This window comes from Bradyrhizobium agreste (genome assembly GCF_016031625.1).
In the GTDB taxonomy this organism is placed as follows: domain Bacteria; phylum Pseudomonadota; class Alphaproteobacteria; order Rhizobiales; family Xanthobacteraceae; genus Bradyrhizobium; species Bradyrhizobium agreste.
The window spans coordinates 284,207-338,081 of the sequence record NZ_JACCHP010000005.1; the positions used below are offsets into that span (position 1 = coordinate 284,207).

General features: G+C 65.0%; 58 protein-coding genes (2 of these 58 cut by a window edge). 40 read left to right on the plus strand and 18 right to left on the minus strand.

Going from position 1 to position 53,875, the window contains the following annotated elements:
* A protein-coding gene (locus tag HZZ13_RS09820) for a PAS domain S-box protein (protein WP_197959492.1) crosses the window boundary here: on the minus strand, nt 1-689 show its beginning. It extends 1,297 nt beyond the left edge of the window; only the first 689 of its 1,986 coding nucleotides appear in the window; its start codon is at nt 687-689; its stop codon lies beyond the left edge, outside the window.
* Between the two features lie 405 nt (nt 690-1,094).
* Here HZZ13_RS09820 and HZZ13_RS09825 point away from each other — a divergent pair, with 405 nt between their 5' ends.
* The 4 genes from HZZ13_RS09825 to HZZ13_RS09840 are packed head-to-tail and all read left to right on the plus strand — an operon-like array spanning nt 1,095 to nt 2,276.
* A complete protein-coding gene (locus HZZ13_RS09825; protein ID WP_246504356.1) occupies nt 1,095-1,304 on the plus strand; it encodes a hypothetical protein in 210 nt (69 codons plus the stop codon).
* A gap of 35 nt (nt 1,305-1,339) precedes the next feature.
* On the plus strand, nt 1,340-1,732 hold the full coding sequence (locus HZZ13_RS09830) for a hypothetical protein (protein WP_197959406.1): 393 nt from the start codon (nt 1,340-1,342) through the stop codon (nt 1,730-1,732).
* Entirely contained in the window at nt 1,729-1,917 is a 189-nt protein-coding gene (locus HZZ13_RS09835) for a hypothetical protein (protein WP_197959497.1), read from the plus strand. The genes HZZ13_RS09830 and HZZ13_RS09835 overlap by 4 nt, the downstream gene beginning before the upstream one ends.
* Nucleotides 1,914-2,276, plus strand: coding sequence for a hypothetical protein (locus tag HZZ13_RS09840; protein ID WP_197959407.1), 363 nt, complete (start codon nt 1,914-1,916; stop codon nt 2,274-2,276). The genes HZZ13_RS09835 and HZZ13_RS09840 overlap by 4 nt, the downstream gene beginning before the upstream one ends.
* 75 nt (nt 2,277-2,351) lie before the next feature.
* Here the strand turns inward: HZZ13_RS09840 and HZZ13_RS09845 are convergent, their stop codons facing one another.
* Complete coding sequence (locus tag HZZ13_RS09845) at nt 2,352-4,541, minus strand: lytic transglycosylase domain-containing protein (protein ID WP_197959408.1); 2,190 nt, start codon at nt 4,539-4,541, stop codon at nt 2,352-2,354.
* A gap of 317 nt (nt 4,542-4,858) precedes the next feature.
* Here HZZ13_RS09845 and HZZ13_RS09850 point away from each other — a divergent pair, with 317 nt between their 5' ends.
* From HZZ13_RS09850 to HZZ13_RS09880, 7 genes are all read left to right on the plus strand, one after another.
* Entirely contained in the window at nt 4,859-6,595 is a 1,737-nt protein-coding gene (locus tag HZZ13_RS09850) for an adenylate/guanylate cyclase domain-containing protein (protein WP_197959409.1), read from the plus strand.
* 123 nt (nt 6,596-6,718) lie between these two features.
* Entirely contained in the window at nt 6,719-6,895 is a 177-nt protein-coding gene (locus HZZ13_RS09855; protein ID WP_167361664.1) for a hypothetical protein, read from the plus strand.
* 150 nt (nt 6,896-7,045) lie between these two features.
* Complete coding sequence (locus HZZ13_RS09860; protein ID WP_197959410.1) at nt 7,046-7,258, plus strand: hypothetical protein; 213 nt, start codon at nt 7,046-7,048, stop codon at nt 7,256-7,258.
* A gap of 182 nt (nt 7,259-7,440) precedes the next feature.
* Complete coding sequence (locus HZZ13_RS09865; protein ID WP_197959411.1) at nt 7,441-7,698, plus strand: hypothetical protein; 258 nt, start codon at nt 7,441-7,443, stop codon at nt 7,696-7,698.
* A 186-nt stretch (nt 7,699-7,884) separates the two neighbouring features.
* Nucleotides 7,885-8,466: a hypothetical protein gene (locus tag HZZ13_RS09870; RefSeq protein ID WP_197959412.1), complete on the plus strand. Its 582-nt coding sequence runs from the start codon at nt 7,885-7,887 to the stop codon at nt 8,464-8,466.
* Nucleotides 8,467-9,548: 1,082 nt separating this feature from the next.
* Entirely contained in the window at nt 9,549-11,270 is a 1,722-nt protein-coding gene (gene ilvD / locus HZZ13_RS09875) for a dihydroxy-acid dehydratase (RefSeq protein ID WP_197959413.1), read from the plus strand.
* On the plus strand, nt 11,257-12,084 hold the full coding sequence (locus HZZ13_RS09880; RefSeq protein ID WP_197959414.1) for a tetratricopeptide repeat protein: 828 nt from the start codon (nt 11,257-11,259) through the stop codon (nt 12,082-12,084). Before ilvD ends, HZZ13_RS09880 begins: the two co-directional genes overlap by 14 nt.
* 15 nt (nt 12,085-12,099) lie before the next feature.
* Here HZZ13_RS09880 and xth read toward each other — a convergent pair whose 3' ends face one another.
* The gene (gene xth / locus HZZ13_RS09885) at nt 12,100-12,897 is read right to left on the minus strand and encodes an exodeoxyribonuclease III (protein ID WP_197959415.1); all 798 of its coding nucleotides are present in this window, start codon (nt 12,895-12,897) and stop codon (nt 12,100-12,102) included.
* 153 nt (nt 12,898-13,050) lie between these two features.
* Between xth and HZZ13_RS09890 the strand changes: the two genes are divergently transcribed.
* Nucleotides 13,051-15,360 carry a hybrid sensor histidine kinase/response regulator gene (locus HZZ13_RS09890; RefSeq protein WP_197959416.1) on the plus strand — a complete coding sequence of 770 codons (2,310 nt, stop codon included), beginning with the start codon at nt 13,051-13,053 and terminating at the stop codon, nt 15,358-15,360.
* Here HZZ13_RS09890 and HZZ13_RS37190 read toward each other — a convergent pair.
* Both HZZ13_RS37190 and HZZ13_RS09900 read right to left on the minus strand, forming a co-directional pair.
* Nucleotides 15,357-15,485, minus strand: coding sequence for a hypothetical protein (locus HZZ13_RS37190; protein ID WP_283817141.1), 129 nt, complete (start codon nt 15,483-15,485; stop codon nt 15,357-15,359). The two genes, HZZ13_RS09890 and HZZ13_RS37190, sit on opposite strands and share 4 nt — an antisense overlap.
* An 86-nt stretch (nt 15,486-15,571) precedes the next feature.
* The gene (locus tag HZZ13_RS09900) at nt 15,572-16,045 is read right to left on the minus strand and encodes an Lrp/AsnC family transcriptional regulator (RefSeq protein ID WP_197959417.1); all 474 of its coding nucleotides are present in this window, start codon (nt 16,043-16,045) and stop codon (nt 15,572-15,574) included.
* Nucleotides 16,046-16,171: 126 nt separating this feature from the next.
* On the opposite strand from HZZ13_RS09900, the gene HZZ13_RS09905 reads away from it, so the two are divergent.
* Nucleotides 16,172-16,405, plus strand: coding sequence for a DUF6356 family protein (locus HZZ13_RS09905; protein ID WP_197959418.1), 234 nt, complete (start codon nt 16,172-16,174; stop codon nt 16,403-16,405).
* A gap of 44 nt (nt 16,406-16,449) precedes the next feature.
* The gene (locus tag HZZ13_RS36735) at nt 16,450-16,611 is read left to right on the plus strand and encodes a hypothetical protein (protein WP_246504357.1); all 162 of its coding nucleotides are present in this window, start codon (nt 16,450-16,452) and stop codon (nt 16,609-16,611) included.
* Here the strand turns inward: HZZ13_RS36735 and erpA are convergent.
* Nucleotides 16,608-16,937 carry an iron-sulfur cluster insertion protein ErpA gene (gene erpA / locus HZZ13_RS09915; RefSeq protein WP_197952508.1) on the minus strand — a complete coding sequence of 110 codons (330 nt, stop codon included), beginning with the start codon at nt 16,935-16,937 and terminating at the stop codon, nt 16,608-16,610. The genes HZZ13_RS36735 and erpA overlap by 4 nt on opposite strands.
* Nucleotides 16,938-17,047: 110 nt before the next feature.
* On the opposite strand from erpA, the gene HZZ13_RS09920 reads away from it, so the two are divergent.
* From HZZ13_RS09920 to surE, 12 genes are all read left to right on the plus strand, one after another.
* The gene (locus HZZ13_RS09920) at nt 17,048-18,256 is read left to right on the plus strand and encodes a deoxyguanosinetriphosphate triphosphohydrolase (protein WP_197959419.1); all 1,209 of its coding nucleotides are present in this window, start codon (nt 17,048-17,050) and stop codon (nt 18,254-18,256) included.
* Nucleotides 18,257-18,265: 9 nt separating this feature from the next.
* Complete coding sequence (gene argS, locus HZZ13_RS09925; protein ID WP_197959420.1) at nt 18,266-20,056, plus strand: arginine--tRNA ligase; 1,791 nt, start codon at nt 18,266-18,268, stop codon at nt 20,054-20,056.
* Between the two features lie 141 nt (nt 20,057-20,197).
* Nucleotides 20,198-21,757: an SPOR domain-containing protein gene (locus HZZ13_RS09930; RefSeq protein ID WP_197959421.1), complete on the plus strand. Its 1,560-nt coding sequence runs from the start codon at nt 20,198-20,200 to the stop codon at nt 21,755-21,757.
* 46 nt (nt 21,758-21,803) lie between these two features.
* Nucleotides 21,804-22,832, plus strand: coding sequence for a beta-N-acetylhexosaminidase (nagZ, locus tag HZZ13_RS09935; protein ID WP_197959422.1), 1,029 nt, complete (start codon nt 21,804-21,806; stop codon nt 22,830-22,832).
* On the plus strand, nt 22,829-23,668 hold the full coding sequence (locus HZZ13_RS09940; RefSeq protein WP_172783664.1) for a segregation and condensation protein A: 840 nt from the start codon (nt 22,829-22,831) through the stop codon (nt 23,666-23,668). Before nagZ ends, HZZ13_RS09940 begins: the two co-directional genes overlap by 4 nt.
* Before the next feature lie 21 nt (nt 23,669-23,689).
* Complete coding sequence (scpB, locus tag HZZ13_RS09945; RefSeq protein ID WP_197959423.1) at nt 23,690-24,445, plus strand: SMC-Scp complex subunit ScpB; 756 nt, start codon at nt 23,690-23,692, stop codon at nt 24,443-24,445.
* 165 nt (nt 24,446-24,610) lie between these two features.
* On the plus strand, nt 24,611-24,844 hold the full coding sequence (locus HZZ13_RS09950; RefSeq protein WP_197959424.1) for a twin-arginine translocase TatA/TatE family subunit: 234 nt from the start codon (nt 24,611-24,613) through the stop codon (nt 24,842-24,844).
* 91 nt (nt 24,845-24,935) lie between these two features.
* Nucleotides 24,936-25,430, plus strand: a complete 495-nt coding sequence (tatB, locus tag HZZ13_RS09955; RefSeq protein ID WP_197959425.1) for a Sec-independent protein translocase protein TatB — start codon at nt 24,936-24,938, stop codon at nt 25,428-25,430.
* A complete protein-coding gene (gene tatC, locus HZZ13_RS09960; protein ID WP_197959426.1) occupies nt 25,427-26,239 on the plus strand; it encodes a twin-arginine translocase subunit TatC in 813 nt (270 codons plus the stop codon). Before tatB ends, tatC begins: the two co-directional genes overlap by 4 nt.
* Before the next feature lie 137 nt (nt 26,240-26,376).
* Entirely contained in the window at nt 26,377-27,708 is a 1,332-nt protein-coding gene (serS, locus tag HZZ13_RS09965; protein WP_197959427.1) for a serine--tRNA ligase, read from the plus strand.
* A 120-nt stretch (nt 27,709-27,828) separates the two neighbouring features.
* Nucleotides 27,829-28,191 (plus strand): hypothetical protein, encoded by a 363-nt coding sequence (locus HZZ13_RS09970; protein WP_197959428.1) that lies wholly within the window; start codon nt 27,829-27,831, stop codon nt 28,189-28,191.
* 110 nt (nt 28,192-28,301) lie between these two features.
* Entirely contained in the window at nt 28,302-29,069 is a 768-nt protein-coding gene (surE, locus tag HZZ13_RS09975; protein ID WP_197959429.1) for a 5'/3'-nucleotidase SurE, read from the plus strand.
* Nucleotides 29,070-29,073: 4 nt separating this feature from the next.
* On the opposite strand, the gene HZZ13_RS09980 is transcribed toward surE, so the two are convergent.
* Entirely contained in the window at nt 29,074-29,445 is a 372-nt protein-coding gene (locus tag HZZ13_RS09980; RefSeq protein ID WP_197959430.1) for a response regulator, read from the minus strand.
* Between the two features lie 228 nt (nt 29,446-29,673).
* On the opposite strand from HZZ13_RS09980, the gene HZZ13_RS09985 reads away from it, so the two are divergent.
* A complete protein-coding gene (locus tag HZZ13_RS09985; protein ID WP_197959431.1) occupies nt 29,674-30,324 on the plus strand; it encodes a protein-L-isoaspartate(D-aspartate) O-methyltransferase in 651 nt (216 codons plus the stop codon).
* A gap of 109 nt (nt 30,325-30,433) precedes the next feature.
* Complete coding sequence (locus HZZ13_RS09990; RefSeq protein WP_197959432.1) at nt 30,434-31,816, plus strand: LysM peptidoglycan-binding domain-containing M23 family metallopeptidase; 1,383 nt, start codon at nt 30,434-30,436, stop codon at nt 31,814-31,816.
* A 160-nt stretch (nt 31,817-31,976) separates the two neighbouring features.
* Here the strand turns inward: HZZ13_RS09990 and HZZ13_RS09995 are convergent, their stop codons facing one another.
* A complete protein-coding gene (locus HZZ13_RS09995; RefSeq protein WP_197959433.1) occupies nt 31,977-32,960 on the minus strand; it encodes an ATP-binding protein in 984 nt (327 codons plus the stop codon).
* A gap of 182 nt (nt 32,961-33,142) precedes the next feature.
* Here HZZ13_RS09995 and yajC point away from each other — a divergent pair, with 182 nt between their 5' ends.
* From yajC to HZZ13_RS10025, 6 genes are all read left to right on the plus strand, one after another.
* Nucleotides 33,143-33,511, plus strand: coding sequence for a preprotein translocase subunit YajC (gene yajC / locus HZZ13_RS10000; protein ID WP_197959434.1), 369 nt, complete (start codon nt 33,143-33,145; stop codon nt 33,509-33,511).
* A 47-nt stretch (nt 33,512-33,558) separates the two neighbouring features.
* Nucleotides 33,559-35,163 (plus strand): protein translocase subunit SecD, encoded by a 1,605-nt coding sequence (secD, locus tag HZZ13_RS10005; RefSeq protein WP_197959435.1) that lies wholly within the window; start codon nt 33,559-33,561, stop codon nt 35,161-35,163.
* A gap of 10 nt (nt 35,164-35,173) precedes the next feature.
* Nucleotides 35,174-36,193, plus strand: a complete 1,020-nt coding sequence (gene secF / locus HZZ13_RS10010) for a protein translocase subunit SecF (RefSeq protein ID WP_197959436.1) — start codon at nt 35,174-35,176, stop codon at nt 36,191-36,193.
* Nucleotides 36,194-36,260: 67 nt separating this feature from the next.
* Nucleotides 36,261-36,644, plus strand: a complete 384-nt coding sequence (locus HZZ13_RS10015) for an Mth938-like domain-containing protein (RefSeq protein ID WP_197959437.1) — start codon at nt 36,261-36,263, stop codon at nt 36,642-36,644.
* Nucleotides 36,641-37,504, plus strand: coding sequence for a phytoene/squalene synthase family protein (locus HZZ13_RS10020; RefSeq protein WP_197959438.1), 864 nt, complete (start codon nt 36,641-36,643; stop codon nt 37,502-37,504). Before HZZ13_RS10015 ends, HZZ13_RS10020 begins: the two co-directional genes overlap by 4 nt.
* Before the next feature lie 45 nt (nt 37,505-37,549).
* A complete protein-coding gene (locus HZZ13_RS10025) occupies nt 37,550-38,791 on the plus strand; it encodes a threonine ammonia-lyase (protein WP_197959439.1) in 1,242 nt (413 codons plus the stop codon).
* A 25-nt stretch (nt 38,792-38,816) separates the two neighbouring features.
* On the opposite strand, the gene HZZ13_RS10030 is transcribed toward HZZ13_RS10025, so the two are convergent.
* Complete coding sequence (locus HZZ13_RS10030; RefSeq protein ID WP_197959440.1) at nt 38,817-40,370, minus strand: winged helix-turn-helix domain-containing tetratricopeptide repeat protein; 1,554 nt, start codon at nt 40,368-40,370, stop codon at nt 38,817-38,819.
* 112 nt (nt 40,371-40,482) lie between these two features.
* On the opposite strand from HZZ13_RS10030, the gene HZZ13_RS10035 reads away from it, so the two are divergent.
* A complete protein-coding gene (locus HZZ13_RS10035) occupies nt 40,483-40,944 on the plus strand; it encodes a cupin domain-containing protein (RefSeq protein ID WP_197959441.1) in 462 nt (153 codons plus the stop codon).
* Between the two features lie 70 nt (nt 40,945-41,014).
* Here HZZ13_RS10035 and HZZ13_RS10040 read toward each other — a convergent pair whose 3' ends face one another.
* The 7 genes from HZZ13_RS10040 to HZZ13_RS10070 form a co-directional block, all read right to left on the minus strand.
* On the minus strand, nt 41,015-42,187 hold the full coding sequence (locus HZZ13_RS10040; protein WP_197959442.1) for an aminotransferase class V-fold PLP-dependent enzyme: 1,173 nt from the start codon (nt 42,185-42,187) through the stop codon (nt 41,015-41,017).
* A gap of 77 nt (nt 42,188-42,264) precedes the next feature.
* The gene (locus HZZ13_RS10045) at nt 42,265-42,819 is read right to left on the minus strand and encodes a CAP domain-containing protein (RefSeq protein ID WP_197959443.1); all 555 of its coding nucleotides are present in this window, start codon (nt 42,817-42,819) and stop codon (nt 42,265-42,267) included.
* Between the two features lie 95 nt (nt 42,820-42,914).
* Nucleotides 42,915-44,009 (minus strand): AMP-binding enzyme, encoded by a 1,095-nt coding sequence (locus HZZ13_RS10050; protein ID WP_197959444.1) that lies wholly within the window; start codon nt 44,007-44,009, stop codon nt 42,915-42,917.
* A gap of 7 nt (nt 44,010-44,016) precedes the next feature.
* Nucleotides 44,017-45,444 carry a methylenetetrahydrofolate--tRNA-(uracil(54)-C(5))-methyltransferase (FADH(2)-oxidizing) TrmFO gene (gene trmFO / locus HZZ13_RS10055; protein WP_197959445.1) on the minus strand — a complete coding sequence of 476 codons (1,428 nt, stop codon included), beginning with the start codon at nt 45,442-45,444 and terminating at the stop codon, nt 44,017-44,019.
* 129 nt (nt 45,445-45,573) lie between these two features.
* Nucleotides 45,574-45,726: a DUF1127 domain-containing protein gene (locus HZZ13_RS10060; protein ID WP_007590701.1), complete on the minus strand. Its 153-nt coding sequence runs from the start codon at nt 45,724-45,726 to the stop codon at nt 45,574-45,576.
* A 464-nt stretch (nt 45,727-46,190) separates the two neighbouring features.
* Complete coding sequence (locus HZZ13_RS10065) at nt 46,191-47,015, minus strand: lytic murein transglycosylase (RefSeq protein ID WP_197959446.1); 825 nt, start codon at nt 47,013-47,015, stop codon at nt 46,191-46,193.
* A 119-nt stretch (nt 47,016-47,134) separates the two neighbouring features.
* On the minus strand, nt 47,135-48,043 hold the full coding sequence (locus HZZ13_RS10070) for a DUF2189 domain-containing protein (RefSeq protein ID WP_197959447.1): 909 nt from the start codon (nt 48,041-48,043) through the stop codon (nt 47,135-47,137).
* A gap of 338 nt (nt 48,044-48,381) precedes the next feature.
* Between HZZ13_RS10070 and HZZ13_RS10075 the strand changes: the two genes are divergently transcribed.
* Nucleotides 48,382-48,780 (plus strand): DUF3597 domain-containing protein, encoded by a 399-nt coding sequence (locus tag HZZ13_RS10075; RefSeq protein ID WP_197959494.1) that lies wholly within the window; start codon nt 48,382-48,384, stop codon nt 48,778-48,780.
* A gap of 53 nt (nt 48,781-48,833) precedes the next feature.
* Here the strand turns inward: HZZ13_RS10075 and HZZ13_RS10080 are convergent, their stop codons facing one another.
* The gene (locus tag HZZ13_RS10080) at nt 48,834-49,109 is read right to left on the minus strand and encodes a GNAT family N-acetyltransferase (protein ID WP_197959448.1); all 276 of its coding nucleotides are present in this window, start codon (nt 49,107-49,109) and stop codon (nt 48,834-48,836) included.
* Between the two features lie 321 nt (nt 49,110-49,430).
* On the opposite strand from HZZ13_RS10080, the gene HZZ13_RS10085 reads away from it, so the two are divergent.
* Nucleotides 49,431-49,826: an SPW repeat protein gene (locus tag HZZ13_RS10085; RefSeq protein WP_197959449.1), complete on the plus strand. Its 396-nt coding sequence runs from the start codon at nt 49,431-49,433 to the stop codon at nt 49,824-49,826.
* Nucleotides 49,827-49,907: 81 nt separating this feature from the next.
* Here HZZ13_RS10085 and HZZ13_RS10090 read toward each other — a convergent pair whose 3' ends face one another.
* Nucleotides 49,908-50,267 (minus strand): hypothetical protein, encoded by a 360-nt coding sequence (locus HZZ13_RS10090; RefSeq protein ID WP_197959450.1) that lies wholly within the window; start codon nt 50,265-50,267, stop codon nt 49,908-49,910.
* A gap of 357 nt (nt 50,268-50,624) precedes the next feature.
* On the opposite strand from HZZ13_RS10090, the gene HZZ13_RS10095 reads away from it, so the two are divergent.
* The 3 genes from HZZ13_RS10095 to HZZ13_RS10105 all read left to right on the plus strand — a co-directional run.
* On the plus strand, nt 50,625-52,232 hold the full coding sequence (locus HZZ13_RS10095; protein ID WP_197959451.1) for an acyl-CoA synthetase: 1,608 nt from the start codon (nt 50,625-50,627) through the stop codon (nt 52,230-52,232).
* Nucleotides 52,233-52,241: 9 nt separating this feature from the next.
* Nucleotides 52,242-53,102: a PCC domain-containing protein gene (locus HZZ13_RS10100; protein ID WP_197959452.1), complete on the plus strand. Its 861-nt coding sequence runs from the start codon at nt 52,242-52,244 to the stop codon at nt 53,100-53,102.
* A 98-nt stretch (nt 53,103-53,200) separates the two neighbouring features.
* A protein-coding gene (locus HZZ13_RS10105) for an AAA family ATPase (RefSeq protein ID WP_197959453.1) crosses the window boundary here: on the plus strand, nt 53,201-53,875 show its 5' portion. It continues 123 nt past the right edge of the window; the window shows 675 of its 798 coding nt (coding positions 1-675); its start codon is at nt 53,201-53,203; its stop codon lies beyond the right edge, outside the window.

Here is a 53,875-nt window from a genome sequence, read left to right on the forward strand (position 1 = left end):
GTCTGCTGCACGGCGAGCCGGTCCTCGGGATGAATCCGCTGAAGCATGAAGGGGATCGCCGGCTTCGTCCCTTCTTCGCATTCGAAGATGCGATAGGTTTCCTTGGACCAGGTGATCTCGCGGGTTGCGGCCTTCCAGCCGAAACTACCGGTGTGGCTCAATTCCTGCGCCTGGGCGAGGTAAGCCTCGCTCTGTCGCAGCGCGTTCTCTGCCTCCTTGCGCTCGGTGATGTTCTCGCAGGCGACCAGCACGATCGGCCCGCCATTGGCCCGCAGCATGGCCTTGGCGTTCTCGCGCACCCATAATATCGAGCCGTCCCTGCGAACCTTCCGGATTTCCCAGGTGTGTGACTGATTAACGGTCTTGAGGCACAACTCGACACAGGCGCGGACAGTGGCGCGATCTTCCGCGAGGAAGACATCCAGCACGGATCGGCCGATCAACTCCGCCGGCGTGTAGCCCAGCTGCTCGGCGCCGAACGTGTTGACGTTGATCACGGTACCGGCCGGATCGACCATGAAGTACATGACCGGCGTGTGCTCGAAGACCTGCTGCCACTGCTTGACCGCCTCGAGCAAGTCGGCGGCATGGGCATCGGTACGCTGCTTGGCGGGAACAGCTTGCCTCAGGCAGCCGACGAGGAATTGCGCGGCTGACTTCCCCAACGTCGCTGCCCGGCCAGGCTTCATCGCTGACGCTTCCGGCACTCTCTGCGTGAACAGGAGTAGAGCACGTTGCGGCGAGAGGAGCAATTCCAGCCAAAGTCGGATCGGCCGTCATGACGTTCGCCTTTGGACCGTCCGCTCGCCGCCAGGTCCGTTGCGGCGCATCAAGGACACCGTGACGGCCAAGGTTTCACGGTCACCGTGCAGCCGGAGCGCCGTGCGCCGTCTCGTTGAACATCAGCCCGGCCACCCCGGGCGAGTACGGGACAAACTTAGGTATAGCTCCTCCATTCCTAGTCATGTCGGCCATGTTACCTCCGTACAATTGAGCGCTTCGTGCCCGGCGGACTAGCCTCTCGACCATCGGGAGTGTCGAAGGGAACAGCTGAGAACAGCTGAGAAAAGCGGAAGCAACAGAGGGAGACAGCAATGTACGATATGTCGGTACTTCCTGAGCGTCGCCTATCGGAATCCGAAAGTTGCTCCTCGCTCAACGGCTGTGCGGTGTGCGGCGGCAAGTTCGGCCTGATCCGCTACTATTCCTGGCGCACCGCGCTCTGCTCCAAGAAGTGCGTTGATCGTTTCCGCACGCGAAGCGAACGCGACCGCCAGTGGTTGTTTCGGGCCCAGGTCGCATAAGGCTGGATTGGAGAGCTGATCCGGGAGGCCGTGCGTTGAACCGCTCATGCAAGCTCTTCTGCTGGATCGTTCTCATCGCCCCGATCGCGGCCGGCCAGGCACAGGAGACGGGACACGGTGCCGTTCATCGCCAGCACCCACCCCAGGACCAGGCGCTGCACGAAAAATTCTATTCGACCTGGCACATGCCGGACAACCCGAGCCTCAGTTGTTGCAACAGCGCCGATTGTTATCCGACCGATATCAAGTACATCGACGGCCAGATCTATGCGCGTCGCCGGGAGGACGGGAGATACATTCTGATCCCACCGCAAAAGGTGGAGCGAAACAGGGATAATCCGGACGGCCGAAACCATCTGTGCGCTCCACCGCCTGCACTGTCTCCGCTCGACAGCGTTTACTGCTTCGCTTTGGGAGGTGCCACATGAGATTCGCGTTCGTGTTGGTCAACGGCCGGACCCCGTTCGGGCGGACCTGGTGCATGCAGTGCTGCGAGCCGATCAGCGGCAGCTATCTGCGCGAGATCGCGACCCGTCTGCCTTATTGCGATCATCAGTGCTACACGCTGTTCTGCGAGACGCTCGCGAAAGATGGCGTGAGAGCGGCGTCATGAAGTTCGTGGTGGTCAATCACGAGCCGCCGTCGCACGCGGCCGCGTGCAGCACATGCTCGCGGCCTCTCGGCTCCGGCTATGTCCGGCATGCGCGGACGCAGCGCCGTTACTGTGACGAGAATTGTTACCGGCGCGGCGAATTCTCCACGCTGTTCATGCACTGGCCGGTGCCTGGGCGGACGGAACCAATTGCCGGTAACGTCGAGCTCGCCGCTGCCAGTATGATCGAGACGTTGACGGTCATGAGTGCCGTCTGGTGCTGGAGCTGCACGATCAACGCCTGGACCTTCGCGAGAGCTTTGACCGGCGCATATTTGGACAGTCGCGATCTGATCACGATGGAAGGAGGTGACACCTAGCTGCGCGACTGCACTCGCGTGGAAGCCGCAGCACCGCATCCTTGCAGGCGCCGCGTCCAGCCCCGGCGGCGTCGATCAGGGAACGGGTGCTGCGGCCGCCACTGGCTCCGTTGCGCCGGCCTCGTGCGTCACCACGCGCTGGTCGCTCTTGCCGGCGACCATGCCGCTGCCCTCGAACCTTGCGCGGTAGACCTGCACGTTCTCCATCACGCGCTGGACGTAGTTGCGCGTCTCGGACAGCGGGATGCGCTCGACCCAGTCGACCGGATCGACATTGGGGTCGCGTGGATCGCCGCGTGCCTGCACCCATTCCCGCACCCGGCCGCGGCCGGCATTGTAGCCGGCGAAGGCCATGATCTGGTTGCCGCGATATTCCGACAGCAGCGCGCTGAGCTCGGCCGCGCCCATCTGCGTGTTGTAGACGGGATCGGACACCATCCTGTCCCAGTCATAGGTCAGGCCGAAACGCTTGGCAGTGTCGCGACCGGCTTCCGGCGTCACCTGCATCAGCCCGACCGCGTTGGCCGGCGACTTGTCGCGCTGATCGAACGAGCTCTCGGTGCGCGCCACCGAATAGATCACGCTGGTCTCGATCGCGGGTGCGACCTGCTTGTGCTCGGGAATGCCGATGGTCGGGAAGGCGTAATGATCGAGCGCAAGCCCGCGCGCCAGCGCGGTCTTGCCGACCTCCAGCATCACGCGCGCATCGTTGCGCCGGCCGGCGAGCTCGGCGAGCGCTTCGAGCGCGGCGACGTCGGTGCTCTCCTTGGCGAAATCCTCGGCATAGTAGAACGCCATGTCGCGCTCGCCGATGCCGTAGAGCATGTCGGCGGCGCGCACGCGCTCGTCCGCAAGCGGTGTCCCGGCCGAGGCCAGCACGAGCGAGGGCGGGCGCAATTCGATTCCATCGAAGCCGAGCTTGGCGCGGGCGAGCTGGCCGTAATAGGCGGTCTGATAGCGCGCCGCGGCCCGATAGCTCATGCGCGCATCGGCCACCGCGCCCATGGCTTCGGCAGCGCGGCCGCGCCAGTAATGGGCCCGCGAGAGCGCGATCGGATTGGCCGAGCCTTCGTCGATCGCGGCGAAGTGCATCATCGCCGTCTTGGGATCGCCCAGGAAGCGCAGCGCGATCCAGCCGCACATAAAGTGATAGTCGATACGGTAGACTTCCTTTTCCGGCACCGCGGCCGTGCGCACCACGTCATAGGCGGTCCTGGACTTGCCCTGGTCGAGCAGCTTGCGTGCCAGCAGGCGGCGCTCGCGCCACCACGCGTCGGTGTCCTGGGCCGCCATGGTCTCGGGCGCGGCGGCGAGGATCACCTCGGCGGCGTCGTCGATGCGGTCCTTCTGCAGGTGCCATTGCGCGCGGCACAGCACGTAGCCGAGATCGCGGCGGGCTTCGGCCGGCACGTCCTCGAGATAGTCCTTGGCCTTGTTGGCCTTGCCGGTGACGGCGGCGCAGGCCTTGACGATGGCAAGCGCATCCTCGCCGAGCCGTTTGGCCGCGCGTCGCGCACCGTCATAGTCCTTGGCGCCGAGACGCTTGTCCATGCGGGCGCGATGATCGTCCGCCGTGAGCAGATCACGGAAGGCCTGGTAGGAATCCTCTTCGCTCCGCTCGGACAATTCCTCCGCGCGCCAGGTTTCCCGGACCAGCCGCGCAGCCCTGTCGGTCTCGCCTTCGGCGAGCAGGACGCGCGCGAGTGCGAACTTGCCCTTGGCGCTGGTCGGCCGGTCCATGGTGAACTTGTGCACGATGGCCGCGTCCGCCTTCTCCTGCCACAGCCGTGCCTCGGCACGGCGGCGGAGCAGGGCCCTGCTCGGCCAGTCGGGATTGGCGGCGAGGAAGGCGGCGTAGCGCGTGAAACTCGCGGTGCTCTCGGAATGGCGCAGCATGAACCAGTCCGCGAGCTTCTGTCCAGCAGGGTCCGTGATGCGGTCGCGCGCGGCGCTCGCATCCTCGGTCTTGCCCTTGCGCGTCAGATCGATGGCGTCCTTCAGCGCGGCGAGATCGCCGGTCAGCGGCGGCGGCGCCGGCTTGTCCGCGGGCTTGTCGACCATCTTCTTCGATTTGCGCTTGGCCTCGGCGTGCTTGCCGTGTCGCGCTTTGCCGGCGGAGGCGTGGCGGTGCTTGCCGGCTTTCGCCTCATGCGCCTTCTTCGGTGCGGATGATTTGTGACCGTTCTTCGCCGCCACCTCGGTGGGAAGGAGGGCCATCGCGGCCACGGCAACGACACACGCGAGCGAGCGTAGGCACTGGTTCATTCGATGGTCCCCCCTGCGAAAACCACTACAAACCAAGGTCCGCGACATGCGGCTTGCGAATCGAAGTACCGAACGATGCGCCGGCACCGTCTCGCATCCTCAAGCTGTCGCAACAATGCGGCAAAATACGGATTGGAACTGGGGAACTTCCGAAAGGACGGAAGAGACAGCAGCATTAACCTTCGTTAACGATCGGGCTTCTTGCGACGATTGCGAAGGGTACAGGGCGCCAGAACGGCCAGATTGCGCGTGTTCCCTCAGCCAAATCCGGTGTATGAGTTCCCTCGCTTCATCCTTTCAGCCTTTGCCCTGCACCTATGCCGATTTTCAACCAGTCGATCCGGCGCAAGATCGTCGGCATCGCTCTCGGATTGATCGTCCTGATGCTGGTCACCTCGATCCTGTCGATGGTGATGTCCAGCCAGGTCGGCATCTTGCTCGACGAACTGACCAACCGCTACATCCCGGCCTACAGCCATCTGGCGCGCGCGAACATCCGCTCGCTGGAACGGGCGCTGGCGCTGCGGCGGATGGTGATGGCCAGGATGGAGGCGCCGTCGGACGAGGAGGCCCATGCGGCGCGGCTTCGCGACTTCGAGGCGTTGGACCGCAATTTCGAGCAGGAGGCCGAGGCCGCTCGCAAGCTCATCAACGCGATCATCGACGATCCCAGGACGTATTCCGACAACGCCGCGCTGGCACGGCTCGACGTTCGGATCGAAAGCGCCGTCACCGAGCTGCGGCGCGATCTGGACGAGGGCAATGCGAAACTGCTCAAGCAGGTCGAGGCCAAGGATATGGCCGCGGCCCGCGGCACGCTGGAACGCCTCGACACGCTGCGCGATGCGTTCAACCGGAAGGTCGATGCGATCCGCGCCGACATGCTGACGCAGGTCTATTTCTCGACGTCCCAGGTGATCAGCCGCCAGCACCAGGCGATCATCGTCTCCGGGGTGGTAACCCTGCTCGCGGCGATCGTCGGCTTCGTGTTTGCGCTGCTGGTGAGTAGCGGCATCACGCGTCCGGTGCGGCTGCTGCTGGCCGGCACCCGCGAGGTCGAGGCGGGCCGGTTCGACAAGCCCATCACCGTCTCGACACAGGACGAGATCGGCGAGCTTGCGGCCGCGTTCAACCGCATGATCGAGCAGCTCAGGCGCAACGAGCGCATTCGCGAGACCTTCGGCCGCTACATCGACCCGAAGGTGGTGCAGGGCCTGATCGACCGGCCGGAGGTCGCCATCGACGGTGAGCGCCGGGTGATGACCATCCTGTTCTGCGACATGAGCGGCTTCACCTCGATGAGCGAGGGCATGACGCCGCGCGGCCTCGTCAAGGTGATGAACCACTACTTCACGGTGATGTCCGCTCCCATCAGGAACCATCGCGGGATTATCGACAAATATATCGGCGACGCCATCATGTCCTATTGGGGGCCGCCCTTCATCGAGGAGGATGAGCAAGCTCTGCTCGCAGGGCTTGCCGCCGTCGAGATGACCGATCAGGTGCCCGCGCTGCAGAAGCAGCTGCCGGACTTGCTCGGCATCCGCGCCATGCCGGCGCCCTGCGATCTTCGCATCGGCATCGCCACGGGCGAGGTTCTGACCGGCAGCATCGGCTCCGAACTGATGATGAGCTTCACCGTGATGGGGGATGCCGTGAACCTCGCTTCGCGGCTGGAGGCCGTCAACAAGGTCTACGGCACCCGCATCCTGATCTCGCAGGCGACTGCGGACGGGATCGGATCGCGCCTGGAATTGCGCGAGATCGATCGTCTGGCGGTCGCGGGCCAAAGCGCGCCGCAGGCGATCTTCGAGGTCATGGCGAGACCGGGCGCACTCAGCGACGCGCAACAGACCTTGCGAACGCACTATGCCGAGGGTCTCGTCGCCTATCGTGCGCGGCGCTTCGACGAGGCCCGCGCCGCCTTCAACGCGGCGCTCGAGGCGGTCCCCGGCGACGGCCCCTCGCGCACGATGCTCGGCCGCATCGCGCAGTTTGCGGCCGATCCGCCGGATCCCGATTGGGACGGCGTCTGGCGGCTGGAGCAGAAATAGCCGTGCCTTGCGGTCCGGCACGCTGCGCCGGAAAAAATGATGCTACTCCATAACGATGTTCGCCGTGACGTATTTCCCGGGCTTAGGTTCGATGTCCCTGAGGCGTCTGATGGGGACACGCCGATGACACATCTGGAAGACAGGCTGGAACGGTTCGAGACGCTCACCGCCGAATGCGAGCTGATCGCCAAGCTCGCCACCGACAGCAGCAAGCGCGAGTTCTATCTGAAGCTCGGGGAACAGTACCGGCAGCTGGCCGTCGATATCCGGCAGGCGATCGCGACGACGGCTGCGGCCTGAACCCGCTGAAATCCGTTCTTAACGTTTGGCGCGCATCCTTGCAGCAGGCGAGCGCCGCTGATCGGCGACGCTCGTGATGGGAAGGCCGGGGTTCGCTGCAATGCAGCGCACCTCGTGAGTGTGATTTGCCATGTCTGACAGGGCGATCCCATGCGCCTCGTTGCAGTGATCATATTCGCGCTCATGACGACGGCCTGCGATCAGGAGCAGGACATCACCGGCTCGACCACGCCGGCCTGTCCGTTGCGCAACTACAGCTACAATCCGCGCGACATGAACCAGTGTGTCAGCGCCTGCAAAGCGTGCGACCGCGGCACGACGGTCACCTGCACGACCTCCTGCACCCTCAAGGGCGCGCGCTGAGCGGGACACTTGCAGGGGATCGCAATCGCGCGACGCCGCCGGTGAGATGAAAGCGGCATCGCCGCCTTTGCGCATGCGGGGAACCGCGAGCGGTCCCGACCAAGGACGGCGGTGCTGGAGCACCGGAACGATTCACATGGATTAATCATTGAAGGAGGCGGCAGGACGCGGAGTCCAATGGAATGGGTATGCTCGATCCCGGTCGATTTCTGGTATCGTGCTCGCATTGCGATGCCTGGCCGATGGCGGCCAATGTGAAACGGTCGAGCTGGTCGGCGTCGCCGCACGAGGTCCGCTTCGTCTGCACGCGCTGCCGTCGCGAAGAAACGGCGATCGTCTCGGCCTCCGGCGAATTGACCCCCGTCAAGCGCGTCGAAGTCCCGCCGCGCGACGTCGCTGTCGCCTGGGCCCAGGCGCAACGCTTGCGCGGGCGGTCCTGATGTTTGGCGTCGCCGGGCCGTCGGCGCCCGACTCCGGCTGAGAGCTGCCGCCGTCGCAAGCACGTTCGCGGACGAACGCTCCAGCGCTTGTCTCCTGGTCCAGCGATCTGCTCGAGGCTGACCCACGTCGATGGGGCTGTCACAGGCCCGCAAACGAACTAGAATTGGATGAGAGGGAGATCATCCATGGTGCTCAGCGTTCCGCCGTCTCACGCGAACCATCCGCGGCTTCACCCGGTCGCGCCGCACCTTGCACCGATGTTCTGCTTTGCGCTTCTGACGGTGTCATGCGCGCTTGCAAGCTTCGCGCTCGCCTGCGCAACGCCGTTCGCCGCGTTCGCGGTTGTCGCGGCCGCGATGCTGCCGCTGCGCCCCGCGCTGGTTATCCTCACCGGCGCCTGGCTCGTGAACCAGGGCATCGGTTTCGGCGCGCTGCACTATCCCATCGATGGCAGCACCATCGCCTGGGGCTTTGTGATCGGCGTGGCTGCGCTGCTGTCCACCGCGGCGGCGTCCGCGGTGCTCCGCATGCAGCCGCGGGGCCGCACGCCCCTGATGCTTGGGATCGCGCTCATCGCCGCCTACGGGACCTATGAGATCGGGCTGCTGGCAGCAACACCGTTGCTCGGCGGAGAGGGCGCCTTCAGGGCCGCGGTCGTTGCGCGTATCGGGGTCACTAGCGCCGCCTGGCTCGCCGGGCTCGTCGCCGCCTGCGAGATCGTCCGGCTGGTCGCGCCGTTCGGATGCAGACGTGCGATGTCGGCCTGAGCGGTTCGCCTCGGGGTGTTTCGCTGCTCTGTCAATCCGGTCGCGCGAAAATATTCCGCTTTACCGAAATTCGGAAATATCGTATGTGTCGCCCATCCCGGCTCAATCTCGAGGGGCGACCATGCGGTCGTCATTGTCGCGAGCCGGGCTTGCGGTGGACGCGGCAGCGTCGGCACGAGACGGTGCGGGCAGGGCGGGTAGTCCCTGTGAGCCCGAAACCACGTGCGGACGAACGGCGCTGCTAGGCTTCGTCTCGTCTGTAAGTTTCCGGCGCTGTCGACGGTGTCAGGGAAAACTGCGACGAAATGGCGGGCCGTGCGTACGGCAAAACCGTGTGGTCCTGGCCGTCGTTGCTACGGTCAAGCCTGTCGCGGAGATGCGCGCGAGCCCAACCGGGCGGACGGCATCGTCAATTCGCGGGGCGAGGGAGGCCAAAAGGAAAGTTCGGCTCCCGGGAGAGCGCGGCATAAGCCGTCCGACCATCGCGCAGGGAAGGCCGTGTGTTCGGCACCACCTGTATGCTGCTGTGCGGTTCTTCCTGCGTGTGCATTTCGCGCAGCGGACCGCGGGTGCGAGGTCAGCACCCGGCCTTCCCTGTGCCCTCTTGGCTCAAGAGGGCGGAGTGACCAAGCAAAGCTCGGGCGAATTGCGCCGCGAGAATGCGAAGGCATGTCTGCCTTCCACGCGCTGTCTGCCGGCTTCGCCAAGCTTCCCTGCGTCCCGCGCGCGGCAGAGGGGCCGACTCAATGGCATCCATCTTCGCCATCGCGTCCGGTCGCGCACCGCGCTGTGTGAAATCAGAGATTGTCGACTGTCGTCTTTGTGAGGTATTATCGTAAGCAAACCCGTGTCTTCCCGGTTACGATTGTGCTGCCTGTGCAACACCTATTCCGGATTTAACCCTCATCACCGGCGGTTCGCATCGCCGCCGCTTTTTGGCCACACCCGAACATGAATAAAATCGCTCTAATGTTTTAAAGGCAGCGGCGGTCTTCGAAGGCGACGAGAAAATCCCAAGGTCGATTCAAATCTTGGCTCTGATTTTTCGGGTCTGAAAGGGTTGGCCGGGGAAGCTGGTTGCGATGGGCGCGAAGATCAACAAGCAGAGGCTGCCGAGCCGTCACGTGACGGAAGGCCCCGCGCGCGCGCCGCATCGGTCCTATTTCTACGCCATGGGTCTGACCACCGAGCAGATCCACCAGCCCTTCGTCGGCGTCGCCTCGTGCTGGAACGAAGCCGCTCCCTGCAACATCGCGCTGATGCGGCAGGCGCAGGCGGTGAAGAAGGGCGTCGCGTCCGCCGGCGGCACGCCGCGCGAATTCTGCACCATCACCGTGACCGACGGCATCGCCATGGGTCACGACGGCATGCGCTCCTCGCTGCCGTCGCGCGAATGCATCGCCGATTCGGTCGAACTGACCGTGCGCGGCCATGCCTATGACGCGCTCGTCGGGCTCGCCGGCTGCGACAAGTCGCTGCCGGGCATGATGATGGCGATGGTCCGCCTCAACGTGCCCTCGATCTTCATCTATGGCGGCTCGATCCTGCCCGGCAATTTCCGCGGGCAGCAGGTCACCGTGCAGGACATGTTCGAGGCGGTCGGCAAGCATTCGGTCGGCGCCATGTCGGACGAGGACCTCGACGAGATCGAGCGCGTCGCTTGTCCGTCGGCCGGCGCCTGCGGCGCGCAGTTCACCGCCAACACCATGGCGACCGTCTCCGAGGCGATCGGCCTTGCACTGCCTTACTCGGCCGGTGCGCCGGCGCCCTATGAAATCCGCGATGCCTTCTGCATGACCGCGGGTGAAAAAGTCATGGACTTGATCGCCCAGAACATCCGGCCGCGCGACATCGTCACCCTCAAGGCATTGGAAAACGCGGCCGCCGTGGTCGCGGCCTCCGGGGGCTCGACCAATGCTGCGCTGCACCTGCCGGCGATCGCGCATGAGTGCGGCATCAAGTTCGACCTGTTCGACGTCGCCGAAATCTTCAAAAAGACACCATATGTCGCGGATTTGAAGCCGGGTGGCCGTTATGTCGCCAAAGACATGTTTGAAGTAGGTGGCATACCGCTTCTGATGAAGACGCTGCTCGACAACGGCTTCCTGCACGGTGATTGCCTTACCGTCACGGGCCGCACGATCGCCGAAAACCTCAAGAGCGTGAAATGGAATCCGCACCAGGACGTGGTGCACCCGGCAGACAAGCCCATCACCGTGACAGGCGGTGTGGTCGGCCTGAAGGGAAATTTGGCGCCAGAAGGTGCGATCGTGAAAGTCGCGGGAATGTCCAACCTCAGGTTCACCGGTCCGGCCAGGTGCTTCGACCGTGAGGAGGACGCGTTCGAGGCGGTCCAGAACCGCACCTACCGCGAAGGCGAAGTCATCGTGATCCGCTACGAGGGGCCGAAGGGCGGTCCCGGCATGCGGGAAATGCTCCAGACCACGGCAGCGCTGACCGGCCAGGGCATGGGCGGCAAGATCGCGCTCATCACCGACGGCCGCTTCTCCGGCGCCACGCGCGGCTTCTGCATCGGCCATGTCGGGCCGGAGGCGGCGGTCGGCGGCCCGATCGGTCTGCTCGAGGACGGCGACATTATCGAGATCGACGCGGTCGCCGGGACCCTTAACGTAAAATTGAGCGACGCCGAGCTCGCCCAGCGCAAAACCAAATGGAGCGCTCGCGCGACAAACCACACGTCGGGTGCGCTCTGGAAATATGCTCAGCAGGTTGGACCAGCGGTCGGGGGGGCAGTGACCCATCCGGGCGGCGCGCACGAGAAACAGTGCTATGCGGACATTTAGGCGTGCCACAGTTGCGTTTGTGTTGGGGGCGGCTGCGCTGGCCGCGCCGGCGTTCGCCTTCGACGGTGCACCGGTCAACCCGAAGGACGCCACCATCCCGGTGGTGACGACCTTGCCCGGCGCTGCCGGTGCGGTGCGCACCAAGGTCCCGCCGCAGGTCGCAACCCCGGAAACCTCGCTCAGCGCGTTGCAATATGCCGCAGAGGGTGGCCACCCCATCGCGCAATGGAAGCTCGGCCGCATGTACGCCAACGGCGACGGCGTCGCCCAGGACGATCTGCGTGCCTTCGAATATTTCAGCCGGATCGCCAACGCGCATGCCGAGGACAGCCCGTCGGCGCCGCAGGCGCAGATCGTGGCCAACGCCTTCGTCGCGCTGGGCCGCTACTATCTGGCCGGCATCCCGAATTCGAAAGTCAAAGCCGATCCGGACCGCGCCCGGGAGATGTTCTCCTATGCCGCATCCTATTTCGGCAACGCGGACGCGCAGTACGACCTCGCGCGTCTGTACCTGAAGACCCCGGACGCCTCGCGCGAAGACTTCCGCTATGGCGCGCGCTGGCTTGGCCTCGCCGCGCAGAAGGGCCAGCATCAGGCTCAGGCGCTGCTCGGTCAGATGCTGTTCAACGGCGACCGCCTGCCGCGGCAGGCCGCGCGCGGCCTGATGTGGCTGACGCTGGCGCGCGACAGCGCAGGTAGCGACGAGGTCTGGATCAAGGAGAGCTACAACCGCGCCTTCGCCAAGGCCTCCGACGATGACCGCGCCATGGCCCTGCAAATGCTGGAGCAGTGGGTGCAGGGGCGTCGGGAGTAAACGGCCGAGGCCGCTTCAGGCGGCCTCCAGATCCAGATCCGCCCAGACCGGCACGTGGTCCGAGGGCTTCTCCCAGCCGCGCACATAGCTGTCGACGCCGACATTGGCGAGCTTGTCGCTGGCCTGCGGCGACAGCAGCAGGTGGTCGATCCGAAGCCCCTGGTTCTTCTGCCAGGCCCCGGCCTGGTAGTCCCAGAAGGTGTAGAGCCCGCCCTCGTCGGTGACGGCGCGCAAGGCATCGGTGAGGCCAAGGCCGAGCAGGGACTGGAAGCTCTCGCGCGTCTCGGTCTTGAACAGGGCGTCCTCGGTCCAGGCCGCCGGATTGTGCACGTCGCGGGCATGCGGGATGACGTTGAAGTCGCCGGCCAGGATCAGCGGGACCTCCTCCTTGAGTCGCTCTTTCGAATAATCAAGAAGCCGCGACATCCATTTGAGCTTGTAGGGATATTTGTCGGTCCCGACCGGATTGCCATTGGGCAGATAGAGGCAGGCGATGCGCAGCACGCCTCGCTTCAGCGTTACGACGCCTTCGAGGAAGCGGGCATGGGTATCCTCGTCATCGCCGGCGAGGCCCGACTTGGTCTCGTCGAACCGGAGCTTGGACAGCAGGGCGACGCCGTTGAACGTCTTCTGCCCGTGCGTCACCACGTTGTAGCCGAGCGCCTCGATCTCCAGCCGCGGAAAGGCCTCGTCGACGCACTTGATCTCCTGCAGGCAGACGATGTCCGGCTGGCACTCTTTCAGCCAGGTCAGGAGCAAATCGATCCGCTGCCGAACCGAGTTCACGTTCCAGGTGGCTACTCTGATGGGCATTGGGAGGGCTCCGGGCAGGGGTCTCGGTTAGAACAAAATGCAAACGCGCCCGTCAAGCCGGCCGCAAAATCTCCCACAAAATTAACCCGGCTTAAGCAGGCCGCAGGCCATTGATCGTCAAGAGGTTCCTCGGATGGATGGCCGGACAAGGCGATGAAGCGAACTCAGCCGCGCGACGGCCTGATCGGCGCGTTCCTGTATTGGCTCGGCGGCTTCGAGATCGAGGACGGTCTGACCGCCGATCTCAGCGAGCGCGAGATCCGCCGTATCCGTGCCAAGCAGATCGACGCGGTGACCCAGCTGATCCCCGTGACGATGGCCGTGACGATGCTGAACGTCGCCATCGTGCTGATCCTGTTCTGGGGCAGGGGCTGGAACGACTTCCTCGCGATCTGGGGCCTGACGCTCGCCGCCACCGCCTCGCTCGCGGTGCGCGCGTGGCGCAAGTCGCATCAAGACCCGCCGCAGGAGGCCTCGCCGCGCGCGGCGCGGCAGACGCTGCGGCAGGCGTTTTTTCTCGCCGCGATCTGGGGCGCGCTGCCGCTCGCTCTGTTCAGCCGCATCGAACCGACCAGCCAATTGATCCTGGCCTGCCTGATGGTCGGCATGATGTCCGGCGGCGCCTTCACGCTCTCGACCTTCCCGCGCGCGGGCCTCGTCTATCTCGCGACCATGACGATCGCCTGCGCCGGCGCGCTGCTCCTGTGCGGCACCGGGCCATATCTGGTGACCGCCGTGTTCCTGCTGCTGTTCGCATTCTTCATGGCGCGCAACATCGTCTCGCAGGGCAATCTCTTCCTCGGCAATCTCAAGGCCCAGCTCGAGCTCGAGCGCCAGACCGAGATCATCTCGCTGCTGCTGAAGGACTTCCAGGAGAACGCCAGCGACTGGCTGTGGCAGACCGACGCCGAGGGACGCCTCGTCGACGTGCCCGAACGCTTCGCGGCCGTGGCGCAGCTGCCGCTTGCGCAGCTGAAGGGGTCGCATTTCGCCGACGTGCTCGACATGCTCTGCCCCGAGGACAAGAGCGCCGCCTACAACATCGTCGGCCTGATGGAGCAGGCCGAGCCGCTGCACGAGATGAATCTCAAGGTCGTCGCAGGCGGCGAGGCCCGGCTGTGGTCGCTCACGGCGAAGCCGGCCCATGATCGTGACGGTCATTTCCTCGGCTATCGCGGCTTCGGACGCGACGTCACCGAGCGCTGGCGCGCGGAAAAGGCCGAGGCCGAAAGCCGCGCCAAGTCCGACTTCCTGGCGGTGATGAGCCACGAGATCCGCACGCCCATGAACGGCGTGCTTGGTCTTGCCAGCATGCTGCTCGAAACCAGGCTCGATCCGGAGCAGCGCGAGGCCGTCACCACGATCCGCGAGTCCGGCGACAATCTCCGGCGCATCCTCAACGACATTCTCGATCTCTCCAAGCTGGAAGCCGGCCGCTTTCAGTTCGAGGCGATCGACTTCGCGCCGCAGGCGCTGGTCGAGACGGTTGCGACCGTGGTGCGCGCCAGCGCCAAGAGCAAGGGGCTCACGGTCAAGGTCGAGCTCGATCCGAACCTGCCGCCGACGCTCCGCGGCGACGTCGCGCGGATCCGCCAGGTGCTGCTCAATCTCGCCTCCAACGCTGTGAAGTTCACCGACGAAGGCGAGGTGACGATATCGGCGACCTGCCAGGCGCGGCGCGACCTGCTGGCGACCGTCGAATGGACGGTGACCGACAGCGGCATCGGCATCGCGCCCGACAAGCTCGGCCTGCTGTTCAGCGACTTCGCGCAGGCCGATGCCTCGATCAGCCGCCGCTTCGGCGGCACCGGCCTCGGCCTTGCGATCAGCAGGCGGATCATCGAGCAGATGGGCGGCACGATCGGCGTCACCTCGACGCCGGGCGAGGGCTCGACCTTCCGCTTCACGCTGGTGCTGCCCTGGAGCCAGGCGCAGGCGTCCGATCAGGCTGGCCGGCGCGACGAAGCCGACGAGCTCAAGGCCCGGATCGCCGGCCTCGATCGGCCGCTGAGGGTACTGGTCGCGGAGGACGATGCGGTCAACCGCATGGTCGTGAGCAAGATGCTGGGGGCTTTCGACATCGAGCTACGTGTCGTCGCCGACGGGACCGAGGCCGTCGCGGCAGCCTCCGAAGGCAATTACGATGTCGTGCTGATGGACGTGCGCATGCCCGACTTGGACGGGCTCGCCGCCACCCGCGCGATCCGCGCGCAGGGCGGGCGCTTCGAAGCCTTGCCGATCGTCGCGCTGACCGCCAATGCCTTCCCGGAGGACATCAAGATCTGCCGCGAAGCCGGCATGTCGGACTTCCTGGCCAAGCCGCTGCGCAAGCCGGCGCTGGTCGCGGCCCTGCTGCGCGCGCTGGACGGCCACGTGTTGACCGAGGACGCGCCGCTGCAGCCGGAGCTGATGCCTGAAGACGTGGAGTGGACGGACGAGGAAAGGCAGATGACGGGCGTCTAAAGCTTTCCATAGACTTGCGCGGCGACCACCTTCAGGCGCTCGACAGAATCGGACTCTGGATGCGGCTTGACCGGTGCGAACAGGATCGAAGCCTGCCTGCCGTTCTTCAAGACAAAGATGTTCACGGCATTGCCGTTGCCCCTTTGGTGCACGCTTCATCATGCTCACGACCGTGTCGCGCGACATCGCGATCACGGCGGATGCTACGACTTCACCCGCGCCGCTCAGGCGCATAGTCGAGCGGCAGCACCGTCGTCGACTTGATCTCCTGCATGACGAATGATGACGACACGTCCGCGAGCGTGATCCTCCCGATCAGGCGCTGGTACAGCCTGTCATAGGCGGCAACGTCCGGGATGACCGCCTGCAGCAGATAATCGACATCGCCGGTCATTCGGTAGACGCCGATGATCTCGGGAATGTCGCGCACAGCGTTCGAAAACCGCTCGAGCCAGCTCGCGCTGTGCTCGGTCGTGCGCAGCGCGATGAAGGCGGTCAGGCCGACGTTGATGCGGCTTGCATCGAGCAGGGTCACGCGGCCCTTGATGATGCCCTCATCCTCCAGCCGCTTGATGCGGCGCCAGCAGGCATTGCGGGAAAGCCCCGCCCGTTCGCTCAGCTCGTCCAGCGACAGGGCAGCGTCATGCTGGATCAGGTTGAGGAGCTTGCAATCCGTTTCATCCATTATCCCAAGAACGTACCAAATTATCGTCCAAATTCAACCGGTCTAGGCCATATTGTGTGATATTTGGGACATCTTCTTGGTCCGAATCCACTAGGACTTGCAAGCGAACCGCCCCTGGAGCCTCGCATGCAAACCACCCTGCACCGGCTGTTTCTGTCCCATCCGCACAGCGTCGATGAATCCTACGGCGAGCATTTCCTGTTCGCGCTCGGCTTCGCCGCGCGCCTGTTCGGCGCCGCGTTGGCGGCGCTGGTGCACGCCGTCATTCCCTGCCTGTTCGAGACCACTGCCAGCCGCATGATCCGGCAGATGCACGAGCGCATCACGCGTCGCGGCCAGGCGCTGCAGCCCGCCGAGTAGCGAGCGCCGCGACTCGAGAGTCTGAGACCAATATGTGCCGATGGTTGGCCTATCTGGGCGCGCCGGTGTTCCTTGAGGACTTCATCGCAAAACCCTGCCAGAGCCTGATCGCGCCGCAAGTTATTTTCGCAAAAGCCGAAGATCGCCGCGCCGGCGCCCCCTGCTACTGTGCATGGGGTTGTTTTTCAGATTTTGAGTCGGGCTAGACCGAGAAGCTCGTCCCGCAGCCGCAGGACGCGGTGGCGTTGGGATTGTTGACGCGGAACGAGGCGCCGATCAGGTCATCGACGAAATCGACCTGCGATCCCGCCAGAAACGGCTGCGAGGCGGAATCGACCAGCACCACCGCGTTGTCCTGCTCGATCACGAGATCGTCGTCGGCGCGGGCGCGGTCGATGTCGAACTTGTACTGGAAGCCGGAGCAGCCGCCGCCCTCAACCGAGATGCGCAGCATCGCGCCCGATCCTTCGCCCTTGAGGATCTCCCCAATCCGGCGTGCGGCCCGGTCGCTGATGGTCACGGCAGTCGTCATTGCTGGTCTCCGATAGTCCCGGCGTCATACCCAATTCATTTGGTATCCCGCGCCCGACATAGTTAAGTGCCACCATCCGCAGAATCAAATGGATAGGGACTAAATTCGCCGTGTCCGTCGGAATGGCAGCCCCCCGCGCGCCCTATGCCTGCGACCCCGATCGCAGCCGCGGCCGGCTGGTCGCCGAGCCCCCAAGCCGGACCCGCAGCCCGTTCCGGCGGGATTGCGACCGGGTGATCCATTCCACCGCGTTCCGCCGCCTCAAGTACAAGACCCAGGTGTTCGTGTTCCACGAGGGCGACCACTACCGCACCCGGCTGACCCATTCGCTGGAGGTGGCCCAGATCGCCCGCGCGCTGGCCCGCCAGCTCGGGCTCGACGAGGACCTCACCGAAACTCTCGCGCTCGCGCACGATCTCGGACATCCGCCGTTCGGGCATGCCGGCGAGCGGGCCCTGGACACCTGTCTGAAGGCGTTCGGGGGCTTCGACCACAATGCCCAGACGCTGCGCGTCGTGGCTTCGCTCGAGCACCGCTATCCCGAGTTCGACGGGCTCAACCTGACCTGGGAATCGCTGGAAGGCATCGTCAAGCACAACGGCCCGCTGACCGATCGCAGCGGCGCCCCGGTCGGGCGCTACCGCGAGCATGGCGTTCCCGTCGGGATCGCCGACTACGTCAAGACCTACGATCTCGAATTGTGGAGCTTCGCGTCGCTGGAGGCGCAGGTCGCGGCGATCGCGGACGACATCGCCTATGACGCCCACGACATCGATGACGGCCTGCGCGCCGGCCTGTTCCAGCTCGACGATCTCAAGGTGATGCCGTTGACGGCGGAGATCATCGCCGAGACTGCGGCGCATTATCCCGATCTCGAAGACGTCCGGCGCGGTGCCGAGCTGGTGCGCGAGCTGATCTCGCACCTGATCGGAGCGGTGTTTGCGGAGACGGAGAAGAACCTCGCTGCGACCAGGCCGCAATCGGCCCAGGACGTCCGGCAGCTGAGCCGGGCGCTGGTCGCGTTCCCCACCGAGGTTGCCGAGGAGGAGGCCGCCATCAAGACCTTCCTGTACCAGCACATGTACCGCCACGAGCGGGTGATGCGGGTGATGGCGGAAGCCGAGCAGATCCTGTTCGATCTGTTCGCAAAATACCTGAAGTCCCCTGGCGAGCTGCCGCCGGAATGGCTGCTGGGGTCGGAGGCGGACGACGAGGGCGACCGGGCCCGCCGGATCGGCAATTTCATTGCCGGAATGACCGACCGCTTCGCCCTGACCGAGCACCAGCGGCTCTTTGACTCGACCCCGGATTTGCGTTAGGCGGCGGCCATGCCCCAGACATCCTCATCGCTGCATCTTTTCGCCGACGTGCTCGCGCGCGTGCACGCTGCCTGCCGCGCGCTTGCGGCGGATTCCAGCTGGCCCGAGGGCATCGATTTCTCCCGCGTCGTGGTCGAGCCGCCGCGCGATGCCTCCCATGGCGACATGGCAACCAACGCCGCCATGGTGCTGGCAAAAGAGGCAAAGGCAAAGCCGCGCGATCTCGCCGAGCAGATCGCCGAGCGATTGCGTTCCGACGCGCTGATCGCCAAGGTCGATGTCGCCGGTCCCGGCTTCATCAATCTGACGCTGAAGCCGGCCGCCTGGGCCGAGGCGCTGCGTACCGTGCTGCGCGAAGGTGCCGATTACGGCCGCATCCGGGGCGGCGCGAAGGTCAATGTCGAATACGTGTCGGCCAATCCGACCGGGCCGATGCATGTCGGCCATTGCCGCGGCGCCGTGTTCGGCGACGCGCTGGCGAGCCTGCTTCAGTTCGCCGGCCACGACGTCACGCGCGAATACTACATCAACGACGCCGGCGCCCAGGTCGACGTGCTCGCGCGCTCGGCCTTCCTGCGGTATCGCGAAGCGCTCGGCGAGGACATCGGTGCGATCCCGGAAGGGCTCTATCCCGGCGACTACCTCAAGCCGGTCGGGCAGGCGCTGGCGACGGAGCATGGCAACAAGCTGCTCGCGATGAGCGAGGCCGAGTGGCTGCCGACGGTGCGCGCCAAGGCGGTCGCGATGATGATGGACGAGATCAAGGACGATCTCGCCGCCCTCAACATCCGCCACGACGTGTTCTTCTCCGAGCGCTCGCTGATCGAGGACGGCAACAACAAGGTCGCCCAGACCATCGATTTCCTGAAGGCCAAGGGCGACATCTACGAGGGCCGCCTGCCGCCGCCGAAGGGCGCGCCGGTCGAGGATTGGGAGGACCGCGAGCAGCTGCTGTTCAAGGCGACCGCGTACGGCGACGACGTCGATCGGCCGCTGATCAAGTCGGACAATTCCTACACCTACTTCGCCTCGGACATCGCCTATCACAAGAACAAGTTCGACCGCGGCTTTGCCGAGATGATCGACGTCTGGGGCGCCGACCACGGCGGCTACATCAAGCGCATGCAGGCGGCGGTGAAGGCGACGACGTCGGGCAAGGGATCGCTCGACGTCAAGATCGTCCAGCTGGTGAAGCTCTTGCGCAACGGCGAACCGGTGAAAATGTCCAAGCGGAGCGGGGACTTCGTCACCTTGCGTGAGGTGGTGGATGAAGTCGGCCAGGACGCCGTCCGCTTCATGATGCTCTACCGCAAGAACGACGCGGTGCTGGATTTCGACCTCGCCAAGGTCATGGAACAGTCGCGCGACAACCCGGTGTTCTACGTCCAGTACGGCCACGCCCGCGGCCACTCGATCTTCCGCAACGCGAGGGCCGAAGTGTTCCCGGACCTGCCGGAGGATGCCGACAAGCGTATGGTCTGGCTGAGTGAGTCGGCGGTGGAGCGGTTGTCAGACCCGGTCGAGCTTGAACTTCTCAAGCGGCTCGCAATATATCCGCGTATGCTCGAAGCCGCTGCTGCGGCCCACGAGCCGCACCGAATTGCCTTTTATCTCTATGATTTAGCCAGCGAATTTCACGCACTTTGGACGAAAGGGCGTGATTTGCCCTATTTACGCTTCATTATCAATAATGATGCAGATCTTACAAAGGCGCGATTGGCAATGGTCCAGGGCGTCGTCTCGGTCCTGGCATCGGGCCTCGCCATCCTCGGCGTCCATGCCCCGGACGAGATGCGGTAGTTTGGGGCGAACTACTTAAGGGGAATTCGGGGGGTAACCGGCAGAAGCCGGATCGCTTAGACTTGGTTGAAAGCCTTGTGGGTCGAAAGCCGTGCCTTGGTCGAGGGGCGCGCGGCTTTCCCGAAGGGACGCATCATCACGATGGCCGAACGATATCAGGACAGACCGTTTCCTTCCGATGACTATGGTCGCGGCGACGATCAGCATGGGAAGGCGGAAAGCGATCCCTTGGCCGAGCTCGCCCGTCTGATCGGGCAGACCGATCCGTTCGCAGCGCAGTCGCGGCCGACGGCACGCCCGCCGGCAGCGCCCGCCCAGAGCTTTGAAGACGACGATTACCGCCAGCTCGATGATCTGCAGGACAACGCCGGGCAGGCGCCGCCGCCCGGGCCGCCCTCATGGATGCGGCGCGCCAACGTGCAGCCGGCACCCGCGCCGGAGCCCGACTATCCGGTGACCGTAAGCCCGGTTCATCCGCTGCATCGTTATGCAGCCAAGCCTGCCGCGCCCGAGCCTGTCGTTCATCAACCCCAGGCCCACCAGGACACCTATCAAGATCAGGCTCATCAGGAGCAGGCCTATCAGCAGCATGGTCAGGCCTACCAGGAGCAGTCCTATCAGGAGCCGTATGCGCAGCCTGATCCGTCGCGCTACGACGATGCGCTCTATGGTCGGCTGGAGACGGGCGAGCAGGACTATCAGCGTGAGCCGGCTTATCCCGACGATCCGTACGCCTACCAAAGCGACTATCCCGAGGACGAGGTCGAGGAGCCGAAGAAGCAGCGCGGCGGCATGATGACGGTTGCGGCGATCCTGGCGCTTGCGGTGGTCGGCACCGGTGCGGCGTTCGCCTACAAGACCTATATTGGCTCGCCTCGCAGCGGCGAGCCGCCGATCATCAAGGCCGACAACACGCCGACCAAGATCGTGCCGGCGCCGACGGACTCCTCGGCCAAGGTGCCGGATCGTATGGTCAGCGGTGACGGCACCGAAAAGATCGTGCCGCGCGAGGAGGCCCCCGTCGACGTCAACGCCAAGGCGGGCGGGCCGCGCGTGGTGTTCCCGCCGCTGAACCAGAATGCGAACCCGCCGTCAGTGGCGAGCGTGTCGCCGTCGAACGTGCCGCCGCCGAGCGCCGGGCCGACCCCGAGCAACGGCACGCTGCCGAACAATTCGCCGCGCCCGATCAGGACCGTGGCGGTGAAAGGTGACCAGACCGATAGCGCCGCGCCGCAATCGGCCGCCGCCAAGCCGGCGCCCGCCGCGCCGAAGCCTGTTGCCGCGCCAGTTGCGCCCGCCGCGCCGCGCAATCCGCCGACCTCGGCCAATGCCAGCGCCAACCAGCCGATGTCGCTGGCGCCGCAATCGTCGCCCGCGGCCGAGCCGCCGCAGCGGATGGCGGCGACCAATCCGGTTCAGATCGCGCCCACCAGCAGCAGCGGCGGCGGCTACATCGTGCAAGTCTCCTCGCAGCAAAGCGAGGACAGCGCTGCCGCGTCCTACCGGGTGCTTCAGAGTAAATATGGCAGCGTGCTCGGCTCGCGGTCCCCAGTCATCAAGCGGGTCGATCTCACCGACAAAGGCAAGGGTATCGTCTACCGCGCCTTTGCCGGCCCCTATGGCTCGGTTCAGGAAGCGACGCAGGCTTGCAACAATCTGAAGGCCGCAGGCCTGTCCGACTGCTTCGTCCAGAGGAATTAACGGCGGTTTCCTTGACCCCCTCATAGGGCAGGGTTAATCGGCCGTTATGAGCACGCGGGCCTTCATTACCGGCGTATCCGGAACGGAACTGACCGCCGCCGAGCGGGAGTTTATCCGTGCCGAACGCCCATGGGGCTTCATCCTGTTCAAGCGCAATGTCGCGACACCGGCGCAAGTTGCTGCGTTGGTTGCGGAATTGCGCTCGGTCGCGAATGCCCCTGACGCACCGGTCCTGATCGACCAGGAGGGCGGACGGGTGCAGCGGCTGGGGCCGCCGCACTGGCCGGTCTATCCGGCGGGGGCTGTCTTCGCGAATTTGTACGACACCGATTCGGCCCTCGGGCTCACCGCGGCGCGCCTCAGTGCCCGCCTGATCGCGGCCGATCTCGCCGATCTCGGCATCACCGTGGATTGCCTGCCGTTGGCTGACGTGCCGGTGCCGGGCGCTGACGCGGTCATCGGCAATCGGGCCTACGGCACGGAGCCGGGCAAGGTCGCGGCGATTGCGCGCGCGGTCACCGAGGGTCTGGAGCAGGGCAGCGTGCTGCCGGTGCTCAAGCACATTCCCGGGCATGGCCGCGCCACTGCCGATACTCATTTCAAGCTGCCGACCGTCGACACGCCCCCGGACGAGCTGGAACGGACCGATTTCGCCGCCTTCAAGCCGCTGGCGGGTCTGCCGATGGCCATGACTGCACATGTTGTGTTTAGCGCCTTCGACCCCGCCCATCCGGCGACGACATCTGCGACAATGATTGCTGACGTGATTCGCGGCGCAATCGGGTTCCAGGGTTTGTTAATGAGTGATGACGTGTCGATGAACGCGCTGTCGGGGAATATCGCCGAGCGGACCCGCGCCATCTTCGCGGCCGGCTGCGACGTGGCCCTGCATTGCAACGGCAACATCGACGAGATGCGCGCCGTCGCCGGCGAGACGCCAGAGTTGGTTGGCAGGGCGCTGGAGCGGGCGAACGCCGCGCTCGCCGCACGCAAGTCGCCGCAGCCGTTCGACCGCGTGGCCGCACGCGCCGAACTGGACGCATTGATCGCACGGGCAAACACGGCATCGGCATGACCGCAGAAATCCTATCGTTTGAAACCGGGCGGCCCGCAGAGCTCGCCGAGGGTGAGCCGGCGTTGGTGGTGGACGTCGAGGGCTATGAGGGTCCGCTCGATTTGTTGCTCGCGCTGGCGCGGCAACAGAAGGTCGATCTCGCCAAGATTTCGATCCTCGCGCTGGCCGACCAATACCTGCATTTCATCGAAGCCGCGCGAAAGATCCGGCTGGAGCTCGCCGCAGACTATCTGGTGATGGCCGCATGGCTCGCCTTCCTGAAGTCGCGTCTGCTGCTGCCGGAGCCGCCGAGTGCGGAAGGCCCGAGCGCCGAGCAGATGGCGACGGCGCTCGCCAACCGCCTGCGCCGCCTGGAAGCAATTCGCGAAGCCGCCAACCGGCTGATGAACAGGCCGCAATTGCAGCGCGACATCTTCCCGCGTGGTGAGCCCGAGCACATCGCCGAGATCAAGCACCCGAAATACACGGCAACGCTCTACGACCTGCTCACCGCTTATGCCGCGCAGCGCCAGTCGCGCGTGCTGGCGAGCGTGCATCTGGCCAAGCGCACGGTGTGGTCGCTCGCCGAAGCGCGCGCCACGCTGGAGCGGCTGGTCGGCAGCATCACCGAGCAGGACGATTGGGGTGTTCTCGACGACTTCCTGATCCGGCATGTCGCCGACCCGACGCAGCGCGCAACGGTGTTCGCCTCGAGCTTTGCCGCCGCGCTGGAATTGGTGCGCGAAGGTCAGCTCGAGCTGAATCAGAAGGAAGCGTTTGCGCCGATCTATTTCCGGAAGGGGCGCCCAAAACCGGTCCCGGACGCAGCTCCTGCGCCTGATGCGCCGGTCGCTTAAGTGCAAGAAGGAGAATCTGCCATGGCAAGCCTGGCTGAAGTGCGGGTAGAAGAGGCCGAGCCGATGGAGAGTGAATCCCAGGCGCGTCCCGAGGAATTGCGGCTGCTGGAGGCGCTGCTGTTCGCCTCGAGTGAACCGCTGGACACCGCGACGCTGGCCAAACGCATGCCCGAGGGCGTCGACGTCAAGGCGGCGCTCGAGCAGTTGCAGGCCGATTATGCCTCGCGCGGCGTCAATCTCGTTCGCGTCGCCAACAAATGGACGTTCCGCACTGCCGGCGATCTGGCTTGGCTGATGACGCGGGAGAGCACCGAGACCCGCCGCCTGTCGCGGGCCGCAATCGAGGTGCTGGCGATCATCGCCTATCACCAGCCGGTGACGCGGGCCGAGATCGAGGAGATCCGCGGCGTGGTCACGTCAAAGGGCACGCTCGACGTGCTGCTCGAGACCGGCTGGATCAAGCCGCGCGGCCGGCGCAAGACGCCCGGCCGGCCCTTGACCTTCGGAACCACCGAGGAGTTCCTGTCGCAATTCACCCTGGAACAGCTCAGCGACCTGCCGGGCCTGGAAGAGCTGAAGGGCACCGGCCTGTTGGATTCGCGCCTGCCCACCGGCTTCAGCGTGCCGACGCCGTCGGACGATCCGGCGCTGCGTGAGGACGAGGATCCGCTGGAACCCGGCGATGACCTCGATCTCGCCCTCGCGCCTGCGGTCGAGCCCGAAAGCCCGCCGGAAGGCGGCAATGAGGGGGGCGGCGAGGGCGGCACCGAAGAGTGATGCCCCGGCGAAATACGGGCCCCTGCGACAGTTAACACTAGCAAGATTGCGTAGCGCCGACAGCGAATTGGCGCTGCCTTGGTCCTTGTTTTTGAGACCTGCCAAGCCTAGGTTTCGGTGAAGATCGGCCGGGTCCCCGGCCATGCGCGTTTGGAGGGTTGCAGGATGGGTTCACTCAGCATTTGGCACTGGATCTTGGTGATCGCAGTGGTCCTGCTGCTGTTCGGCCGCGGCAAGATTTCGGATCTGATGGGCGACGTGGCGCAGGGCATCAAGGCGTTCAAGAAGGGCATGCAGGACGACGACAAGCCCGCCGAGAAGCCCGAGCCGGCCAAGTCGATCGAGCACAATGCGGCGCCGACCGCGGCACGGACCGACGTCGGCAGCAAGGCCGTCTGAGCCGGAAGAAGCACGCGAGACCCGGGTAGCGGCCCCGATCCTGCGCGCAAGGGATTGGGCCGGCTCCGGCTTCGCGTGAACGGAAGACCTCATGTTCGACATCGGCTGGAGTGAACTGGTCCTCATCGGGGTCGTGGCCTTGATCGCCATCGGCCCGAAAGAGCTGCCGGGCGTGCTGCGCATGGTCGGGCAATGGATGGGCAAGGCGCGCAAGATGGCCGCCGAATTCCAGGGCCAGTTCCAGGAGGCGATGCGCGAGGCCGAGATGGCCGACCTCAAGAAGAGTTTTGACGAGGTCAAGGAAGCCGCCACGGGATTCAATCCGCTGACCTCGCTCCAGCAGGACGTGAGCGACGCGCTTCGCGTCGATGCGCTGGACAAGCCGGCCGAGACCTCGGCCGCCACTGCCGTCGATCCGCCCGTCAAGCCCACGACACCGGAGACCCCGACGCCTTCGACCTTCATCGAAGCCGAAGCGCATGCGGCCGCGAACGAGCCGCTCGCGATCACCCGTGAGGTCGAGCAGGCAAAGGTTGCGCAGGACACCGCGCCATCCGAAGCGATCAAGGACGCCAAAGCGTCATGACCGACGCCGATATCGAGGCCAGCAAAGCGCCGCTGATGGACCATTTGATCGAGCTGCGCTCGCGGCTGATCAAGGCGCTGCTCGGCTTTGGCGTGGCCTTCATCTTCTGCTTCTTCTTCGCCAAGCAGATCTACAACGTCCTTGTCTGGCCGTTCGTGTGGATCGCAGGTCCCGAGAACTCGAAATTCATCTACACGGCGCTGCTCGAATATTTCATCACCCAGCTCAAGCTCGCGCTGTTCGGCGCCGGCTTCATCTCGTTCCCGATCGTGGCGACGCAGATCTACAAGTTCGTCGCGCCCGGGCTCTACAAGCACGAGAAGCAGGCCTTCCTGCCGTATCTGGTCGCGACCCCGTTCTTCTTCGTGCTCGGCGCGGCGCTGGTCTATTTCGTCGTGCTGCCGATGCTGGTGCGCTTCTCGCTCGGCATGCAGCAGGCCGGCGGCGACGAAACCGCGCAGATCCAGCTGTTGCCCAAGGTCGGCGAATATCTGTCACTGATGATGTCGCTGATCTTCGCCTTCGGCATCGCCTTCCAGCTGCCGGTCATCCTCACGCTGCTCGGCCGCGTCGGCATCGTGAGCTCGAAGATGCTGCGCGAGAAGCGGCGCTATTTCATCGTCATCGCCTTCGTGATCGCGGCCGTGCTGACCCCGCCCGATGTGCTCAGCCAATGCTCGCTCGCGATTCCCTTGCTCGCGCTGTACGAGGGCTCGATCATCGCGGTGGCGATGGTGGAGAAGAAGGCGGCGGCCTCGTCGCAAGCCACCGGCACCGACGTGTCGACGCCGGCCAAGCCGGCGGAGTAGGGCACTTTCGCACTATCATGTCGCTGTCCAGCCCATGATTCGTCATGCCCGGGCTTGACCCGGGCATCCACGACTTGATCTAAGGCGGCAGACACGTGGATGGCCGGGACAAGCCCGGCCATGACGGGAAGACAGCCATGCACGACATCAAAGCGATCCGCGACAATCCGCAAGCCTTCGACGCCGGCCTCGCGCGGCGTGGCCTGAAGCCGATGTCGGCCGCGCTGCTTGCGATCGACGAGAAGCGGCGTGAGGCGATCCTTGCCTCCGAGCAGGCGCAGGCGCGGCGCAATGCAGCTTCGAAGGAAATCGGCGATGCCAAGAAGGCCAAGGACGAGGCGCGCGCGGCCAAGCTGATGGCCGAGGTCGCCGAGCTCAAGACCACGATGCCGGAGCTCGAAGCGGCTGCGAAAGCCGCAGACGAAGAACTGACCAGAGAGCTGTCCGCGATCCCGAACATTCCATTCGACGAAGTACCGGATGGTGTCGACGAGCATGGCAACGTGCAGCGCCACGTCTATGGCAACAAGCGCAACTATAGCTTCGCGCCAAAACTGCATGACGATCTCGGCACCGCGCTCGGCTACATGGATTTCGAGGCGGCGGCAAAGCTCTCCGGCGCGCGTTTCGTCGTGCTGAAGAAGGGGCTGGCGCGGCTCGAGCGTGCCATCGGCCAGTTCATGCTCGATTTGCATACCACCGAGCACGGCTACACCGAGATCAATCCGCCGCTCTTGGTGCGCAACGAGGTGATGTTCGGCACCGGACAATTGCCGAAATTCGAGGACGACCAGTTCTGGGCGATCAAGGGCGAGCTGCTCGCCGCGCCAGACCATGAGCGGCTGAAGACCGAGCGCCTCGGTCTGATCCCCACCGCCGAAGTCTCGCTCACCAATCTCGCCCGCGAATCCATCCTCGACGAGAAGCAATTGCCGATGCGGCTCACCGCGCTGACGCCGTGCTTCCGCGCCGAGGCGGGTGCGGCAGGGCGCGACACCCGCGGCATGATCCGCCAGCACCAGTTCACCAAGGTCGAGCTGGTGTCGATCACGACGCCGGAGATGAGCAAGAACGAGCTGGAGCGGATGCTGTCCTGCGCCGAGCAGGTGCTGCAGAAGCTCGACCTGCATTATCGCGTGATGACGCTCTGTGCAGGGGATATGGGCTTCTCGTCGCAAAAAACCTACGACATCGAGGTCTGGATGCCCGGGCAGGGCGATGGCGGCATGTTCCGCGAGATCTCGAGCTGCTCGGTCTGCGGCGACTTCCAGGCGCGGCGCATGGATGCCCGCTCGCGCGGGCCCGACGGCAAGCCGCGCTTCGTGCACACGCTGAACGGCTCCGGCACTGCAGTCGGCCGCGCGCTGATCGCGGTGATGGAGACCTATCAGCAGGAGGACGGCTCGATCGCGGTCCCGGACGTGCTCCAGCCCTATATGGGCGGGCTGAATGTGATCGCGCGCGACTAAAGCGTTTTCGAGCGAAGTGGGCCCGGTTCGCGTCAAGAAAACGCGGCATCACCAGAATCGCGTTGCGAAGATCGGGCGGCCGGCTATCCTGCTGGCCCGTCCACGCGAAACCCCTCGTTCATGGCCTTGCACCGCGACATCTTCTGGGTCGGAAGACAATGGGCGGTGACAGGGGCCGGGATCCAGGCCATCGATCAGCGCCTCCGCGGCGTTCTGGACATCGAGATCGCGCGGCTCTGGGACGACGATCTCGTGCAGAGCCGGCGGGCCAAGCCCGGGGTCAATGCTGCCGATTTCGACAAGGCAATGAGCGTGGCACGCGAACGCTTTCCGCAGGAGCCGACGTCTGACCCGCTCGTCGCGCAGCTGAAGGCGCTCGGCGTCCTCGAGGCTTCCGTCGTGAACCCGGTCGTGCCGGCCATGCAACTGCGTGCGGAAGGCCGGCTTGCGCGCTTCCTGCCGCAATGGCGCGTTCGCCGTTAGCGGGACCCGACCAGGGAACCGGCCGCCGGACCGCAATCGTCCAGTTTGCCTGATCGGCCCTGGCCGGATAAGACGGCTCAGACCCGCTTTCAAGAATCGAACCTTTTCGCATGCGCATTCTCTGCACCAATGACGATGGTATTCACGCTCCCGGCCTCAAGGTCGTGGAGGAGATTGCGCGCGCCTTGTCCGATGACGTCTGGGTGGTGGCTCCCGAGCTCGACCAATCCGGTGTGTCGCATTCGCTGTCGCTGAACGATCCTTTGCGTCTGCGCGAGGTCGGCCCGCGGCACTTCGCCGTGCGCGGCACGCCGACGGACTGCGTCATCATGGGGGCGCGCCATATCCTGGGCGCCAAGCTGCCCGATGTCGTGCTGTCCGGCGTCAACAAGGGCCGCAACGTCGCCGAGGACGTGGTCTATTCCGGCACCATTGCCGGCGCATTGGAAGGCACCATTTTGGGGTTGCCGTCATTCGCATTGTCGCAGGAGTTCAGCGTCGAGACGCGCGAACGGCCGCCGTGGGACACGGCGCGCAAATTCGGGCCCGATATCCTGCGCAAGGTGATCGCCGCCGGCGTTCCGAAGGACACCGTCATCAACATCAACTTCCCGTCCTGCGCGCCGGAGGATGTGCTGGGCATCCGCGTCACGCGGCAAGGCAAGCGCAATCTCGGCTTCCTCAGAATCGACGAGCGCAGGGACGGCCGCGGCAATCCCTATTTCTGGATTGGCTTCGAACGGACCGCGATGCTCGACACGCCCGCCGATGGCACAGATCTCGCGGCGCTGCGCGAGCGCTTCGTCTCGGTCACCCCGCTCAGGCTCGACCGCACCGACGAAGCGTTTTCGGAGCAGCTGGGCCTCACCCTGAAATAAGGAATTAGCCGCCGCGAAGCGCGGCCTCGATGGTCTTGCCGAGCGCGTCGAGCTGAAACGGCTTCTGCAGCGCCGGCCGGTCACGGTACTGTTCCGGCAGGCCAGAGGAGCCGTAACCGGTCGCGAAGATAAACGGGCAGCCCTTGGCCATGATGACATCGGCGACCGGCGAGATGACCTTGCCGTTGACGTTGACATCGAGAATGGCGAGATCGAAATCGGTGGATTGCGCAAGCCGCATGGCTTCGGTGATGTCGCCCGCTTCGGCGGCAACCTTGTAGCCCAGCTCCTCCAGCATGTCCGCGACCATCATTCTGATCATGACCTCGTCCTCGACGAGGAAAACAGAGCGGCCCGAAAGCCCTGTCGCAGTCATAGGTGAATCCTTGCCCATTCACTTAAACGTTCGCAGATAACGATAGGCGACGCAATGCGCGTTTCGGCGAACGCAAACTCCACAAATGGCTTAGCGCTTTAGGCGCCTGTTGTGGTCAAATGCTGCGCCGAAAGGCTATCACGAGTTCCTGAGCCGGAACAAGATTCTCGTCTCGGGTTCTTGCGGTGCAGTACGGCGATCCGCCAGACGAGATGAGCGATAGCAGCAATGACGCCCCAGGAGCACCCGCCGGAAAAGATGATGTTTCAGCTCACGCTGAGACGTCGGGGCATCAGCGACCAGGCTGTGCTGCGGACCATGGAAGAGGTGCCGCGCGAGCTTTTCGTCGACGAGGTCTGTCGCGACGACGCCTATCGGGATAGCGCGCTGCCGATCGCCTGCGGGCAGACCATCAGCCAGCCCTTCGTCGTCGCCTACATGACCGAGCAGCTCCAGCTCCAGAAGCAGCACCGGGTGCTCGAAATCGGCACCGGCTCCGGCTACCAGGCCGCCGTGCTGTCGCGGCTCGCCGGCCAGGTGCTGACCGTCGAGCGCTATCGCAAGCTCGCCGACGCGGCACGCGCCCGGCTTGAAAAGCTCGGTTGTCACAATGTCGAGGTGATGCTCGGTGACGGTCTCAATCTGCCTCCCAACATCGGTCCGTTCGACCGCATCATCGTCACCGCCGCGATGGAGCAGATTCCGGAGAACCTGGTCGAGCGGCTGGAGGTCGGGGGCATCCTGATCGCCCCCGTGGGCCCGCATCAGGGCGTGCAGACGCTGACCCGCCTGGCCCGCACCGAAACCGGGATCGAGCGCAAGGAACTCGTCGAGGTCCGCTTCGTGCCGGCACTGCCCGGCGTGGCGCGGGAGCTGTAGAATCCCGGATCGGCAGTGCCGCCAACATCTTATTGTGAGGGTTAAGCCGTTATTTACTCGGCGCGTGTTTACTTAAAACACCAGTTCTGTTGCGTACGAGTGAGTAACCATGTCCGCTGTCGCCGAGTTGCTTTACTCGCGCCGCGTGCCGCAGGTCGCGGTGCTGGCGCTGATCTCCTTCAGCTTTGCAGGGTGCAGCGCCGACATGTCGTCGCGTCTGTCCCAGACCAACTTCTCCAATCCTTTCGCCTCCGAGCAGACCGGTTCGGTGCAGCAGCCACCGCCGCCGCAACGTGAGCTGCCGCAATATGCGCGGCCGCAGACGCAGCCCGGTTACTACCAGTCGCAGGCTTTGCCTCCGCCCGCGGTGTCTGCCCCGCAGTCCTATCCCGTTGCCTCCGGCGGCGGCGTGTCCGGCGGCGGACGTGGCGTCAGCTCATATGCGCCTCCGGCGCAACCGCATCTGGAGACCACGGCCACCGTGCCGCCGCGGTCGGTCGCGGCAGCCCAGCCGGCCGGCGGGACCAAGATCATCGTCGGCACCAGCGACACGCTCGACGTGCTCGCCAAGCGCTATCACGTCACGCCGCAGGCGATCCTTGCCGCCAACGGCTACAAGGGCCCGCGGGCGCTTTCGCCCGGCCAGCAATTGATCATTCCGTCTCCGGCGACGGCAGCGGCACCGGCGCCTGCGATGGCTCCGGTCGCGGCAGCGCCCGCGGCGAAGCCGGTCGCGGCCGTCGCGGCACCGCCGAGCACGCACTTTGTCAACCGCGGCGACACGCTCGCCAGCATCGCGCGCAAGAACCACATCTCGGCGGCAGAGCTCGCCCGTGCCAACGGCCTCGATCCGTCGGCAAAGCTCAAGCTCGGCACCAAGCTGACCGTGCCCGGCGCCAAGACGGCCGCCGTTGCGGCGCCGGTTGCTGCGGCTCCGGTCGCGGCTGCACCGGTGGCGGGAACGCTCCAGCCCGTTGCGGCAGCTCCGGCGCCCACCAAGATGGCTACTGCCGCCGCGCCCGTGCAGAGCGCGCGGCTCGCCCAGGCCACGAGCAATGTCGAAGAGAAGGCTGCCGAGACGCCAGCGAAGGCTGCGGAGGCCACCGGCGCGCTGCCGACCTTCCGCTGGCCCGTGCGCGGCAAGGTGGTGACGAGCTACGGCGCCAAGACCAATGGCAAGTCCAATGACGGCATCAATCTGGCGGTGCCCGAGGGGACGCCGGTCAAGGCGGCCGAAGATGGCGTCGTCGCCTACTCCGGCAACGAGCTGAAGGGTTACGGCAATCTGGTTCTGGTTCGGCACTCCAATGGCTACGTCACCGCATATGCCCATGCGAGTGAGCTGTTGGTGAAGCGCGGCGATACCATCAAGCGCGGCCAGGTCATTGCCAAGTCGGGTCAATCCGGTGAGGTGGCGTCGCCGCAGCTTCACTTCGAGATCCGCAAGGGATCGAGCCCGGTTGACCCGCTTCAATTCCTGAACGGGGCGTGAGGCGGCAGGGCACGCCATCACCACAAGGGCACTCTCGTCGCCCGGCTTGACCGGGCGACCCAGTACGCAGCGGCCTCTCGATCGATAACAACCGTTTCTGGAATACTGGATCGCCCGCTTTCGCGGACGATGACAGTTGAATTCGGGGTGGCAGCTCGCGCTAATTCGCCGTCAGCTTCACACCCAACCGCCCCGCCAGCTCCTGCACGAATTGCCAGGCGACGCGCCCCGAGCGCGAGCCGCGCGTCGTGGACCATTCGAGTGCCTCGCGCTCCAGCGCCTCGTCGTCGATCCTGATGCCGAAATGGCTGCAATAGCCGCGCACCATGGCGAGATATTCGTCCTGGCTGCAGCGGTGGAAGCCGAGCCAGAGGCCGAAGCGATCCGACAGCGAGACCTTCTCCTCGACCGCTTCGCCCGGATTGATCGCGGTCGAGCGCTCGTTCTCGATCATTTCGCGCGCCAGCAGATGGCGGCGGTTGGAGGTGGCGTAGAGGATGACGTTCTCGGGCCGGCCCTCGATGCCGCCTTCGAGCACCGCCTTGAGCGACTTGTAGGAGGCATCATTGCCGTCGAAGGAGAGGTCGTCGCAGAACACGATGAAGCGGAAGGCGGAGGCCCGTAGCTGCTCCATCAGGGCCGGCAGGCTCTCGATGTCCTCGCGATGAATCTCGATCAGCTTGAGCTTGTCGGCCGGTTTGCGCGTCCCGTTGATGCTGGCATGCGCTGCCTTCACCAGCGACGACTTGCCCATGCCGCGTGCGCCCCAGAGCAGGGCATTGTTGGCCGGCAGGCCATTGGCGAAGCGCTCGGTGTTCTCCATCAGGATGTCGCGCATCCGGTCGACGCCCTTGAGCAGGAACAGCTCGACGCGGCTCACCAGCGGCACCGCCGAGAGGCGTCCATCGGGGTGCCAGACATAGGCATCCGCCCGCTCGAACGACTCGGCCTCGGTCGCCGGCTTGCCCTGGGCGGAGAGGTGCGCCGCAATGGTCTCAAGGGCGCGGACGATGCGCTCCTGGGCGAGGTCTGGACCTGCCTTGGCGACGGCCGCCGTGGGGCGTTTTGCCGCGACGCGGGCGGGCTTGTTGGCAGGGGTGCGGGGGCCTTTGCCGGCCGGGCTTTTGCTATGGTTTCTGGGCATGTCCGAAGTTCCTGAGAACGCAGCCTTATCGGGCCTCACGGGCTGCCGCAAGGTGGCCCAAAAGGGCGGTCTGGCAGCGTTGCAATTGGGGCAATGGCCGCTATAGTCCGCGCGAATTTGACCGAACCGGTCGCCTTTGAAGGCCTGACCGGCTTTCCCCCGTTCTCACGAGGATCGTCCGAATGCTGATTACCCCCGCGTATGCCCAGGCCGCGGCCGCCGGCGACACCAACAGCATGTTGATGTCGCTGCTGCCGTTCGCCCTGATCTTCGTGATCATGTACTTCCTGATTCTGCGCCCGCAGCAGAAGAAGGTCCGCGACCACGCCGAGCTCGTGAAGAACATCCGCCGCGGCGACACCGTCGTGACCTCGGGCGGCCTCGTCGGCAAGGTCACCAAGGTGGTCGACGACGACCAGATCGAGTTCGAGATTTCCGACGGCGTGCGCGTGCGGCAGATGCGCCAGATGATCTCGGGCGTTCGCGCCAAGGGCGAGCCGGCCAAGGAAAGCGCAAAAGAGAGCGCCAAGGACGACGCCACATCGAAGTGAGCGCGTCCGCAAGCATCTCAAGTCTACTGATCTGACAGGTCCAGTCGATGTTGTATTTCACGCGGTGGAAGGCGCTCGGGATTATCCTGACGGCGCTGATCGTGTGCCTCTGCGCGGTCCCGAATTTCTTCCCCGAGGCCCAGGTCAAGACCTGGCCGGCCTGGGCGCAGCGCCGGCTCGTGCTCGGACTCGACCTCCAGGGCGGCTCCTATCTGCTGCTCGAGGTCGATTCCAACTACGTGAAGAAGGAGCGGCTGGATCAGATTCGCGACGACGTTCGCCGAACGTTGCGTGATGCCAAGATCGGCTTCACCGGCGGCGTCGCCGTGCGCAACGATGCGGTCGAGGTTCGCATCACCAAGGAAACCGACGTGCAGCCGGCACTCGCCAAGCTGCGCGAACTGTCCCAGCCGCTGGGTGGCCTGATGGGATCCAGCGGTCAGCGCGACCTCGAGGTGGTCGATGCCGGCGGCGGTGTGATCCGCCTCGGCGTCCCGCCGGCCGCGATGCTCGACCGCATGCGCAAGACCATTGAGCAGTCGATCCAGATCGTCGAACGCCGCGTCAACGAGCTCGGTACTGTCGAGCCCGTGATCCAGCGCCAGGGCAACGACCGCATCCTGGTGCAGGTCCCCGGTCTTCAGGATCCGACCCGCCTGAAGGAGCTGCTGGGCAAGACCGCGAAGATGGAATTCCGCATGGTCGACACCTCCGTGCCGCCGGATCAGGCGCAAGCGGGCAGGTTGCCGCCGGAATCCGAGCTGTTGACGAGCGCATCGCCGCCGCCCACGCCCTACGTGGTCAAGAAGCAGGTCCTGGTCGCCGGCGGCGATTTGACCGATGCCCAGGCAACCTTCGACCAGCGCACGGGCGAGCCGGTCGTCAGCTTCAAGTTCAACACCTCGGGTGCCCGCAAGTTCTCGCAGGCCACGACCGAGAACGTCGGACTGCCCTTCGCGATCGTGCTCGACAACAAGGTGATCTCGGCCCCGGTCATCCGCGAGCCCATCACCGGCGGCCAGGGCCAGATCTCCGGCAGTTTCACGGTGCAATCGGCCAACGATCTCGCGATTCTCCTCCGCGCAGGCGCGCTGCCGGCACCGCTCACGGTCGTCGAGGAGCGCACCGTCGGTCCGGGCCTCGGCCAGGACTCGATCGAGAAGGGCGAACTCGCCGCCTATGTCGGCTCGATCCTCGTCGTCGTGTTCATGCTCGTGACCTACCGTTTGTTCGGCGTGTTCGCGAACATCGCGGTGACCATCAACGTCGCCATGATCTTCGGCCTGCTGTCGCTGCTGAACGCCACGCTGACGCTGCCCGGCATCGCCGGCATCGTGCTCACCGTCGGCATCGCCGTCGACTCCAACGTGCTGATCTACGAGCGCATCCGCGAGGAGCTGCGCGGCGGCCGCAACGCGATCTCGGCGATCGACGCCGGCTTCAAGCGGGCGCTCGCCACCATCCTCGATTCCAACATCACCACCTTCATTGCCGCCGCGGTGCTGTTCTACATCGGCACCGGCCCGGTGCGCGGCTTCGCCGTGACGCTCGGCATCGGCATCATCACCACGGTGTTCACCGCCTTCACCTTGACCCGGCTGATCGTGGCATGGTGGGTGCGGTGGAAGCGGCCGCAGAGCGTGCCGATCTAGGAGCCTGATCGTGACTCAGACCGTTCTCATCGGGCTCGGCGTCCTCATTGCCATCCTCACCGTGGTCGCGGCCCTCGGCCTGTTGCCGTCGCTGCGCATCGTTCCGGACGCGACGCATTTCGACTTCACGCGCTTCCGTCGCATTAGTTTCCCGATCTCGGCCGCGCTGTCGATCGTCGCGATCACGCTGTTCTTCACCCACGGCCTGAACCTCGGTATCGACTTCAAGGGCGGTACACTGCTGGAGGTGAAGGCGAGGTCCGGCACCGCCGACATCGCGGCGATGCGCACCAAGCTTGATGCTCTGGGACTCGGCGAAGTCCAGCTGCAACAGTTCGGCGGCCCTGAGAACGTCCTGATCCGTGTTGCGGAGCAGCCGGGTAGCGATGCGGCACAGCAGGCAGCGCTGCAGAAGCTTCGTGGCGCGCTTGGCGACAGTGTCGACATTCAGCGCACCGAGGTGCTCGGTCCGCGCGTCGCCGGCGAGCTCCTGGCCTACGGCATGCTCGGCCTGATGCTCGCGATCGTCGCTATCCTGATCTATCTCTGGTTCCGGTTCGAATGGCAGTTCGCGCTGGGCGCCATGATCGCCAACGTGCACGACATCGTGCTGACGATCGGCTTCATGTCGATCAGCCAGGTCGATTTCGACCTGACCAGCATCGCGGCGCTTTTGACGATTCTCGGCTATTCGCTCAACGATACCGTCGTCATCTACGACCGCATCCGTGAAATGCTGCGGCGGTACAAGAAGATGCCGATGCCGCAGCTGCTCAACGAATCCATTAATTCGACGTTGTCGCGCTCGATCATCACACACGTCACGGTGACGCTGGCACTGCTCGCGCTGCTGCTGTTCGGCGGCCATGCCATCCACAGCTTCACCGCCGTGATGATGTTCGGCGTTGTGCTGGTCGGCACCTACACCTCGATCTTCATTGCAGCGCCTATCCTGATCTATCTCGGCGTCGGCGAGCATCGCGAGGATGCGCCCGACACGGCGACGCCGGCGAAGAAAAGCAAGGCATGATCCGAACCTCATGCCCTCGCAGGCGTTTGCGAGGGCAGTAGGCAGTAAGCCCATTCGGACGAAGCTCATGGTCGGCGATCCCAACGCTCCGCATTTCCCGCGCTCGGCACCGATCGATGCCTATGGCAAGGGCGGCTTCGCCTTTGCCGGGATGTCGCACCGCGGCTCGCTGCTCTGCCTGCCCGACGCGATCTGGGCCTGGGACGTGACCGACCCCGCGAAGATCGACCGCTACTCGCTGGATCGGGTGTTCGCGGCGGCCAACAGCATCGACACGCTGCTGGTTGGCACTGGAACCGGGTTGTGGCTGCCGCCACCGGAGCTGCGTCAGGCCCTCAAGGCGGTGCGGGTGGTACTGGACACGATGCAGACCGGCCCGGCCGTACGTACCTACAACATCATGATCGGTGAACGGCGGCGGGTTGCCGCCGCGCTGATCGCCGTGCCATGAGCAAGCCGGCGCCGCCGCCCGACTCCGTTGCTTTTTGCGCCGATCTCGTGCGCAGCCATGACTTTCCGCGCTACGCCGCGACCCTGTTCGCGCCGGCCGCCGAGCGCCGCGCGCTGCTGGCGCTCTATGCCTTCAACGTCGAGATCGTCCGCGTTCGCGACCAGGTGAGCCAGCCCTTGCCCGGCGAGATCCGCCTGCAATGGTGGACCGACATGCTGTCGGGCCACGTCCATGGCAGCGCCGAGGGCAATCCGGTGGCGGCCGAGCTGCTCCGCGCTGTCAGGGATTTCGACCTGCCAATCGAGCCGCTGTTGCTGCTTGCCGAGGAGCACCAGTTCGATCTCTACAACGACCCGATGCCGACCATGGCCGCGCTGGAAGGATATCTGGCGGCGACCTCATCGGCGCTGTTCGCCCTGGCAGCGCAGGTCTTGGGACCGCCTTCGGAGGCGGCCGAGCATCTCGCCCGCCATGCAGGGCTGGCGCAGGGGATCGTCCAGGTCATCGCCAATCTGCCGCGCGATGCCGCGCGGCGGCAATTGTTCGTGCCGCAGCAGGTGCTGGAGAAGCACAATTGCAGCATGGAGGATGTCTTCGCCGGCAAGGAGACACCCAATCTCCATGCGGTGCTGGAGCAGCTCGCGGGTGAAGCCCGGCAGCATATGACCGCGGCTGCATCGCTGCTGGCGCAGGTGGCGCCGCCGGTGCGGCCGGCGTTTCTGCCGTTGCGCCAGGCGCAGGCCGATCTCAAGCGCCTGTCGCGTCCGGGACGCAATCCGTTTACGTTGCAACCGACCTCGCGGTTGCGCACGCTCTGGACGCTGTGGCGCGCCTCGCGATCGCGTGAATTTACCAAATAGACGCCAGCTTATCGCCTGGGCCGTCCAAATGCTCTATGCTGTCCTATGGCTGACAGGTCCCAAAGTACGTCCGATTTCAGCGGCCTTCCGGTCGCCCCTGAAGACATTCACGCTGCCGCCAAGACCATCCAAGGCGCCGTCGTCGAGACGCCCTGCAGCCATAGCCGGACGCTGAGCAGCATCTGCGGCTGCGACATCTGGCTGAAATTCGAGAACCTGCAGTTCACCTCCTCGTTCAAGGAGCGCGGCGCCCTCAACCGGCTCACCGCGCTGACGCCGGAAGAGCGCGCGCGGGGCGTGATCGCGATGTCCGCGGGGAACCACGCGCAAGGCGTTGCCTATCACGCCAAGCGGCTCGGCATTCCCGCCACCATCGTGATGCCGATCGGCACGCCCATGGTGAAGATCGAGAATACCCGGCATCACGGCGCCGAGGTGGTGGTCACGGGCGCGACGCTGGAAGAGGCGGCCGCCTTTGCGCGAAGCCACGGTGAAGCGCACGGCATGGTCTTCGTCCACCCTTACGACGATCCGCTCGTCATCGCCGGGCAGGGCACGATCGGGCTGGAAGTGCTGAAGGCGGTCCCGGAGCTCGACACGCTCGTCGTCCCGATCGGCGGCGGCGGTCTGATCAGCGGGATTGCCATTGCCGCGAAGTCGATCAAGCCGTCGTTGCGGATATTGGGGGTCGAGGCCTGGCTGTATCCCTCGATGTACAACGCCATCCACGACGGCAATCTGCCGGCGCGCGGCGATACGCTCGCCGAGGGCATCGCGGTGAAATCACCGGGCAAGATCACCACCGAAATCGTCCGCCGCCTCGTCGACGATATTGCGCTCGTCAACGAAGCCGAGCTCGAGCGCGCAGTCGCGACCCTGATCTCGATCGAGAAGACGGTGGTCGAGGGCGCCGGCGCCGCCGGCCTCGCCGCACTGATGTCTGATCCGTCCCGCTTTGCCGGCGAGAAGGTGGGCCTCGTGCTCAGCGGAGGCAATATCGACACGCGGCTGATCGCCTCCGTGCTCACCCGCGAGCTGGCGCGCGAGGGACGGCTGACGCAATTGTCGCTCGATATCCCCGACAGACCGGGGCAGCTCGCCGCGGTCGCGGCGCTGCTGGCCGAGGCGGGTGCGAACATCATCGAGGTCTCGCATCAGCGGACCTTCTCCGACCTGCCGGCCAAGGCGACGCTGCTGCAGCTGGTCATCGAGACCCGCGATGCCGCCCATCTCGACGAGGTGATGGCCAGGCTCAGCGCATCCGGACTGAGCGCGCGCTGTGCGTAAGCGCAACGCGAGACCGAGTCGAGCCCTACTCGGGAAGGCCTGCAACGCGGAGGGCGTCACCCAGCGAAGAGGCTAGCGCCGGCGCGCAGTTGACGCCCTGGAACTGACGGCCGTAGCGGAACGTCGGGTGAAGCTCCAGCACCCGCGCGGCCGCCGCTTTCGCCTCCTGCAAGCGTCCCAGCTTTGCCAGCGCTGCGGCCAATTGCACATGGGTGATGCTGTGGCGAGGATTGGCCTGAACCGAGCGGTAAGCGGCGCGGCACGCCTCCTCATATCGGCCGCGATGGAAATGCCCGAGCGCCTGGGCATCGAATGCGGCGAATGCCCAGGAATCGAACGGGCTCAGCCGTAGACCTTGCTCGCTCCATTCGATGGCGCGGTCGGAATCTCCGCCCCAGCCGAGCACGACACTGCCGAGAATGTAGGTCAGCGCCGATGATGGGCTGATGGCGAGCGCGGCCTCGAACGCGGTGAATGCCGCGGAGCGATCGTGCCCGTCCATGCCGACCGAAAAACCCGCGAGCGTGAGAGCAAGCGCATCATCCTGGCCGTGAGCGATGGCCGAGCGCGCGTGGCGGATCGAAGCCTCGCGATTGGCTTCCTGCAAACCGGCCCGGAGAAACAAGCAATGATGGCACATCGCTGCATTGCCGTGCGCGAGTGCATACGTAGGTTCGAGCGCGATCGCACGTTCGAGCAACACGAGCGCCTGGGTGACCTGAGCTGGCATGCCGGAATCGACGTCCGGTTGGGCGCGCAGGACGAGATCATAGGCATCGAGGCTGTCTGGCCGCTTGCGCTTGACCCTGTTGATCTCGGCACGCCGCAGGCTGGGCGCGATGGCACCGACGGCGGACAATGCGATGTCATCCTGGAGGGCGAAGACGTCTTCGGACCGGCGGTCAAATCGCTCGGCCCATAAGTGCATTCCGCTCGTTGCATCGATCAACTGGCCGGTGATGCGGACCAGCGTGCCTATCCTGCGGACGCTGCCTTCCAGGACGTAGCGTACACCAAGCTCGCGGCCGACCTGCTTCACGTCCACCGCGCGCCCCTTGTAGGCGAATGTGGAATTCCGCGCGATCACGAACAGCCAGTTGATGCGTGAGAGCCCGGTGATGATGTCGTCGACCATCCCGTCGGCGAAATAATCCTGGTCAGGATCGCCGCTCAGGTTCGTGAAAGGCAACACTGCGATCGATGGCCTGTCGGGCAATGTCAGCAGCGGCGCTTGCGGCGTCGCCTGTGCGCGATTCGGATCGGACGTTGTCACGGTGGGGCCGACATAGCGATAGCCGCGGCGCGGCAGCGTTTCGATCCAATGCTCCTCACCGGAGAGGTCCGCCAGCGTGCGCCGCGCCGCCGCGATCTGGACCGTCAGATTGCTATCCTCGATGGCTTGGCCGGGCCAGGCCGTCTCGATCAAGGCGCCTTTCGAAACTGGCGCGCCAGCCTGCCGGACGAGGAGGGCGAGGAGCAGCACGGCGCGCCGGCCGAGTCCGGTCGGCTCAGCCCCGTGGAACAGGATTCCCGCCTCGACATCGAGCCGAAAGGGACCAAATTCAAGGATCGCGGCCATCGCCGAAGAAGGGCACATTTCGCAGGTTTTTTGCAACGTTTTCCGAACGGCTTCACTACTTTCGGGCTGACCTGGATCACTATCGCGGCTGCAACAAGCGATGGAGGGATACATGACCGCGAAACCCGTGATCCGCAGGCCAGGCGAGGCCGAAGGGGTCGTGCTGCGCGGCCAACCCATGGCCTTTCTGGTGACCGGCAAGGACACCAGGCACACGAGTATGTTCGACTGGACCATTCCGGCAGAATTCGCCACGGGCCGGCACGTGCATCGTGTTCAGGAAGAGACGTTCTACATGCTCGAAGGCGAGTGTGAATGGCATGTTGGGGATGAGATTGTCCGGGCAACCCCCGGGACCTTTCTCTTCATTCCTCCGGGCGTAGCTCACAACATCACCAACGTGAGCGAGAAGCCCGCCCGCGTGCTCATGACCGTCTCCCCGCCGGGACACGAGCATTATTTCGAGGAGCTGGCCAAGCTGACGGCCAGTGGACCGCCGGATGCGAAGGCCATCGGCGCCTTACGCGCCCGCTTCGATACCGACCAACTCTCGGCATTGACGTCAAGAGCTTGATGTCAGGCCGGCGCGATGGTGGACCGACATCACGGTCGAACCGGCCACGCCGGCTCCTTCTATCGTGCTGTCAGGTCAGGTCCGCCAAATGCGCGACCAGCCGATCGACCTCCGCTTCCGTGTTGTAATAATGCGGTGACGCCCGCACGAGATGGGGCAGCGAGCGACGCTCGGCATCGATGCGGGTGCTCGACGGGTCTGAAGCGCCGATCGTGATGCCGGCTGCAGCGGCGCTGGCGACAATGCCGTCCGCCTCGTGCCCGTCGATCGTGAAGCTGACGATCGCACCCGGCACACGTCCGAGGTCGCGAATGGTGATGCCTGGAAGGGCCGCAATGCCGCTACGAAGACGGTCGGCGAGCAGGCGGCAGCGCTGTTCGATCGGAGCGAGTCCGATCTCGAGGGCGTAGTCGACAGCCGCGCCGAGCCCAAGCCGGGCGGCGTAGTTGTTTTCCCAGGTCTCGAAACGGCGGGCATCGTCGCGAAGCCGATACTCATCGCGCGAGACCCAGGGCGCTGCGAAATGGTCGATCATCGGCGGCTCGAGCTGCTGCAGCAGCGCGCGGCGGACGTAGAGAAAGCCGGTGCCGCGCGGGCCGCGCAGGAATTTGCGGCCCGTGGCCGACAGCATGTCGCAGCCGATGGCTTCGACGTCGACCGTCATCTGTCCGACCGCCTGGCAGGCGTCGAGCAGATAGGGAATGCCATGCGCCCGCGCGACCCTGCCTATTGCAGCGGCCGGATTGACCAGCCCGCCATTGGTCGGAACCCAGGTAATGGCGATCAGCTTCACGCGTCGGTCGATCATGCGCTCCAGCGCAAGCACGTCGAGCTCGCCGCTAGCATCGCTCGGCACGACCTCGATGGTCGCGCCGGTCCGTTTCGCGACCTGAAGAAACGCAACATAATTGGCCGCGTATTCCGCCTCGGCGGTCAGGATGCGGTCGCCCTTGCGGAACGGCAGCGAATAGAATGCCATCTGCCAGGCAACCGTCGCGTTCTCCACGAGCGCGATCTCGTCGGGGGCGGCATTCAGCAGGCGCGCGACCGAGCCGTAGACCCCATCTAACCGCTCGGCTTCGCGATCGGCGGCGGCATAGCCTCCGATCTCGGTTTCGAGGTCGAGATGCTGCTTCATTGCAGCGACGACGGAGGTCGGCATCAGCGCCGCGCCGGCGTTGTGGAGATACGCGAGCCGGCTGGTGGCCGGCGTGTCGGCACGTATTCGGTCGAGGTCGATCACTCACGCCCTCCGCGTCTTGCGATGTCGTCCAGGAATTAGGCGCGTTGCCAAGCGCGAGCAAGATGGGCCGGCGCGCTTCAGATGCAGAGGCCGAGCAGCTTGACGTGACAATTGCCGGACTTTGGCCTGCTGGCGGGCGCGACCTCGCGCTTCACGGCAACGACGGGCTCCTTGTCCTTTTTCCTGCCTTTGCCCTTCGGCTCGTAGTCGCCGGCGATGACCATGGCCCAATAGGTGCGCTTGCCGCTGGCATTCCTGGCGCTCGCAATACCGACACGGGAGGCGTTGTGCAGCAAGAGATTCTTGCGGTGCCCGGAGGAGTCGATCCACTGGCCCAGCGTCTTCTCGAAACTGTCATAGCCGTAGGCGATGTTCTCGGCGGCGCGCCCCGCGCCGGCCGGTGCGACACGGCGGTTGAACGGGCCGAGTGCGTCGTGGCTGAGGGCGTCCTTCGCCGCCATCGCGCGGGCCTGATCCATGGCGATGCGATCGAGGGTGGCGTCGCGGACGACGCGGGCCTCACCATGCTTCTGACGGAAGCTGGAGATCAGCTCTGCCGGTGAGTCGGCCAGCGCGGGCGCGCCTGCCAGCAGCACAAGGCCAGCGATCGTTCCGCCAACCATACGATGCATCATCGTCCCCCGAGCGCCCATGATCTCTGCCAAATGTGCGTGATCCAAGCGCTTCTCGATCGCCATTGTGGAGGCTTCAAGGCGCAGATTCCGCGCTAGCTCGTTGGGAGCTTCGCCTCGAAATTGAAGCGGTCGCGCAGGTTCTTGCGCTGCTCCAGGATGTCCTTGAGGAAGGCGCGGTCCTGCTCGTTCTTCATCATCGGCTCGATCAGGTCGAGCTGGTTCATGGCGACCAGTTGCAGGACCTCCATGCGCGGCTTGCCGCTGGTGTTGCGTGGCAGGGCATGCACGACCTGGATGTGCTCGGGCGGCTTCGGTCCCTTGGCGGCGGCCAGCTCGCTGCGGAGCTGACCCTCGAGCGCGGCCTGATCGGCTTCGACGAAGGCGTAAAGCCCTACGCCGGAGCGGCGATCGGCAAAGGCGACGATGGCGGCGTCGCGCACGGCGGGATTTCGGCGGATCAACTCGGCCAGCACGGGCGCGTCGTTGACGAGCCGGCGGCCGCCGCCCTCGCGGTCGGTGAAGTTGAACAGGCCGCGGGTGATGGCGCGATAGACCTTCTTGCCGGTGGCGAGCCACAGGCTCGCGGCGAACGACTTCCTCGCCAGGATCTTTCGCTCTCGCGGCGTCAGCGCCTCGGGCGCGTAGGAACGCTTGTGCTTGAGCAGATGCCGGAGGTCTTCATAGGCGAGGATGCGATAGAGCCGGCCGCGGCGCTCGAAACACGCGGCGAGCTGGAAGTCGGTCACATAGGCGTGGCCGTCGCGGCCGACCAGCCAGTTCTGCTCCTTTGCAAGATCGTTGTGGCATATGCCGGCGCGGCGCAGCCGGCGCAGTGCGGCCTTGGCGGAGCGGAAATAGGCGACATCGCCATGGGGTTTTGCCAGATGCAGCGCGACGCCGTCGACGAAGCCGCGCACCAGAGCGCGGCGCCCGGCCCATAGCAGCTCGGGTCCGACGTCGAGGCCTTTGGCGCGCAGCAGGGCCTGCTTCTCGCGGGCGAACAGGTGGAGTGCCAGCAGGAACGACCACCATGGCACCTCGTCGAGCCGGCGCAGCACCGCGTCGATCTCGCCGCTTTCGTCGCGGAAACGGCCGCGCTCGACGGTCGAGAACACGTCGCGCTTGAGCATCACGCCTTCGGTCCAGCGCGCCGACAGCTCTGCGGCGTCCTCTTTGGGCAGGCTCATCGCAAACTCACGCGGCGGCGGCAATGCGCAGGTGGTCGGCGATCCAGCGATCAAGATCGGCGAGTGCCCGTGCGCTCAGCGCCTGCTTCTTGGCCACCGTCTTCTCGTTGCCGCGCAGCCGCGTGCCATCGGGCTTCTTCGTTGGCACGGTCGCGAGCGGTGGGAACAGGCCGAAGTTGATGTTCATCGGCTGGAACGAGCGGGTGCCCGGTTCGATGGTCTCGATATGGCCGCCGGTGATGTGACCGAGCAGCGATCCCAGTGCGGTCGTAGCGGGCGGACTGACAAGCATCTCGCCGCGCGCGTCCGCGGCTGCATAGAGACCCGCGATCAAGCCGACGCTAGCCGATTCCACATAGCCCTCGCAGCCCGTCATCTGGCCGGCGAAGCGCAGCCGCGGCTGCGCACGCAGCCGCAGCTGGCCGTCGAGCAGCTTTGGCGAGTTCAGGAAGGTGTTGCGATGCAGGCCGCCGAGGCGGGCGAATTCCGCGTTCTCCAGTCCCGGAATGGTCCGGAAGATGCGCTGCTGCTCGCCGTACTTCAGCTTGGTCTGGAAGCCGACGATGTTGTAGAGCGTGCCGAGCTTGTTGTCCTGGCGCAGCTGCACGATCGCGTAGGGTTTCGTGGTGGGATCGTGCGGATTGGTGAGGCCGACCGGCTTCATGGGACCATGGCGCAGCGTCTCGGGGCCACGTTCGGCCATCACCTCGATCGGCAGGCAGCCGTCGAAATAGGGCGTGTTGGTCTCCCATTCCTTGAACTCGGTCTTCTCGCCGGCGATCAGCGCGGCGACGAAGCCGTCATACTGCTCCTTGGTCATGGGGCAGTTGATGTAGTCGGCGCCGTTGCCGCCAGGGCCGACCTTGTCGTAGCGCGATTGGAACCAAGCCACCGACATATCGATGGATTCGCGGTGCACGATCGGCGCGATGGCGTCGAAGAAGGCGAGGGCGTTCTCGTCGGTCAGCTCGCGGATGGCCTCAGCCAGCGGCGCGGAGGTGAGGGGCCCCGTGGCGACGATGACGTTGCTCCACTCGGCCGGCGGCAGGCCGGCGACCTCGCCGCGTGCGATTTCGATCAGAGGATGATCGTTCAGCGCCCTGGTGACGGCAGCGGAGAAGCCGTCACGATCGACTGCAAGTGCGCCGCCGGCGGGCACCTGGTTGGCGTCGGCGGCGCGCATGATCAGCGAGTCGAGGCGGCGCATCTCCGCATGCAGCAGGCCGACGGCGTTGTTGGCGGCGTCATCCGAGCGGAACGAGTTGGAGCAGACGAGCTCGGCGAGCCCGTCAGTGCGGTGCGCCTCGGTCATGCGGGTCGGCCGCATCTCGTGCAGAACCACGGGAACGCCGGACTTTGCAACCTGCCAGGCAGCTTCCGAACCGGCGAGGCCGGCACCGATCACGTGCACGATGTTGGATTGGGGTCCTGTCATGGAGCGGACAGGTAGCGCTTTTCCGCGGTGAGTGGAATCTCCGAGATCGAGTTTTCTGCCATCAGATACGACAACGCCCGCACGAGGCGGGCGCTATCGGTCCGTTCCGGGCGGAAGGGCTGAACGATATCAGCCCTGATACTGGCCGGCGGCAACGCGCGGGATGTCCGAGCGATCGAGGCCGATATCGGCCAGTTCGCGATCGCTGAGCTGGGACAGCTCGGCAACATTGCGCTGATAGTCCCGGAAGGCCTGGATCATGCGGATGAGCGAGAGCAGCATTGGTAGTCTCCTGTAGTTCGATTCAGCCTTTGCTTGGAGGCCTCATCGTTGAAATGAATATAGGTGAGAGTGGTGCAGTGCGAAAGTTCCGATGTTGCGATGCAGCTAAGCACTGTGTGCATAGCGCGCGTAACGGAGGATTAACCGGAAGGCGCTTCCGCTCAAAGCTTGGCCAAGATCGTTCGGAATCGGCAGTAAGCACCAGTAAAATAACGGGTTTGTGTCAAATCTTGATCTCGATTATCGCGGAAGTAAATTGCCGGTAAGCGGACGGCAAGTTCAACGCAGCAGCATCTAAACCCAAGTCCCGCCCGCCTGATTCGCATAGGGCGTGGCGCTATGTTATGAATATAAATTCATCTATATGTCCGTTTGGAACGCCAAAATGCTCCAAAGAGCGATGCGGCGCCGCGCCCGGACGGTGAGGCACGCTCGCCGAGATTTGGCTGTGCGGATTCTGCCGGCTAAGGGGCGCGTGCGAGCTGGGCGGCAAAATAGGCCACCGTCTTGGAGTAGACCTCGCTCTTGTTCCACTGCTGGAGCACGGCGAAATTCGGACTGCCCGGCTGCCAGTCCTTGCCTTTCTGCCAGCCATAGCCGGCCAAGTAATTGGCGGTGGAGGCGAGCACGTCGGGCACGTTATGCAGGAGATCGCGCTTGCCGTTGCCGTCGAAGTCGACGGCATATTTCATCCAGGATGACGGCATGAACTGGGTCTGGCCGAGCTCGCCGGCCCAGGCGCCTTTCATGTCGGCAGGCGCAAGATCGCCGCGCTGAACGATGCGCAGCGCATCCAACAGCTCGGCACGAAACTGCTCGGAGCGACGGCAATCGTAAGCGAGCGTTGCAAGCGAGCGGATGGTCGCGAACTTGCCGGTATTGATGCCGAAATCGGTCTCCAGCCCCCAGATCGCGACCAGGACTTCGCCCGGCACGCCATAGGTCTGCTCGATGCGCGACAGCACCGAGCCGTATTGCTTCATCCTGTTGGCGCCGCGCTCCAAACGCGGTGGCACCATGCGGCCGGAAAATTCCTCGAAGCTCTGGGTGAAAACCTTTTGCGAGCGATCGCGGTTGAGCACGCTTTGGTCGAGTGTGACGCCGGCAAGCCCGGCGGCGATGGTCTGCTGCGAGATGCCCTTCGCCGCAGCGTCGGTTTTGAAATCAGCCAGCCAGGCGTCGAAATTGCCCGAGCCGCAGGCAACCGCGGCGGGCGCTGGCTCGACTGAGAGAAGGGACGCGGAGAGGGCGAAGGCTGCGAGAGCAAGACGAGAAATCGTCGGAGTCATCAGATGAAATGGATTTCCGTGAATTGACCTGACCGGCGGCATAATCTCGGCTGTAACCGCGGCCAAAGCAAGGCGTGCAGCCCTGTCCGAGCCGGGCAGGGCTGCACGTCACGAGATTGTCAGACGTCCGTCCGATTCCGCCACGGGAATAGGTTGGCCGGGAAGTCGGCGGCCGGCTTGCGCGGCCGATGCGGCGGAGGCGGCACTGGACGTGCGCCCGGATCGGACGCGATCACCTTGCGGTAGAGGTGCCAGGTGGCATGCCCGAGCAGCGGGACCACGACGGCGAGGCCGAGGAAGGCCGGGATCGTGCCGAGCGCGAGCAGCACCGCCACGATCAGGCCCCAGGCCGCCATCGGCACCGGGTTTTTCGCGACCACGCGCAGCGAGGTGCTCATCGCCTCGAACGCACCGGCGTGGCGATCCAGCATCAAGGGGAACGACACGGCACTGAGACAGAGCGCGGCGAGCGCGAACAGGAAACCGGTGCTGCAGCCAACCACGATCAGCCACCAGCCTTGCTGCGTCGTCAGCACGCGCTTGATGAAGTCGGAGAATCCGCTGACGCCTTCGTAGCCGAACGCCGCGACATAGATCGCCTGTGCGGTCGCCACCCAGGTGACGAACAGGGCGAGCAGCAACGTACCGAGGCCGAGCATCGCACCGAACGACGGCGAGCGCAGCACCTCCATGGCATCCCAGGCGCTGGCCGGTTCATAGCGCTCGCGCCGGCTGGAAAGCTCGTAGAGCCCGAGCGCGGCGAAAGGCCCGATCAGCGCGAAGCCTGCGGCGAGCGGAAACAGGAGCGGCAGCACCGAATAGCCCATCACCACGCGGGCGAGCACGAGGCCGAGCACCGGGTAGATCACGCAGAGAAGGATGGCGTGGCTCGGAACGGCCTTGAAATCCTCCCAGCCGCGCCTGAGCGCGTCGTGCAGATCAGATAATTTGATGGTTCGGATCACCGGTCCAACCGCATCCGTAGGCTGGGCCATCGTGGGGACATTGCCTTGGTAGAGTGTGGCCATGGTCGCTAGCTCCCTTGCCAAGCGGCTGCGTCCGGCGCCGGCAAACGGCGCAAGCGGCCGCCTTTTCTCTTGAAATCCTGCGATCCCGACCAGACGCGAATTCCGGATGGCATCGCGAGCTGAACGGCAAGCATACTTCCAAGTCCGAGTCCTGTCCCTCACCCTTGGGTGAATTTTGATGCCGCGGCGCAACCACGACGACGTCATTCTGTCGTCATTTCGCCGCAGATAAGCTGATGCTGCTGGTCGTTCGCAGAACTTCGTGGGCGCGACGCGGTAACCTCGTCTATAAGTGTCGCTCAAGGCACTTCCAACGGATTCCTTTTCGGGGAGCAGACATGAGCATTTTCGGGAAAATCATGAGCGCGATCTTCGGCAGCCAGCCGGCCCCCGCCACTCCCGCCGGTGGTGCGGCTTCGCCTAGCGCGTCCGCAGGGGCGCCAAGCGCTTCGGCGCCGGCCGCCGCGCCCGCGGCCACGGTCGACGTGGCGGCGATCGTCGACAAGGCGGCGGCCGCACATAAGGGCGAGAAGCTGGAATGGCGCACCTCCATCGTCGACCTCATGAAGGCGCTCGACATCGATTCGAGCCTCGCTGCGCGCAAGGATCTCGCCAAGGAGCTGGGTTACAGCGGCGACATGAACGACTCGGCGAGCATGAACGTCTGGCTGCACAAGCAGGTGATGTCCAAACTCGCCGCCAATGGCGGCAAGCTGCCGCCGGAAATCAAGCACTGACCCGCGCTGGCGTCGTGCTGCAAGGGCCCACGATCGCGTGGGCCCTTTTGCATTCAGGCGATCAGATCCGCATTCTCCGGATGCCGGTCGAGATAGTCGACGACGAAGCCGCAGCCGGCGATCACCTTCTTGCCGTCGCGTCGGATCAGGTCGAGCGCACCCTTGACCAGTTCGGAACCGATGCCGCGCCCGCGCAAGGCGCGCGGCGTTTCGGTGTGGGTGATGATCACGGCCGACGGCGTCAGCCGGTAATTGGCGAAGGCAATGTCGTTGCCCACATCGAGCTCGAAGCGGCTCCTGTCCTTGTTGTCGCGTACCGAAGCCGCCATGCGGGATCTCTCCGAACTGCAGATTGCCTCCTGATCTAGGAGGCTGACATGGCCCTTGCCAAGGTGAGACCAAGGGAGATTGGCGCAGACGAGATATCTGCAAATGCGCGCCGCGCTGACCGCACTGCAGTATGGATACGGCGCGCCGGGAGAGTGGTCCCGCGACCCGCAAATAATCCCCGATGCCGCCCTTGCAAGCCGAAGTTCGGTTCCCACGTCCTGGAAAGGACATACGCCCGAATGCGGCCGGCAGGGTCGCCTGACATTCGGAGTGTCATCATCGCCAGCCGCAGACGTATGCCTCTTCTGCAGGAGGGTACGATGTCGGACTCTGGTTTCTTGAATACGCATCGAACATGGGAAGACTGGTGTGGGATGCTGCTCGGCGCGGTGATCGTGGCTTCGCCATGGTTTCCCATCCAGGATCAGTCGGTCACCGGACACGAAACGATGATCCTGAACACGGTCGCGATTGGTCTGATCGTGTTTGGCCTCAGCCAGCTCGAATATGTCGCCTTGCAGCGCTGGCAAGAGGTGACGACGATTTTGGTCGGGCTTTGGCTCATCGCCTCGCCTTACGCGCTCGGCTATTCCGGTGAGGGCTTTCTCCGCATCTATCACACGAGCCTCGGTGCGGTGGTGGTGCTGCTCGGCATACTCCAGCTGTGGCAGGACTGGGATTTGACCGACCAGGACATGCTCAAGCATGGACAATAGGCCGTAGAGATCGGCAGGCCCGCCGACCACGGACGGCGGGCCTGTGCATTCATCGTGTCACGAGATCTGCATCTCTTCGGTTCAATTGGTCGCTTTGGCTAGCCTGGAATCTTCGGCCTGTGGCTGCGGGCGGAGGCAGCCCTGGCAGATGACCAGGGAGCGGTTGACCCTGGCGTCCTGTTCGGCCTCGATGCCATCCTGCGCCTGCCACCATTCCTTCGAATAGGGCTGAGCGTCGGCTTGCGACCTGTTGCGCTGGGAGCGGCCGGCAGTTCGCGTTGGCTGCGAGACAGCGCGCGGCCCGTTGGGATCCTCGCCGGCGCCATCCCAGGCATAACGCGCAGGCTTGAAGGCGGGATCGGACGCGAGATGCGCTTGCGGAGTCGCGGCACATCCGGCGAGCGCCAGCGACAACAGGAGGAGGGCAGGCGCTTTGACCATGATGCCGCACTCTGTACGCGAGAATTAAGCGAGGGTGCGCCGATCATGTTTAAAATTCCCTGAACGATTGCGATTGTGGCTGCGACCAGCGCCAATGCGATATCTGATCCTCTTGCTCAGCTTGCTCGTGACTGGCGTCGCTTGGCGACGACACCAAACCTGCATGGCAGCTTCTGTGGCGGCTTTGGTGCGCAGGCCTGCCGGAAGACCAAGACCATCACGGCAACGCCTTTTTGGTTCAAGCAGCCCTAGGGCAGGTCCGCGGCAGCCGCCCTTGCAGGGCCGCTGGCGTTGGCGATAAATGGGCTGCAATGAACGGGCGGCTCGCGTGCCGCCCGTCGCCCACGAGGAAGCCCGATGCAACCCCTGCGCATGTCCCGCCGCGTCATGAATCTCGCCTATATGCTGACCCAGAATGCGCGGCGGCATGGCGCGCGTCCCGGCTTCGTCTGGGGGGACAAGTCCTGGACCTGGCGCGAGATCGATGCGCAGGTCTCGGCGCTCGCGGCTGCGCTCGCCGCGCGCGGCATCGCCAAGGGGGACCGCATCCTCGTCCATTCCAAGAATGGCGATGAGATGTTCTTTTCGATGTTCGCCGCGTTCCGGCTCGGCGCGGTCTGGGTGCCCACCAATTTCCGTCTGATGCCGGATGAGGTCGGCTATCTCGCGCAGGCCTCCGGCGCGAAGGCGTTTCTGTGCCATGTCGATTTTCCCGAGCACGCAGCGGTGGTGAAGGGTGGCGCGCTGGCGTTCACCTGGAGCATCGACGGCAAGGCTGCGTTCGGCGAGCGCTCGGTGGCCGATGCCATCGCTTCGCAGGCCGGCGCTGCCGTGGAGAACGTCGCCGTCGAGCACGACGATCCCTGCTGGTTCTTCTTCACCTCCGGCACCACCGGACGGTCCAAGGCGGCCGTGCTCACCCACGGCCAGATGGGATTCGTCGTCACCAATCATCTCGCCGATTTGACGCCCGGCACGACCGAGCAGGATGCCTCGCTGGTGGTGGCGCCGTTGTCGCACGGCGCCGGCGTGCACCAATTGATGCAGACCGCGCGCGGCGCGCGCACCGTGCTGCTGCCGACCGAGAAATTCGACATCAACGAGGCGTTTCGCCTGATCGAGGCGCATCGCGTCAGCAATCTCTTCACCGTGCCGACCATCCTGAAGATGATGGTCGAGCACCCCGCCGCCGACAAATACGACCATTCCTCGCTGCGCTACGTCATCTATGCGGGCGCGCCGATGTATCGCGAGGACCAGAAGGCGGCGTTGAAGAAGCTCGGCAAGGTGATCGTGCAGTATTTTGGCCTCGGCGAGGTCACCGGCAACATCACCGTGCTGCCGGCGGCGTTGCACGATCCCGAGGACGGCCCGCATGCGAAGATCGGCACTTGTGGCTTCGAGCGCACCGGCATGCAGGTCTCGATCCAGGACGACGAGGGCCGCGAGCTGAAAGCCAACCAGAGCGGCGAGATCTGCGTGATCGGGCCAGCCGTATTTGCCGGCTACTACGATAATCCTGAAGCCAATGCGAAGGCGTTCCGCAATGGCTGGTTCCGCACCGGCGATCTCGGCCATATGGATGACGAGGGTTTTGTGTACATCACGGGACGTGCCTCCGACATGTACATCTCCGGCGGCTCCAATATCTATCCGCGCGAGATCGAGGAGAAGATCCTGACCCATCCCGCGATCGGCGAGGTCGCCGTGCTCGGCGTGCCCGACGCGACCTGGGGCGAGGTCGGCGTCGCCGTCTGCGTCGTCCGTGAGGGCGCGAAGCCGGTGACCGAAGCGGAGATGGCGGCGTTCCTGTCGCCGAAAGTGCCGCGCTACAAGATGCCGAAGCGCTTCTTCTTCTGGGATGCGCTGCCGAAATCCGGCTACGGCAAGGTGCCGAAGCGCATGGTGCGCGACGAGCTCGAGGCGCGCGGGCTGCTCGACCTCGACAAGGCTAGGACGGGCTGAGTGCACGAGATGCGGAGCATCAAGCAGCCGGGCCCGCCGCCTCCCGAACGCATTCAATGGGTGGAGGCGAGGGGGCGCGCCTTTTCCTTCACGCTTCAGGCCGGTCTGCCGCTGCTGGAGGCTGCGCGGCGCGGCTTTGCCGCGGAGGGCTTCGCCGGCGGCGTGCTGAACTTTCGCCGCGGCGCGCTGGGGCCGTTCGCCTATGTCATGCCGGCGCTGTCGAAGACCGGCGAGAATGCGGCGTTCTACAGCGATACGTTCCGGCCCGCCGGCGTGACGCGCCCAAAGCTCGGCAGCATGACGCTCGGCACGCGCGACGGCGCGCCGTTCTTTCATTGCCACGCGCTGTGGACGGAGGCCGACGGCAAGACGAGCGGCGGCCACATGATGCCGGACGAGACCGTCGTCGCCGAGCCGTTCGAGGTCGAGGCCTTCGGTCTCGACGGGGCGATGTTCACGGCCGAGGCCGATCCGGAGACCAATTTCAAGCTGTTCGGACCGGTCGCGGCCGCCAGCACCGGCGCGCGCACGACGAGCCGCGCCTTCGCGCTCCGTCTGCGCCCGAACCAGGATGTTGCCGGCTGCCTCGAAGCGTTCTGTCGGGCCCACGGCATCGCCCGCGCGAAGATTCATGGCGGCGTCGGCTCGACCATCGGCGCGCGCTTCAGCCATGGCGGCGTGACCGAGCCGTTTGCGACCGAGCTGGCGATCACGGCAGGCACAATCGTGCCCGGCGCCTCCGGCACGCCGGAAGCTGCGCTCGAAGTTGCCCTGATCGACTACACCGGCGGCATCGCCGAGGGCCGCCTGATCCGTGGCGACAATCCCGTGCTGATGACGATGGAGCTGGTGCTGGAGGTGTTGCCTTAAGGCTCGACTCAAGCTTGCGGTCTTCAGCGGATGCCACTTCCGTGCGGCTGGTGTTCCTGATATGTTCCTTCATCCGTTGGTGAAGGAGGGGCAGGCGCATGAGCCGGACACGACGACGTCAGACCACGTTGAGCGCGCCTTATCTCAGGCGCATCTGGCTCGATCGTTCGCGCGTCGAGGACTGGGAGGCTTATCCGTTCTGTCTTCCCGTATTCAGGCACGAGTTCGACCAGAGCTTCGAGGCCGCCGTCACCATCATCGTCGGGGAGAACGGGACCGGCAAATCGACCATTCTCGAGGGCATCGCAGGACTGGCCGGCTTCGCCAGCACCGGCGGGCGCAAGGGTTTTCAGGAAATCGACGGCGGCGGCATCGAGATCAGCGGCGATGAACTGTCCTCTGCGTTGCGGGCTGCCTGGGTGCCGAAGGTGACCGACGGCTGGTTCTTTCGGGCCGAGACGTTCTTTTCCATCGCGCGCTATCTGGACCGCTCGGCCGTGGATGCTGCGCACGCCATGGAAGGCGTGTTTGGCGCGAGCGTTCAGCAAGCGCCGGACTATCTTTCCTTTTCCCACGGCGAGGGCTTTCTGGTGTTCTTCGAGGAGCGCTGCCAGAAGCAGGGCATCTATATCTTCGACGAGCCGGAATCCGCGTTGTCGCCGGCACGCCAGATGGACTTCCTCAAGCTCCTGCATCGCATGGATCTCTCCGGTCATTGTCAGGTGATCATGGCGACCCACGCGCCTTTGCTGATGGCCTATCCGAATGCGCAG

What these genes read in the sequence shown, in the direction of transcription:
- HZZ13_RS09825 (WP_246504356.1), top strand. Translation starts at nt 1,095, where the DNA reads ATGTACGATATGTCGGTACTTCCTGAGCGTCGCCTATCGGAATCCGAA.
- HZZ13_RS09835 (WP_197959497.1), top strand. Translation starts at nt 1,729, where the DNA reads ATGAGATTCGCGTTCGTGTTGGTCAACGGCCGGACCCCGTTCGGGCGG.
- HZZ13_RS09840 (WP_197959407.1), top strand. Translation starts at nt 1,914, where the DNA reads ATGAAGTTCGTGGTGGTCAATCACGAGCCGCCGTCGCACGCGGCCGCG.
- HZZ13_RS09845 (WP_197959408.1), bottom strand. Translation starts at nt 4,541, where the DNA reads ATGAACCAGTGCCTACGCTCGCTCGCGTGTGTCGTTGCCGTGGCCGCG.
- HZZ13_RS09850 (WP_197959409.1), top strand. Translation starts at nt 4,859, where the DNA reads ATGCCGATTTTCAACCAGTCGATCCGGCGCAAGATCGTCGGCATCGCT.
- HZZ13_RS09855 (WP_167361664.1), top strand. Translation starts at nt 6,719, where the DNA reads ATGACACATCTGGAAGACAGGCTGGAACGGTTCGAGACGCTCACCGCC.
- HZZ13_RS09860 (WP_197959410.1), top strand. Translation starts at nt 7,046, where the DNA reads ATGCGCCTCGTTGCAGTGATCATATTCGCGCTCATGACGACGGCCTGC.
- HZZ13_RS09865 (WP_197959411.1), top strand. Translation starts at nt 7,441, where the DNA reads ATGGGTATGCTCGATCCCGGTCGATTTCTGGTATCGTGCTCGCATTGC.
- HZZ13_RS09870 (WP_197959412.1), top strand. Translation starts at nt 7,885, where the DNA reads ATGGTGCTCAGCGTTCCGCCGTCTCACGCGAACCATCCGCGGCTTCAC.
- ilvD (WP_197959413.1), top strand. Translation starts at nt 9,549, where the DNA reads ATGGGCGCGAAGATCAACAAGCAGAGGCTGCCGAGCCGTCACGTGACG.
- HZZ13_RS09880 (WP_197959414.1), top strand. Translation starts at nt 11,257, where the DNA reads ATGCGGACATTTAGGCGTGCCACAGTTGCGTTTGTGTTGGGGGCGGCT.
- xth (WP_197959415.1), bottom strand. Translation starts at nt 12,897, where the DNA reads ATGCCCATCAGAGTAGCCACCTGGAACGTGAACTCGGTTCGGCAGCGG.
- HZZ13_RS09890 (WP_197959416.1), top strand. Translation starts at nt 13,051, where the DNA reads ATGAAGCGAACTCAGCCGCGCGACGGCCTGATCGGCGCGTTCCTGTAT.
- HZZ13_RS09900 (WP_197959417.1), bottom strand. Translation starts at nt 16,045, where the DNA reads ATGGATGAAACGGATTGCAAGCTCCTCAACCTGATCCAGCATGACGCT.
- HZZ13_RS09905 (WP_197959418.1), top strand. Translation starts at nt 16,172, where the DNA reads ATGCAAACCACCCTGCACCGGCTGTTTCTGTCCCATCCGCACAGCGTC.
- erpA (WP_197952508.1), bottom strand. Translation starts at nt 16,937, where the DNA reads ATGACGACTGCCGTGACCATCAGCGACCGGGCCGCACGCCGGATTGGG.
- argS (WP_197959420.1), top strand. Translation starts at nt 18,266, where the DNA reads ATGCCCCAGACATCCTCATCGCTGCATCTTTTCGCCGACGTGCTCGCG.
- HZZ13_RS09930 (WP_197959421.1), top strand. Translation starts at nt 20,198, where the DNA reads ATGGCCGAACGATATCAGGACAGACCGTTTCCTTCCGATGACTATGGT.
- nagZ (WP_197959422.1), top strand. Translation starts at nt 21,804, where the DNA reads ATGAGCACGCGGGCCTTCATTACCGGCGTATCCGGAACGGAACTGACC.
- HZZ13_RS09940 (WP_172783664.1), top strand. Translation starts at nt 22,829, where the DNA reads ATGACCGCAGAAATCCTATCGTTTGAAACCGGGCGGCCCGCAGAGCTC.
- scpB (WP_197959423.1), top strand. Translation starts at nt 23,690, where the DNA reads ATGGCAAGCCTGGCTGAAGTGCGGGTAGAAGAGGCCGAGCCGATGGAG.
- HZZ13_RS09950 (WP_197959424.1), top strand. Translation starts at nt 24,611, where the DNA reads ATGGGTTCACTCAGCATTTGGCACTGGATCTTGGTGATCGCAGTGGTC.
- tatB (WP_197959425.1), top strand. Translation starts at nt 24,936, where the DNA reads ATGTTCGACATCGGCTGGAGTGAACTGGTCCTCATCGGGGTCGTGGCC.
- tatC (WP_197959426.1), top strand. Translation starts at nt 25,427, where the DNA reads ATGACCGACGCCGATATCGAGGCCAGCAAAGCGCCGCTGATGGACCAT.
- serS (WP_197959427.1), top strand. Translation starts at nt 26,377, where the DNA reads ATGCACGACATCAAAGCGATCCGCGACAATCCGCAAGCCTTCGACGCC.
- HZZ13_RS09970 (WP_197959428.1), top strand. Translation starts at nt 27,829, where the DNA reads ATGGCCTTGCACCGCGACATCTTCTGGGTCGGAAGACAATGGGCGGTG.
- surE (WP_197959429.1), top strand. Translation starts at nt 28,302, where the DNA reads ATGCGCATTCTCTGCACCAATGACGATGGTATTCACGCTCCCGGCCTC.
- HZZ13_RS09980 (WP_197959430.1), bottom strand. Translation starts at nt 29,445, where the DNA reads ATGACTGCGACAGGGCTTTCGGGCCGCTCTGTTTTCCTCGTCGAGGAC.
- HZZ13_RS09985 (WP_197959431.1), top strand. Translation starts at nt 29,674, where the DNA reads ATGACGCCCCAGGAGCACCCGCCGGAAAAGATGATGTTTCAGCTCACG.
- HZZ13_RS09990 (WP_197959432.1), top strand. Translation starts at nt 30,434, where the DNA reads ATGTCCGCTGTCGCCGAGTTGCTTTACTCGCGCCGCGTGCCGCAGGTC.
- HZZ13_RS09995 (WP_197959433.1), bottom strand. Translation starts at nt 32,960, where the DNA reads ATGCCCAGAAACCATAGCAAAAGCCCGGCCGGCAAAGGCCCCCGCACC.
- yajC (WP_197959434.1), top strand. Translation starts at nt 33,143, where the DNA reads ATGCTGATTACCCCCGCGTATGCCCAGGCCGCGGCCGCCGGCGACACC.
- secD (WP_197959435.1), top strand. Translation starts at nt 33,559, where the DNA reads ATGTTGTATTTCACGCGGTGGAAGGCGCTCGGGATTATCCTGACGGCG.
- HZZ13_RS10015 (WP_197959437.1), top strand. Translation starts at nt 36,261, where the DNA reads ATGGTCGGCGATCCCAACGCTCCGCATTTCCCGCGCTCGGCACCGATC.
- HZZ13_RS10020 (WP_197959438.1), top strand. Translation starts at nt 36,641, where the DNA reads ATGAGCAAGCCGGCGCCGCCGCCCGACTCCGTTGCTTTTTGCGCCGAT.
- HZZ13_RS10025 (WP_197959439.1), top strand. Translation starts at nt 37,550, where the DNA reads ATGGCTGACAGGTCCCAAAGTACGTCCGATTTCAGCGGCCTTCCGGTC.
- HZZ13_RS10030 (WP_197959440.1), bottom strand. Translation starts at nt 40,370, where the DNA reads ATGGCCGCGATCCTTGAATTTGGTCCCTTTCGGCTCGATGTCGAGGCG.
- HZZ13_RS10035 (WP_197959441.1), top strand. Translation starts at nt 40,483, where the DNA reads ATGACCGCGAAACCCGTGATCCGCAGGCCAGGCGAGGCCGAAGGGGTC.
- HZZ13_RS10045 (WP_197959443.1), bottom strand. Translation starts at nt 42,819, where the DNA reads ATGCATCGTATGGTTGGCGGAACGATCGCTGGCCTTGTGCTGCTGGCA.
- HZZ13_RS10050 (WP_197959444.1), bottom strand. Translation starts at nt 44,009, where the DNA reads ATGAGCCTGCCCAAAGAGGACGCCGCAGAGCTGTCGGCGCGCTGGACC.
- trmFO (WP_197959445.1), bottom strand. Translation starts at nt 45,444, where the DNA reads ATGACAGGACCCCAATCCAACATCGTGCACGTGATCGGTGCCGGCCTC.
- HZZ13_RS10060 (WP_007590701.1), bottom strand. Translation starts at nt 45,726, where the DNA reads ATGCTGCTCTCGCTCATCCGCATGATCCAGGCCTTCCGGGACTATCAG.
- HZZ13_RS10065 (WP_197959446.1), bottom strand. Translation starts at nt 47,015, where the DNA reads ATGACTCCGACGATTTCTCGTCTTGCTCTCGCAGCCTTCGCCCTCTCC.
- HZZ13_RS10070 (WP_197959447.1), bottom strand. Translation starts at nt 48,043, where the DNA reads ATGGCCACACTCTACCAAGGCAATGTCCCCACGATGGCCCAGCCTACG.
- HZZ13_RS10075 (WP_197959494.1), top strand. Translation starts at nt 48,382, where the DNA reads ATGAGCATTTTCGGGAAAATCATGAGCGCGATCTTCGGCAGCCAGCCG.
- HZZ13_RS10080 (WP_197959448.1), bottom strand. Translation starts at nt 49,109, where the DNA reads ATGGCGGCTTCGGTACGCGACAACAAGGACAGGAGCCGCTTCGAGCTC.
- HZZ13_RS10085 (WP_197959449.1), top strand. Translation starts at nt 49,431, where the DNA reads ATGTCGGACTCTGGTTTCTTGAATACGCATCGAACATGGGAAGACTGG.
- HZZ13_RS10090 (WP_197959450.1), bottom strand. Translation starts at nt 50,267, where the DNA reads ATGGTCAAAGCGCCTGCCCTCCTCCTGTTGTCGCTGGCGCTCGCCGGA.
- HZZ13_RS10095 (WP_197959451.1), top strand. Translation starts at nt 50,625, where the DNA reads ATGCAACCCCTGCGCATGTCCCGCCGCGTCATGAATCTCGCCTATATG.
- HZZ13_RS10100 (WP_197959452.1), top strand. Translation starts at nt 52,242, where the DNA reads ATGCGGAGCATCAAGCAGCCGGGCCCGCCGCCTCCCGAACGCATTCAA.